Annotated in this window: 36 protein-coding genes (1 of these 36 running past the window's edge); 18 read left to right on the top strand and 18 right to left on the bottom strand. The window is 70.0% G+C overall.

Annotation, left to right across the window (positions count from 1 at the left end; translation table 11 throughout):
- Positions 1-2,994 carry the 5' portion of an Eco57I restriction-modification methylase domain-containing protein gene (locus DZF91_RS22460; RefSeq protein ID WP_117359428.1) on the bottom strand. 996 nt of this gene lie to the left of the window's left edge, so only the first 2,994 of its 3,990 coding nucleotides appear in the window; it begins with the start codon at positions 2,992-2,994; its stop codon lies off the left edge, out of view.
- 214 nt (positions 2,995-3,208) lie between these two features.
- Here DZF91_RS22460 and DZF91_RS22455 point away from each other — a divergent pair, with 214 nt between their 5' ends.
- On the top strand, positions 3,209-5,515 hold the full coding sequence (locus tag DZF91_RS22455) for a GmrSD restriction endonuclease domain-containing protein (protein WP_117359427.1): 2,307 nt from the start codon (positions 3,209-3,211) through the stop codon (positions 5,513-5,515).
- Here DZF91_RS22455 and DZF91_RS22450 read toward each other — a convergent pair whose 3' ends face one another.
- From DZF91_RS22450 to DZF91_RS22395, 11 genes are all read right to left on the bottom strand, one after another.
- A complete protein-coding gene (locus tag DZF91_RS22450) occupies positions 5,516-7,603 on the bottom strand; it encodes a UvrD-helicase domain-containing protein (RefSeq protein ID WP_117359426.1) in 2,088 nt (695 codons plus the stop codon).
- Between the two features lie 2 nt (positions 7,604-7,605).
- Complete coding sequence (locus DZF91_RS22445; protein ID WP_199486800.1) at positions 7,606-9,174, bottom strand: serine/threonine-protein kinase; 1,569 nt, start codon at positions 9,172-9,174, stop codon at positions 7,606-7,608.
- 92 nt (positions 9,175-9,266) lie between these two features.
- Positions 9,267-10,022, bottom strand: coding sequence for a DISARM system phospholipase D-like protein DrmC (gene drmC / locus DZF91_RS22440; protein ID WP_117359425.1), 756 nt, complete (start codon positions 10,020-10,022; stop codon positions 9,267-9,269).
- Positions 10,019-11,932 (bottom strand): DUF1998 domain-containing protein, encoded by a 1,914-nt coding sequence (gene drmB / locus DZF91_RS22435; RefSeq protein ID WP_117359424.1) that lies wholly within the window; start codon positions 11,930-11,932, stop codon positions 10,019-10,021. The genes drmC and drmB overlap by 4 nt, the downstream gene beginning before the upstream one ends.
- 2 nt (positions 11,933-11,934) lie before the next feature.
- Entirely contained in the window at positions 11,935-15,777 is a 3,843-nt protein-coding gene (drmA, locus tag DZF91_RS22430) for a DISARM system helicase DrmA (RefSeq protein ID WP_117359423.1), read from the bottom strand.
- A 90-nt stretch (positions 15,778-15,867) separates the two neighbouring features.
- Positions 15,868-17,955: an Hsp70 family protein gene (locus tag DZF91_RS22425; protein ID WP_117359422.1), complete on the bottom strand. Its 2,088-nt coding sequence runs from the start codon at positions 17,953-17,955 to the stop codon at positions 15,868-15,870.
- Complete coding sequence (locus DZF91_RS22420; protein ID WP_117359421.1) at positions 17,952-18,641, bottom strand: hypothetical protein; 690 nt, start codon at positions 18,639-18,641, stop codon at positions 17,952-17,954. The genes DZF91_RS22425 and DZF91_RS22420 overlap by 4 nt, the downstream gene beginning before the upstream one ends.
- Positions 18,642-18,730: 89 nt before the next feature.
- Positions 18,731-20,272: a hypothetical protein gene (locus DZF91_RS22415; protein WP_117359420.1), complete on the bottom strand. Its 1,542-nt coding sequence runs from the start codon at positions 20,270-20,272 to the stop codon at positions 18,731-18,733.
- 277 nt (positions 20,273-20,549) lie between these two features.
- Positions 20,550-24,575 (bottom strand): Eco57I restriction-modification methylase domain-containing protein, encoded by a 4,026-nt coding sequence (locus DZF91_RS22410; RefSeq protein ID WP_117359419.1) that lies wholly within the window; start codon positions 24,573-24,575, stop codon positions 20,550-20,552.
- Position 24,576: 1 nt separating this feature from the next.
- Positions 24,577-27,678: a DISARM system SNF2-like helicase DrmD gene (gene drmD, locus DZF91_RS22405; protein WP_117359418.1), complete on the bottom strand. Its 3,102-nt coding sequence runs from the start codon at positions 27,676-27,678 to the stop codon at positions 24,577-24,579.
- A 510-nt stretch (positions 27,679-28,188) separates the two neighbouring features.
- On the bottom strand, positions 28,189-30,162 hold the full coding sequence (locus DZF91_RS22395; RefSeq protein ID WP_117359416.1) for an N-6 DNA methylase: 1,974 nt from the start codon (positions 30,160-30,162) through the stop codon (positions 28,189-28,191).
- Between the two features lie 198 nt (positions 30,163-30,360).
- Here DZF91_RS22395 and DZF91_RS22390 point away from each other — a divergent pair, with 198 nt between their 5' ends.
- From DZF91_RS22390 to DZF91_RS22375, 4 genes are all read left to right on the top strand, one after another.
- Positions 30,361-31,215, top strand: a complete 855-nt coding sequence (locus tag DZF91_RS22390) for a ribonuclease HI (protein ID WP_158588012.1) — start codon at positions 30,361-30,363, stop codon at positions 31,213-31,215.
- Between the two features lie 20 nt (positions 31,216-31,235).
- A complete protein-coding gene (locus tag DZF91_RS22385) occupies positions 31,236-31,889 on the top strand; it encodes a DUF4352 domain-containing protein (protein ID WP_117359414.1) in 654 nt (217 codons plus the stop codon).
- Positions 31,890-31,984: 95 nt separating this feature from the next.
- On the top strand, positions 31,985-34,558 hold the full coding sequence (locus DZF91_RS22380; RefSeq protein WP_147341266.1) for a HelD family protein: 2,574 nt from the start codon (positions 31,985-31,987) through the stop codon (positions 34,556-34,558).
- Entirely contained in the window at positions 34,551-34,988 is a 438-nt protein-coding gene (locus DZF91_RS22375; protein WP_147341265.1) for a hypothetical protein, read from the top strand. The genes DZF91_RS22380 and DZF91_RS22375 overlap by 8 nt, the downstream gene beginning before the upstream one ends.
- A 436-nt stretch (positions 34,989-35,424) precedes the next feature.
- On the opposite strand, the gene DZF91_RS22370 is transcribed toward DZF91_RS22375, so the two are convergent.
- Positions 35,425-35,781, bottom strand: a complete 357-nt coding sequence (locus DZF91_RS22370; protein WP_117359411.1) for a MerR family transcriptional regulator — start codon at positions 35,779-35,781, stop codon at positions 35,425-35,427.
- A 49-nt stretch (positions 35,782-35,830) separates the two neighbouring features.
- Here DZF91_RS22370 and DZF91_RS22365 point away from each other — a divergent pair, with 49 nt between their 5' ends.
- The 10 genes from DZF91_RS22365 to DZF91_RS22320 all read left to right on the top strand — a co-directional run bounded on the left by DZF91_RS22365 (position 35,831) and on the right by DZF91_RS22320 (position 46,586).
- A complete protein-coding gene (locus DZF91_RS22365) occupies positions 35,831-37,024 on the top strand; it encodes an MFS transporter (protein ID WP_117359454.1) in 1,194 nt (397 codons plus the stop codon).
- Between the two features lie 29 nt (positions 37,025-37,053).
- Positions 37,054-40,191 (top strand): BTAD domain-containing putative transcriptional regulator, encoded by a 3,138-nt coding sequence (locus tag DZF91_RS22360; RefSeq protein WP_117359410.1) that lies wholly within the window; start codon positions 37,054-37,056, stop codon positions 40,189-40,191.
- 161 nt (positions 40,192-40,352) lie between these two features.
- Positions 40,353-41,900, top strand: a complete 1,548-nt coding sequence (locus DZF91_RS22355) for an MFS transporter (protein WP_117359409.1) — start codon at positions 40,353-40,355, stop codon at positions 41,898-41,900.
- Between the two features lie 107 nt (positions 41,901-42,007).
- Positions 42,008-42,913, top strand: a complete 906-nt coding sequence (locus DZF91_RS22350) for an SPFH domain-containing protein (protein ID WP_117359408.1) — start codon at positions 42,008-42,010, stop codon at positions 42,911-42,913.
- Positions 42,914-42,916: 3 nt separating this feature from the next.
- The gene (locus DZF91_RS22345) at positions 42,917-43,177 is read left to right on the top strand and encodes a hypothetical protein (protein WP_117359407.1); all 261 of its coding nucleotides are present in this window, start codon (positions 42,917-42,919) and stop codon (positions 43,175-43,177) included.
- 25 nt (positions 43,178-43,202) lie between these two features.
- On the top strand, positions 43,203-43,835 hold the full coding sequence (locus tag DZF91_RS22340) for a GOLPH3/VPS74 family protein (RefSeq protein WP_117359406.1): 633 nt from the start codon (positions 43,203-43,205) through the stop codon (positions 43,833-43,835).
- A gap of 250 nt (positions 43,836-44,085) precedes the next feature.
- Entirely contained in the window at positions 44,086-44,763 is a 678-nt protein-coding gene (locus tag DZF91_RS22335) for a lysophospholipid acyltransferase family protein (RefSeq protein ID WP_117359405.1), read from the top strand.
- Between the two features lie 139 nt (positions 44,764-44,902).
- Positions 44,903-45,520, top strand: a complete 618-nt coding sequence (locus DZF91_RS22330; protein WP_117359404.1) for a 3'-5' exonuclease — start codon at positions 44,903-44,905, stop codon at positions 45,518-45,520.
- 117 nt (positions 45,521-45,637) lie between these two features.
- A complete protein-coding gene (locus tag DZF91_RS22325; protein ID WP_158588011.1) occupies positions 45,638-46,204 on the top strand; it encodes an ATP-binding protein in 567 nt (188 codons plus the stop codon).
- A gap of 76 nt (positions 46,205-46,280) precedes the next feature.
- Entirely contained in the window at positions 46,281-46,586 is a 306-nt protein-coding gene (locus tag DZF91_RS22320) for a hypothetical protein (protein WP_117359402.1), read from the top strand.
- 172 nt (positions 46,587-46,758) lie between these two features.
- Here DZF91_RS22320 and DZF91_RS22315 read toward each other — a convergent pair whose 3' ends face one another.
- Entirely contained in the window at positions 46,759-48,180 is a 1,422-nt protein-coding gene (locus DZF91_RS22315; RefSeq protein ID WP_235834475.1) for an MFS transporter, read from the bottom strand.
- 1,806 nt (positions 48,181-49,986) lie between these two features.
- Between DZF91_RS22315 and DZF91_RS22310 the strand changes: the two genes are divergently transcribed.
- On the top strand, positions 49,987-50,565 hold the full coding sequence (locus DZF91_RS22310; protein WP_158588010.1) for a TetR/AcrR family transcriptional regulator: 579 nt from the start codon (positions 49,987-49,989) through the stop codon (positions 50,563-50,565).
- Between the two features lie 7 nt (positions 50,566-50,572).
- Here the strand turns inward: DZF91_RS22310 and DZF91_RS22305 are convergent, their stop codons facing one another.
- Positions 50,573-51,631 (bottom strand): mechanosensitive ion channel family protein, encoded by a 1,059-nt coding sequence (locus DZF91_RS22305; RefSeq protein ID WP_117359400.1) that lies wholly within the window; start codon positions 51,629-51,631, stop codon positions 50,573-50,575.
- A gap of 149 nt (positions 51,632-51,780) precedes the next feature.
- Here DZF91_RS22305 and DZF91_RS22300 point away from each other — a divergent pair, with 149 nt between their 5' ends.
- The gene (locus DZF91_RS22300) at positions 51,781-53,403 is read left to right on the top strand and encodes a CocE/NonD family hydrolase (RefSeq protein ID WP_117359399.1); all 1,623 of its coding nucleotides are present in this window, start codon (positions 51,781-51,783) and stop codon (positions 53,401-53,403) included.
- A gap of 184 nt (positions 53,404-53,587) precedes the next feature.
- Here DZF91_RS22300 and DZF91_RS22295 read toward each other — a convergent pair whose 3' ends face one another.
- The 3 genes from DZF91_RS22295 to DZF91_RS22285 are packed head-to-tail and all read right to left on the bottom strand — an operon-like array spanning position 53,588 to position 55,873.
- Complete coding sequence (locus DZF91_RS22295; RefSeq protein ID WP_117359398.1) at positions 53,588-54,037, bottom strand: peroxiredoxin; 450 nt, start codon at positions 54,035-54,037, stop codon at positions 53,588-53,590.
- Positions 54,034-54,621, bottom strand: coding sequence for a histone deacetylase (locus DZF91_RS22290; RefSeq protein WP_117359397.1), 588 nt, complete (start codon positions 54,619-54,621; stop codon positions 54,034-54,036). The genes DZF91_RS22295 and DZF91_RS22290 overlap by 4 nt, the downstream gene beginning before the upstream one ends.
- Before the next feature lie 4 nt (positions 54,622-54,625).
- Entirely contained in the window at positions 54,626-55,873 is a 1,248-nt protein-coding gene (locus DZF91_RS22285) for a serpin family protein (protein ID WP_117359396.1), read from the bottom strand.
- A 389-nt stretch (positions 55,874-56,262) separates the two neighbouring features.
- On the opposite strand from DZF91_RS22285, the gene DZF91_RS22280 reads away from it, so the two are divergent.
- Positions 56,263-57,639, top strand: coding sequence for a glycosyltransferase (locus DZF91_RS22280; RefSeq protein ID WP_117359395.1), 1,377 nt, complete (start codon positions 56,263-56,265; stop codon positions 57,637-57,639).
- Positions 57,640-57,671 lie beyond the last annotated feature (32 nt).

Genomic DNA, 57,671 nt, shown 5'->3' with positions numbered 1-57,671 from the left:
CGCCGCTCCCTTCTCCCTGAAGAAAGAGCTCAGCGATGCACTCAAAGCCTGCCCGGCGTCCCTCTCGATCGGTTTCCGGCTCGTCCACACGGCGCTGTACTCAAGGTTCGCGCCCTTGGACGGCCAGGGCCGCGACTTGATCGCTCGCCGGATGACGACACCGGCACGCACGAGCTGGTCCAGGCCGACTTCCCGAGTGTCTCCCTGGGCGAGGGTGTTGGTGGCGATCAAGCCCGTCTGCCCGGACGGGTTCAGCAGCGCATGCGCCCTCAGCACGAAGTACGCGACCAGGTCGGCGCTTCCCCGGGCTCCCCCGCCGATCGCCTGGACCAGGTACTCGCGGTACGGGCGCCCCAGCTCGCCCGTCAGCTTCTGTCCGCCGAAGTACGGGGGGTTCCCGATGATGGCGTCGAAACCCCCTCGGGCGAACACTTCTGGAAAGACCACCGGCCAGTTGATCGGATACCAGTCGATATGCGGGGCTGCGGGAACAGCCTTCCGCCACATGTCCAGTTTTTGACAGGTGAGCCGGCCGGCCTCATCGACGTAGCGAGGAGACTCGGCAGCCAGGGCGGCCTGAAGAGACGCCTTGTCCAGGCCTTTGGGGCCCTCTGCGGCGAAGGCGAGCGCAGCGGTGGCGGTGAGATCCGCATGAAAGTTCGCCTCCGTGACCGACCGATGGCTCTCGGCGAGCAGGCTTCCCTTCTCCTCTAGCGACTTCAGGCTCGCGGACTCGATGCGCCGGATGGCTTCGCGCCTTTCGAGCGTGGCGGCGCGGGACTGGACGGTCCAGTCAATGAGCACATCTTTGTGCAGCTCGCGGCCACGCTTCGGGTCCATGTGCATCACCTCGAGCTGGTCGAGCGAGGTAATGCCCAGCAGCGAGTCCCCGACGACGAGATGGTCGTCCAGGAAGGCGAACGGGCGGTCCGGGCCGGTGGAGATGATCCACAGCGACAACTTGGCCATCTCCACGGCCAGCGCGTTGATGTCCGCGCCGTAGAGGCAGTTCTCGACAACGGCTCTGCGCGCCCTGATGACCACGGGGTCGTGGTCCATCTCGGACGTGTCGTAGCCGGGCAGCTCCGTGAAGGCTAGGGCGTCCTCGGCCCCTTCGTGCGCCCATGCCTCGATGAGGTGCGCCGCCAGGTAGCGGCAGGCGGCCACCAGGAAAGCACCCGACCCCATCGCGATGTCCGCGACGTTGAGGGCGAGGATCTCCGCCGACGTCTTGGGCTTCCAGCGGCTCGTGTCGGCGGTCTGCAACGGCCCCGGCTCATAGACCAGGGCCTCAAGTGCCCCTCGGGTGACCTCCTCGGCCAGGGCACGCGGTGTGTAGTGCGTTCCGCTGCTCTTGCGGCGGCCCGGCTCGGTCACGTACGGCGTGTCCTCCAGGATGACCAGCGGAAGGTCACGAAGGTCCGTGCGGACGAGGCCGTAGAACGGCAGCAGTCGCTCGGCCAGCGGGTAGTCGCCGTTGGTGGCGGCGAGCAGGCGACGGCGGGCCTCCTGTCGTTCCCCGGACGCCGGCGGCGAAAGGCGGCGCGCCAGTGCCTTCGGTGTCCCGATGCGCGAATCCTTGTATCTCGCCGCAAGAGCGTCGGCCAGTGACGGTACGTCCGAGCACTGGGCGGCAACGTCCTCAAGCTCGGTCAGCGGGACGTTGCGCCCCGACCCCGCCTTGCCGATGAGACCGACTACCGGCTCATCCGCGTACTTGGCGTCATAGGCCAGCAGGCCCTCGTACACGAACCCGATCTGCTCGACGTCCAACGAGCGGAAGGACAGCTTCCGGCGTTCGCGCGCCCGTCCTGCGCCAATGGTCACGTACTGCACCGAACGCAGCATGTGCAGGACGGTGCGATCGTCGATGTCGTGCGGCAGCCATGCGTACGTGTCCGGCTTGAAGATCGAGCCGTCCAGTGCGCGCATTCTCATCTCAGGATGTTCCACGCCGTAGTACACGGCGTGGAAGAGCGCCAGGAGCCGATGCCAACCGGCGTGGGTGTGCTCCAGGTCCTCTTCGCTGCCCTGGCGTGCCCGGTCTTCGAGGTCCTGGCACAGCAGACCGGCCGAGTAGGCCGTCCGGTACACCTCCTTGTCCGACGGCAGCAGGCCGCGTTCCTCCGCGTACAGCAGGAAGAGCACACGCATCATCACCACGACGGCGCCGCGATAGACGTCATGCGCGCCGGTGTCGCCGATGCCGTCACCACCGCGCGCCTTGTCGGCGAGATGGGCGCGCCCGATGGCCGCGACGAGCAGTTCCACCGCCTGCCGGACCTGGACGCCCAGCGCCTCGGTGATGTCCTCCTGATGGTCCTCGCTCGCCGCGAGCAGCGCGGGCAGCGTCTCTTCCTCCGGCACACCGAAGAAGCGTTCGCGCCGCAACATCGAAACGAACGCGCGCACGACGTCCCGCTCCGCGGCCGCCTGCCAGTCGGCCGAGTCGAAGACCGCCGTCGCGGTCGCCTTGCCACGCGGCGCCCAGACCAGCGCCCACCACCGGCCGTCGGTCACCAGTCCGAGTTCGACCCCGTGATGGCGGCAGAGCCGGGCAAGCCGGTCAACTGGGGTGGCGGCCCACGCGGAGCCCCTGACGCGTCGGTTGGGAGGACCGTCGCACATCATGCCGAGGAGCCGAGCGGGCTTGGCGTCACCGCCCGGGACAGCCCCCGGTTCCAGCAGGGCGAAGAAGGGCCTGAGCACCTCGCCGTGCTCGGGAACCTTCAACTCGAAGACATCGAGGCCCGAGAAGTGAACCGCGTCGGCCCAGCCCAGCAGTTCGGTCAGGACGAAGCTGATCCAGCTCGCGCCGGGCAGGGCGGTGTGCTCGCGGCGGAGGCGCTCCCGGGCCGGCCTGTCGAGGGTGTCGAGGACGGGCCAGATCCGGCGCAGCATGGGGACACTGAGGAAGGGACCGGAGACATCGACCAGACCGAGCCAATCATTGTGGTCGTAGCCCGTCGTCGAGTAACCGGTTCTCGGGGGCATTCAGACCACCCGCCCGCACCCGCTCGCTTCCGGCGGTCGCGCTGTCGTCGCAGGACCCACGGCTGAGCTCTACCCGGCCCGGCTCACCGCTTCAACTTCGCAGGCCGGTAACGGTCAGACCTCTTGTCACTCACCGTTCATGCGCTAAGGCACAAGACCGCACGAGCTTCCCGGAAGCCTCGAATGGAACCGGGAAGCGACTTAGGATGATCACGTGACCAAACTCGCCACCCTCCTGGATCAGATCGACTCGGGCACGCTGCTCCTTCCGGAATTCCAGCGAGGGTACGTCTGGAATCGAGATCAGGTACGGGGGCTCATGACCTCGCTCTACCGGGGCTACCCGGTGGGGTCGTTGCTGATCTGGGAGACCGAGCCGTCCGTCGGAGGCGCGGCGGTGCGCGGCGAGACCGTCGTGTCCAGTGGGGCCAAGCTCCTGCTACTGGACGGACAGCAGCGCATAACCTCCCTGTACGGAGTGATGCGCGGCCGGCCTCCGGCGTTCTTCGAGGGGGACGCGAACGCCTTCCTGAACCTGCGTTTCAACGTCGCCGAGGAACGGTTCGAGTTCTACGCCGCCTCCCGGATGAAGGACGACCCCCGATGGGTCGACGTCACCCGGTTGTTCACCGACGGACTGACCCCGCTGATCTCCGCGTTGAGCACCAACGCCCGCACCCAGCCGCACCTGGCGGAGTATCTGAGCCGGCTGACGAAGCTGCACGGCCTGCTGGAGCGCGAGTTCCACGAGGAGAAGATCACCGGCGTCGACAAGAGCATAGACGTCGTGGTCGACATCTTCAACAAGGTGAACTCGGGTGGCACCAAGCTGTCCAAGGGCGACCTGGCCCTGGCCAAGATCTGCGCCGAGTGGCCGCCCGCCCGCGCCACGATGCGCGGGCACCTCGCCTCCTGGCAGAAGGCCGGATACGAGCGCTTCACCCTCGACTGGCTGCTGCGCAACGTCACCGCCGTGGCGAAGGGACGGGCCCAGTTCACCGCCCTGGAGAAGATCCAGGCGCCGGAGTTCGAATCGGCCCTCCAGTCCTCGGCCGACTACATCGGCCGGTTCCTCGAAGCCCTCGCCGGACGGCTGGGTCTGGACCACAACCGGGTCCTGCTGGGGCACTACGCTTTCCCCGTCGTGTCGCGGTTCCTCCACCTCAATGGCGGAATGTTCGACGACGCCAAGCAACGCGACCGGATGCTGTTCTGGTTCGTCCAGTCCGGGCTGTGGGGCCGTTTCGCGGGGTCCGTCGAGACCGTCCTGACGCAGGACTACGAGACGCTGGAGCGGGCGCGGCGAGCGGGCGAGGACGGCATCGGCGCGCTCATCGACTCCGTTGAGCGGTGGCGCGGCGGGAACCTGACGATCAGTCCGCACGACTTCGACGGCTGGAGCATCGGTTCCCGCTTCTATCCGCTGCTCTACCTGCTCACGCGCGTCTGCGGAGCACGCGACTTCGGCTCCGGACTCCCGCTGCACAGCGAGATGCTGGGCAAGCTCACCAGCCTGCAGATGCACCACGTCTTCCCCAAGGCCGTGCTGTACGAGGCCGGGTACCAGCGGTCCCAGGTGAACGCGGTGGCGAACTTCTGCTTCCTCACCCAGGAGACCAACCTCAAGATCGGCATGCGGTCCCCGGAGGACTACTTCCCCCAGGTGGAGGCGGCCCAGCCCGGGGCGCTGGCCTCGCAGTGGATCCCGACCGACCCCCAGTTGTGGCGGATCGACCGTTACCCGGACTTCCTCGAAGCGCGCCGCGAGCTGTTGGCGCAGGCCGCGAACTCCTTCCTCACCGAGCTGCGCAATGGAACGTCCACCTCGTCGGCTCCCGAGCTGGGGCGCATCCAGGTGTCGGTGAGCGACGAGCAGCCCGACGTCCGCGCCGTCCAGATCACGAGCATGCTGGACGAGCTGGAGGAGTTCGGTTTCGTCGCGCCACGGCTGGACGCCGAGATCGCCGATCCGGACACCGGTGTCCTCCTGGGTGTCGCCGAGGCGTTCTGGCCGGACGGGCTCCAGCCCGGGCAGGGTGACCCTGTGGTGCTGGAACTGGACCCGGAGGACACCGATGTCGCCCGGATCCGGGAGCTCGGATACGAGGTTTTCACCTCGGTCGATTCGCTGCTCGGCTTCGCCCGCCGCCGCAGCGAGTCCCGGGTCGCCGAAGCGGCCGACGAAGCGGATGCCACGCAGGCGCAGGCCGGGCAGGACACCGAGCTCTCCAAGCAGTTCGATGCGGCGCTGCGCGAGCTGTACGAGCGGACCAAGGCGGAAGCCGGGTACAACGCCACGACGCTCTTGCGCATGCTCGCGGAGCACGGCGGGGTCGGGGCGGCCAAGCGCGTCCTGGCGCTCAAGCACATGTCCGACGGGTTCGCGGCGCTCTGGGAGCGGGGCCGCCTCGACCTGTCGGTGGAAGCGTTCGTGCTCGATCCGAAGTGGGCTCCGTTGTTCACCGCGGAGGAGCTGGAGGGTGCCCGCCAGGTCCTCCTCCGCTTCAACTACGTGCCCTGATCAGGTGAGCACCGGGCGGAGGAACGGGCTCGGCTCCCCGTGCCAGGAGACGTAGAGAGCCTCCCTGGCACGGGTGGCCGCCACGAACAGCAGGCAGCGTTCCCGTTCGAGGTCGGCGGTGTGCGCCGCCTTGTCCTCCTCCTCCGGGGTGACGGCGCCGGTTGCGGGAATCTGGTGAACGCCCACGCCGATGACCGCGACGCAGCGAAACTCCAGGCCCTTCATGCGGTGCATGGTGCCCGCGCGGACCGCTCCGTCCGGGGTCTTGCGGGCGAGGGAGGCGGCTGCGACGCCCGCCCTGTCCAACGCGCCGACGGCCTCGTCCACGAGTTTGTTCGACCGAGCCGCCACGCCGATCTCCTCCGGTGAGACGCCGGAGGAGATCCATGCGCCGATCTTCTCGGCGAGCTGGTCCAGTTCCCGCTGCCGGGTCGGGTGACCGATGGCGGTCGGCGGCGAACCGTGCACGTCGGAGCGGCATCCACTGAGTTTCTCCAGGCCTTCGTCCATGTCGTCCACGCGGACGCCCGACAGCAGGTTCAGGCTCCAGCCGAGGATCTCCGCCGTGGTGCGGTAGTTGACGGTGAGCCGGAAGGACCGTCCGGCGACCTTGATGCCGAGGCCGCGCAGCGACACGGTGTTGCCGTAGATCCGTTGATGGGTGTCGCCCGCGATGAACAGGTCGTCGCGGCCTTCGGCGACGGCGGCGCGCAGCAGCCGCCAGCGGACCGGATGGAGGTCCTGCGCCTCGTCCACGATCACGTGGTCGTAGGGCTTGTCCTCGGCGTCGGCCAGCAGGCGAGCGGCTTCGGCGCACATCGACTCATACGTCCACACGTTGCGTTCGGTGAGCTCCTCGCTGAAGGCGCTCACCGCGTGCCAGACCTGGGCCTTCTGGAGGTGGCCGAGTGCTCGGCCCCGTCCCGACCGCTTCGCAGCCAGGTAGGCGTCGGCGTCCGCGACCCCCCGGCCGAGCACGACGTCACGCCATTCCGCGGCGAGGAACCCTTCGGTGAACGGCAGGCCGAGCCGCTTGATGATGCGTTTCCAGGTGGCCCTCTCCTCGGCGGGCCGCAGGATCGTGAGGCGGCCGTGCTGTCCGGCGACGACCTGGTAAGCGATCTGGTCGACGTGCCGGACGTCGATGCGGTCCAGCACCTCCGGGTCGGAGGTCAGCAGCCGCAGGCTGTCCTCGAGCGAGGACGCCAGGGTCGAGGTGAAGGTGGTGAGCAGCACCCGCCCGCCCTGCTCGGCGAGGTGGGCGGCCCGGTGCAGCGCGACCACGGTCTTGCCGGTGCCGGGCGCGCCGCCGACCTTGGCGCTGCCACCGAACGAGCCGTAGGCGACGCGCCGCTGCGCGGGGTGCAGGTAGATCCGCCACAGCGCGAACGGGTCGGCGAAGACGGCCATCAACTCGTCCGGGCCGTGGACCAGGACCACCCGCTCGGGCGAACGGGTCACCGCGGCGTCGATGTCCTCGGTGTCGTAGCCCTGCTCCTGGAGGTCCCCGGCGAGCTGCGCCCAGACCTCGTCCGGGCTCATCCCCAGCGCGAGGCCGATCAGCGCGTCGTACTGCTGCGGGGGCAGGAAGGACTGGGACGCCTCGAGCTGGATGAGGTCGGTGAGGGCCCGCGCGAACGTCAGCGTCTCCCCGTCGACGCCGAGGCGGCGCAGGTCCGCGTCGTTCACCGCGTCGAACAGCCGCCGGTTGTCGTGCTCCCCCAGCCTCTCCAGTTGGGGCAGCGTCTCCTCGATCGACGCGACGTCGCGCAGCTCGATCCGGCCCGTGGCGGCGTTGACCGACACCCGGCGGCGCTGGATCCACGAGTAGGCGGCGTCGTGCGGCAGGACCTTCAGCAGCGTGTACGAGTCGCCACTGTCGGGCGCGAGGACGACGCCGCGCCAGAACTGGGTGATGCGGACGGTCTGGAGCCGGGGGTCACGGGCGTTGTGCACCTTCTCCAGATGCACACCCGCGTGCGTCGCTTCGGAGAACTTGCGGAAGACCTCCTGGACGCGTTTCTGGACCGCGGGTTCCAGCTCGGCGTAATCGCGCAGAAAGTCCTGGTCGATACCGAGTGTCGCCACGGTCAGCGTCCCTTCACGCGGTCAAGGCTCTCGCGGACCTTGCGCACCATGCCGTGCTCGGGTCCGTGCAGCCGGACGAGGTCATGGAGGAGGTCCTCCAGCGTGTGGACGGCCGAGGCGGTCCGGCCCGCGCCGAACTGGAGGAGTCCGACCTGCCGGCGCAGTTCCAGGACCCGGCTGTCGTCGGAACCGAACATGCGCCGTTCGTCGGCGAGCAGGTCGTTGAGCTGGTTGAGAGCCCGTGGGGTGTCGCCCGCGAGCGCATGGCTGTTGGCTTCCTGGAAGCGCAGGCGCAGGACGAGTTCGGTGTCCGGAGCCGACGAACGCGACAGTTCGCGGACGAGCGCGTTGAAGTCCTCGGCGGCGGTCCGGTAGTCGCCGGCCTGGAACCGCACCTCGGCGAGCTCCCGGCGCAGCTCCATGACCTCGGTGTGGTCGGCGCCGAAATGTCGTTCGGCCCGTTCGGTGATCCGACTCATGGTCCGGGCCGCTTCTTCGTAACGGGCCTCGCCCACCAGGCGCCGGGCATGGCGGCGGGCTCGGTCCACGTCCCCTCGGCCGAACGACTCGGAGGGCCGTCCGTTCTCGGCAGGCGCCGCGAATCGCGAAGGCGCCTTGTCAGCCGACTGGGGACGGGCGACGCGAGTCGTCAGGGCGCGTCCGACGATCGCCGTGTACCGGCGGACGGAGGTCGGCCCGGGCCGTACCGCGTCGGGAAGCCACGGGAGATCGCCGATGTGGGGTTCGAGGTGTTCGTAGACCTCGTCGGCGCTCTCCGGCCGGTTCCGGGGGTCGCGGTCCAGCAGGGCCTGCAGAAGCCGTTCCAGCGCGGGCGGGACGTCGCGGCGCAGTTCACGGACCGGCACGGCATCGCTCGTCAGGCGGGCCTTCATGATGGACGCCTGGGTGGGACCGGCGAAGGGGCAGCGCCTGCTGAGCATCTCGTACAGGACCGTACCGAGCGAGTACAGGTCGCTGCGCGGGCTCCAGTTGTTGTCGTACTGCTCGGGCGCCATGTAGGCGATCGTCCCGACCATCTGGCCCGTACTGGTGAGCCGGGATCGCTGGTCGTCGTCCAGGGCCGCCGCCAGCCCGAAGTCCAGCACCTTCACCGCGCCGTGCTGGTCGACCATGAGGTTGCTGGGCTTGAGGTCGCGGTGGACGAGTTGGAGGGAGTGCGCGTGGCTGAGCACCGCGCAGGTCTGCGCGGCGATGGCCGCCGCCCATCCGATGGGGAACGGGTCGTGCTCGGCCACGAGGTCGTCCACCTCGCGTCCCTCGATGAGCTGCATCACCAGGTAGCGCCGGTGGGCGAACCGTCCTTCGGTCTCCTCGCCGAGGTCGTACAGGGCGGGGACGCCCGGATGGTCCATCCGGGCTGTGAGCTTGCACTCCCGGTCGAACCGTTTGACCAGCTCCTCGCGCTCGGTGGGAGTCTGCGGGAAACTGATGAACTTGACCGCGACCCGGCGCATGAGTTCGGTATCCGTGGCTCCCCACACCTCCCCCATACCGCCCTTGCCCATGTGGGTGTGGTCGAGCTTGTAACGGCCCGCGATGACGTCCGCCACAGTGACACCTCCCCTCAGGTAAGCATGGAGTAAATCAACATATTCAACCGCTTAACCGGAGGTTTTCTCCACCCACTCCGCTGATCGCGCCGTCACAGCCGCTCCAGAACCCCGTCGGTCCGTAGCTGGTCGACATGCTCGGCCGCGCGCTGCGGGGCCGAGCCGCCGCGCACCAGCAGGCCCGCCTCGATGTTGGCGTCGGCCCCCGACTGGGTGAGATTCGCGCTGGTGACCAGCAGTTCCCGCCGATCGGCCACGGCGATCTTCGCGTGCATCTTCCCCTTCTGTCCGGGGCGCCTGAGGACCGGCCAGTGCCACAACTCCACGTTCAGGCCGTGGAAGGCCGCCGCGGGTTCCTCGCCGGAGATCGCACTGCCGGCGCCCTGGAGCGTCTCGACCACGACCCGGACCCGCACACCGCGCTCCAGGGCCACCGCGATCGCATCGCGGACAGGCGGATGAGGCTTGGCCGAGTAGGTCATGAGGATCAGCTCGTGCCGCGCATGGCCGATGAGCTGCGCGAGCACCTGAGCCGTCGAGCGAACGGGGACCGCATGAGTGACCGGCCCGGACCAGACCGATTCCACTCGCACCGCGGCCTCCTGCTGCGCCAGCGCGGCGGCCATGCCCTCCAAGAAGGCGGCGACCGTGGCAGAAGGAAGATCGCCTTCGTCGTCACGGGCGGCCAATACCGCCTCCACGTCCGCGGCGAACTCTGGCATCGCCTCACGAATGCGGTAGAGGTCCCCACGGCCGACACGATCCGCCAGGACACGAAGGCGCGTGGGACCGAGCCTGGCCGCCGGCGCGGCGGCGGCCGACGCGAACCGCTTCAAAGGCGAGTTCACGGCAGCTCCGGGTACAGCGCCAGATCCGGCTGGTCCACCGGCACGACGAACCTGCGGTCCAGGAACTTGTTGCCGCGCTCGCAGGTCGTCTCGGACACGAAGAGGCACACGTGGCACGCTGCGCCGTGCAGGAAGTCCGCCGGAGCCTGCGGGAGCCGCTCACAGCACAACGGATCGGAGGAGCAGTGCCGGGCGTCGGCGAGCGCCCGCCGCGTCAGCCGGACGAGTTGGTCGGGTTCGGCTAGCGAGACCAGGCCTCCCAGAGTTCCGTCCGCGTCGGGGACGGCTGTGTAGATGAGGATGCCCGCGCGGTGCGGATCGTCCTCGGTACCGGAGTAGATCCGCTCGGAAAGGCTGGCCGAGCTGTAGCCGCACTCCAGCGAGATCGTGCGGATCAGCAGGTGGGACAGCGTGTGCAAGGCGATGTAGCGGGCACCCGGCCACAGGTGCATCGGGTCGAACTCGGCCATGTTCTGGATCCGGTCGGAGTACCGGTTCTGCCGGTACCGCCCGTACGCCTCACGGTGCAGCCGCACGGCCTCGGAGTCGGCGATCCGCTTCTCCCACTCCTGGACGACGTCCTCGGGAAGCCTGAAGAAGATGCCCTCGCCGCGGACCTCGCTCGCGGGCACCCATGTGGGGTTGGAGCGGGCGAGCGTGACGCTCTTCACCATCTCGGGATCTTCTGGGTCGGGAGCGTCGAGACGGGTGAAACCGATCAGCGCGCGGACCTCACGGAGCCGCTCGGCCTGGAGGACGTCGGCGAAGACGTCCGTCAGCCGCTCCGGAACTCCGTCGAGGTCGCGCCGGAGGGTGAAGTCCTCGGTGGGATCGGGAAGCTTGGGCGCGGAGAAGATCTCCCACTCGGGAGTACGGAGGTCGGGGATCTTCTTGGCGTCCTGCTGGTCGTCCCCGCCGCCCGTCATCTTCCCGCGGAGCCTTTCGACGGCCGCCGCGATCTCCTCGTCCGACCAGTCCCTGAGCTCCTTGAAGGCCGGAGCGTTGTTGCGCGCCCACTCGTACATCGTCGAGGGGAGCGCCGAGACGGCGTCCCAATGCTGCTCGACCTTGGTCTCCAACTCGCTCGCCCCGGTCCGCGGGACGTTCAAAACCGACATGGTCTGCGCGAACCACTGGTTGGAGGCCCCGACGACCAGCATCTTCGGGTCGGCGGTGCAGCCCTGCGGGTTGAACACCACCAGGTGCGGATGCCTCGCCCGGCAGCGCGGAAGGTTCTGCTCCCCGCGCTTGCCCTGCGCCTCGCGGATGTTGCGGCGTTCGTTGCAGTTGATGCACACGATCTCGACGTTCGCGCCGAGATTCCCGCCACGGTCGTCCATGCGCAGCCGAGGATGCGACGCTTTCGGGCAGGGCAGGCCCTTATGGACGAAGTTGACGTAGGGGAACTCGTCGAGATGGCCGTTGATGCAGGAGAGCACGAAACGGGCCGCCACCGCGAGCGGACGCTTCTTGGACCTGGAGCACTTGTCGTGGAAGAACTTGGCCTCGTGCGGCTTCCGCGGCTTGGAGTTCTCGAAACCGAACACTCCCGAGTCGAGGCCGGCGAGCTCGTTGCACGCCGTGCAGCGGAACCAGGCGGGGAACGGCGCGACCGGGACCCCGAGCTTGGACGCGGGGCCCTTGGGGTCCTTGTCCAGCCCCTCCAGCCACGGTGCCTCCCTGAGCGAGACCACGGACTTGCCGAGGACCTTCTGAACGGCCGTCAGCAGCCGGGGTTCGGCGATCGGCATCTGCGGCGTGTACTCCAGGTACCGCTCCCAGTCGTCCAGGCCCTTGACCAGGACGGAGAAGTTCGGCAGGTCCACCAGGGCGCCGACACCGCCGGTGTACATCAGATGGCTCGGACGGACGCTTCCGACCCGGCGGTAGAACTGCGCGGTCTCGGTCATCGTCATGCTCCCTTCCCGTTCAGGGCGGTCTCGCCGAGCTCGTCACCGGCGGGCGCGTCGTCGTCCTCGGTCTCGACGGGCGGACCGAACGACCACGCGGGTTCGTTGTAGACCGGCTTGAACAACGCGTCACCACCGGGGAGAAGCAGGTTGATCTCGTTCTCGGTCTCCCGCATGGACATCCCGGCGGTGAGATCGCCCCACCTGCCGTTGCCCGCCGGTTCGAGCAGCCCGCGGATCACCTGCTTGTTCCACGTGCCGTCCTGGTAGCCGAGCCTCGTCGAGCCCTGGTTCTTCTGGGTCTCCCACAGGTCGGTCACGCGCTTGACCCGCTCGGCCAGATAGTCTCGTCCGCGCTCGTGCGCGACGGCCTCGGCGCGGACGAGCATCCGGTCGATGACCTCCTGCACGATCGGGCCTTCCAGATCGACGTCGTAGGCGTCCCGATTGCGGGAGTACTCCTCCACCGCCTGCCGGACGGCGGCGACAAGGGTCGCGGTCGTACCGCGGTCCAGGGCTCTGCGGGTGTACGGGGTCACCGAAAGGGCTTCGACCTGGCGGTAGAAGGTCGCGTGGTAGTGCTCGAAGTCCTCGTAATGGGCGAGGTCCCGGGGACGCGACCAGTTGTAGAGAGTGACGACGAGGCCGGGCTTGGTCGCTTCGCGGCCGACCCGCGAGGACGCTTGGATGTACTCGGCGGTGTTCTTCGGCTGGCCTGTCATCACCATGAGGCCGAACCGCGGCACGTCGACCCCCACCTGAAGCATCGAGGTGGCCAGAACCACATCGACCGGAGTCAGCCCGGCGCGCTGCCGATCGTAGAAACGCTCCGCCAGCGGGTGCGGCGCCGGCGCCTTCTCGGCGGAACGGGATTCCTTGCGGGCCTTCATGATCCGGCGCATCTCGGCGGCGGCCTCGCTGCGCCGCGCATGGGTGTCGATCTCGGGGTCGAAGCCGTGTTCCAGCCGCTTGAGCACGTCGCTGATGTCACCGGAGGAGATGCGGGACGTCAGTTCCTGGATGACGAGGAGGGAGTTTCCGATGACGCGGTCGGACAGGCCCTTCGCACGGCCGTGGCGCCGGACGCGGGTCGTCACGTCGTCGTCCAGGTAGCGGCGCATCCCGGCCAGCTCGCGGGTGGCGTTGAAGTAGCCGACCAGGGTCATGTAAGGGTCGGCGGGCGCACCGTACTTGTCGAACAGCGTCTGCCCGGCCAGCAGCAGGATCTCCGCGAGGCGGATCTCGGCCGACTTCAAGCGCACTCCGTGCGCGCACACTCCGAGGTAGCGGCGTCCCGGGGTCTCCGGCGTGACCGGCTTCTGCTCGGAGAAGAAGGTGTCGGACGCATCGATCACCTGGGGCGGGAACACGGCCAGATCGCGGCCGAACACACCGAGCACCTGCTGCCGGGAGCGCTTGGTGGTCGCGGTGGAAGCCACGATCTTCGGGCCGGTGCGGTGCTCCCCGAAGGGCCAGGACGTCAGCTCCGCCACCGCCGCCTCGAACAGACCGACCGTGGTGCCGAGCGCGCCCGAGATCAGGTGCAGCTCGTCCTGGATGATCAGATCCGGCGGCCGGAGCCGGACGACCGGCTGCGCGGTGATCGCGGGGAGGGCGCCCTTCTTGTTGTGCTTGCCCGCGCAGCCGATCCTGTCGTCAAGGTCGTCATGGCGGAAGCCGTGCCGGTCGCAGTGGCTCCGCATGCGGCCGAACAGGATGCCCGCGTAGCCCTTCCAGGGAAGCTGGGCAAGCTTGTCAACAGTCGCGATGACCAGGCTCGGCGCGTAACGGTAGATCTCTTCGTCCACGGTGAGGATGGGCAGTCCCTCACCGTTCGCCTTGCGCTTGGAGAAGGGGCAGGCGTCCTCGCCCTCGCCGCGGTGGCAGTAGAGCAGGACGCGGCGCCGGTCCTCGTCGATCCACAGGTCGCGCTCGGCGCGCAGTCCTTCACCGCACCAGGGGCAGGCGAGCGTCTGGAGCACATTGGCGCGGTTGCCCTTGCCCGCGTCGCGCGCCTCGACGACCTGCTCCTTGGCATCCTCGAACCAGTTCGGGGAGACGCCGGCGCCGACCCACAGGCCGATCCGGAACCGCTCGGTCCCCCACATCTGCGGATCGCGTTGACGCAGCACCTCGGCGGCGCAGATCAAGGCAGCCGCCCGCTGGAACTGCTGGGCGGTCAGCAGGCGCAGGGTGTAGCGCATGAGGACGGCGACTCCGGCGAGCCCGTCACGCGCGTCCTCCCCCGATCCGAGCAGACCCTGGAGGCGGCGAATGCCGAGGGTGTAGGCGATCAGCCCGAGGTAGGCCTCGGTCTTGCCACCGCCGGTCGGGAAGAACAGCAGATCGACCAGGGCGGTGTGGTCGGCCGCGCGCTCCGGGTGGCCCGGGTCGGTGAGCGAGGGGAGGTTGAGCAAGACGAAGGCGAGCTGGAACGGACGCCAGCTCGCCGCCTTCGCGCCACGCTCGGCGACCTTCTGCTCGGCCTCCGCGTAGCCGAGCCCCTCTTCGCGGAGCGCGCCGATCTGGGTGTTACGGCGTTGCAGCGCCATCGTCTCGTTGGCGAAGTGGAACGCCTGGAGCGCTTCGGCGTGCCGGGGCGTGCTCGGATCGGTGAGCAACGCGACGCCCGCGGCTATCCGGGACGCCGCCCGGCGGGCGTCGGCGACGGCGCGTTCGGCGGTCTCGCGGAGGGTGGCGGGCAGACCGGGGATCTCGGCCTCACACTGGTCGAGCCACTTCTCGTAACCGTCCACGAGCGGACGCAGACCGGCCTTGAGCTGCTCCGGCGTCGCCTCGGCCAGCGCGTCCATGGACAGCTCGACGTGCTCCAGCGGCGTGCCGGGACCGGTCGGGGCGACGGTCGCGGGAACGTCGTAGACGGGCAGCCACGTGGTGACGAGCCGGTGCGCGCGGCGCTCGCCGGGCTCGATGTCGGCGTGGACGGCGACGTTGCGACCGGCGGCGTACCGGCGCTCGTTCCGGTAGAGCAGGCGGAGGTGGAGCTCCTCCGGGTCGTCCTCGGCGATCTCGCGATCGTCGAGGGGGTCGTCCACCGGGAGGAAGACCGGCTTGGCGCCGTCCAGGGCGGTCACCGTCAGCTCCGGCTGGAACAGCCAGGCGGTGTCCTTGTTACTGGGCGGCTCGGCCTGGGCGTTGACCAGGGCGAGCTCGACGATCCGCTTGCCGTCGCGCTGCCGGACGCCGACGCTGAGCAGCACCCCCGGCGCTTCCGGGTCGTCCATCGTCAGCGGGATCTTGTAGGAGGGTTCGGCGTCGAGCCGCACCTCCTTCTCGTGGTCCTCCTGCTTGCGCGCCCAGGGCCGGATCTTCTTGCCGTTCTCGTCTTCCTCGTCGTGCTTGTCGTACCGCCCCCACGCGGCCCGGACCGACACGGCGTCGATGGCGGCGTCCACGCAGAAGGACAGGCCCATGGACGACGCCCACAGCTTGCCGAGCGCCTGGGGGCTGACGACGTCGGGCAGCTCGGCGTCCGACGCGTCGCCCTCCACACCGGTGTCGTTGTCCTGCACCTCGCCCGCCTCGTCGGTCACGGACGACGGGGTGTGTCGAGGGCCGAGCATCCCGACCAGGTAACGCTCGCGCGGGCCCATGGCCCTGGGGTGGAACCGCTCGGACGGCCCGTCCCACGGACCGAGCAGGTCGCGACGGACCAGATCCTCCAGTTCGTCGCGCACCTGGAACGAGGTCGCCTCGGCGAAGTCCTGCGGCTGGTCGAGGGGGGCGACCGGCTCGGCGTCCTGCCCGACCTCCTGCGCGTCATGCCCCACGGGGAGCTGCTCTCCCCGCGGATCGTGGAACAGTCCGTCGATACTCCCAGCCATGGACACTCCAGCCAACATTTGAAGACGTTGTGTATAGAGTACACAAGCACATGCCTACGACAAGAAGGTCCGCAACCCCTCGTCCCCTGCCTAACCCCCGTTGAGGGAATCCCTGCGGGGCCGGACGGGCCTGCGTTCGAGGAAGACCCATTCGCCTCCGACGTAGGACGCGCCGAGCAGGCGTCCCTCGTCACATAGCCAGGAGAACTCGCTCTGAAGTTCCTTGAAGCTGTCGTTGGTCACGATCACGGCATGAGTGCGTTCGGCGACCGTGCAGACGAGACGGTCGGCCTTCCCGGCCGTCCCCGCGGGGACCTGCGTCACCTCCCCGGATCTTCTCCCCTTCTCCAGTCGCCGCCGTTCGGGGTGGGGAAGCTGATGGGCGAGGGCGGCGTCCACCACGATGTCCACGACGCATCCGGGGTTCTGCGCCTTCAGCGCCTCGACCGCCTCGCACAGTGCGGTGAAACTCGGTTTGTCTCCGGCTTTCACGTCCCGGTTGAGCCAGGCGATGTTCGAACCGTCCACCACGAACCGCCGGGCCGCCGTCTGCGGCGACGCGACCGGTATCGGACGGACCGTCTGCGGCGTCGGGGTCGGCACCGGCTTCCTCGGCCGCACGGGCTGCCACGGTTCGGTCGGCTCCGTGAACTGCGGGGAGAAGGCCGACGGAGCCGGACGGGCCACGTCGAGGGTCCTCATCTCCCGCTGGATCTCCTGCACCGTGAGCGTCTGTCCGTGGGTGAAGTCGGTGATCTCCTGGTCGAGGAGGACGCGCTGGTCGCGGTCCTGGATCGCCTTCACATGGAGCAGGCCGTTCTCCTGGTAGGTGTACTCCAATGTGAAGGTCGAGTCGTCGCGCACCGCCGGACGCGGGAAACGGACGGCGAGCGTGGTGAGCTGGAAGTTCTCCGGATGGTCGAGCGGCTTGTCAGGATCCGCCTCCCAGATCTCCAGCTTGAGCCCCTCCGCGAAGTCCCGGTTCGGCTTGTAGTTCTTGCTCTCCACCGCGGGCAGCGGCGACCTCGGCGGAATGATCGTGCTGAACCTCGGCTCGCTCAGCTCCTCCGGCCGGACGGTCGTGCCGAGCGCGTACATCGAGGAGACCTGCAGGAAGCTGTCGAGCTCCTTGTTCAGGATCGCGGCGGCGATGGCGGCTCCGCGCGCGACGGCGGTCATCGGGTGGCAGATGTGCGCGGGGACGGTCTCAGCGTCCATGAGCCGTTCGACGGCCGCGCGGACGCACGGCATCTGGCTCGTTCCGCCGATCATCAGGATGTCGGTGATGCCGGTGGGGCCGATGCCGAGATCGTTCAGGCACATCCGCGCCGGTTCGAGCGCCCGCTCCACCAGGTCGGCGATCTGCCCTTCCAGCTCCGCCCGGGTGACCTCGATGAGCCTGCCGTTGCCGGGAACCCGGGTCAGCACCGACTCCTCGGTGGACAGGCGGATCTTCGTCCGCTCCACGGCCAGGTCGAACTGGCGCCGGTCGTCGTCCGACAGCTCGGGCGTGCGTCCCATCTTCTGGACGAGCAGCTCCCGCAGCCGCTTGTCGATCTCCAGGCCGCCGAGCTGGGTGATGCCGCGCGAGGCCCGTTCCTCGAAGATCCCGTCCTGGTGTTCGAGGACCGTCACGTCGATCGTGCCGCCGCCCCAGTCGAACACCATCACGGTGCCCTCCTCCGGGACGTCGTGCATGTAGGAGAGCGCGGCGGCGGTCGACTCGTTCAGCAGCGCCTTGACCTCGATGCCGGCGGCGCGAGCGGCGGCGCGCGTCCGGTACCTGGCACCGCCCTTGGCATTGGCGGGAACGGTGATGACGGCGCTGTCGATGCTCGTCAGGTTGCGTTCCGCGCGCTCGCGCATCGCCTGGAAGACCCCGGCGGCCACCGCCGTCGCGGAGACCCGCCGGTCGCGCAGCTGGATGCCGCCGTCGCTGCGCAGCATCCGCTTGCACGCTTCGATGACGCGGTTGCCCTGGAGCTTGGCCTCCCAGCCGAACAGCGTCCCCAGCCGAGCCGAACTCTCCCCGACGACCGTAGGGAACAGGCTCTCGAAAGACGGGTAGAACCACTCGTCTTCGAGGTGCTCCCCGTCCAGCGCCAAAACCTCGACGTCGCCCCCGGCCCACTGGGCCACGACCGAGTTCGTCGTCCCGAAGTCGATTCCCGCGATCACTCCGTGCCCCCGTCCCCGCCGACCTCCTCGATCGGGCTTTCCACTTCCATGACGCGGACCCTGCCCCGCCGGACCACCTGCCCGGTCAGCTCGTCGACCCAGGCGGGTTCGTCCACCTCGAACTCCGCCGTCTCGTCGGCCGAAGAGGGGAAGGCGAAGTACTCCGGGAACTGCTCGCAGTCGAAGATCTTCTTGAGCCCCGCCTCGGCGAACGCCGTGTTCAACAAGTAGGAGATCTTGTCGAAATCACCGGTTTCGGCGGCCCGCTGCAGCTTGGTGAGGTGGGCCAAGTGGAGCCGACGACTCCGGAAACCCTCCAGCACCGCGCTTCGAAGAATCTTCGCGATCTGCTCGTCCGAGAAGTCCGAGACAGAAGAACGCTGCTGCTTCAATTCATAGCGGACAATATTGCCGAAACGCTCATATACAGCATCGGGTTCGAGCTTGGCCCGCCCCGAGGCGATACTGCTCAACTGCTTTTCCACCAGCCGCTGAACCTCCGCTTCCCGGGAAGTAGCCGACTCTTTGGAAAAGCTGTTCTGCTTGGCCGAAGTACCGGCCGAGCGCTGGAATTGACGGAGGGTATCGCGTAGAAGCTGCTTGATTTCGTCGCCCATGACGCCGACCCGTCGCTCGACTTCGGCGTCCATCCGATCGATGTACGGGTCCAGGAAGTCGATTTCCATCTGCTGGTCGGCGTACGAGGTGTTCGGCGGCCTGCGAGGGCGTTTCCCTGAGCTCCGACCGTCACCGGTCCTACGCGCCCCGGCCTTCTTCACGATGACTCCTCACTCAGCGCCGACGGTGGCACGGCGGCGAATTCGTCCAGCACGGTCTCGATGGCGCGAGCACGCAGCTCGGCCAGGTCTTCGGGAGTGGCCGGGAGCGTCCGGCGCGGCATGGGCTCGATGGGCGGCAACAGGGCTACCGAACGCTCACGCGGAAGGACGAACAGGCTCTCGTCGAGGGGAAGGCGGTAGAAGTCCCCGTCACCATCGCGTTCGGCCGCCTCCAGGCGGCGCTTGGCGCGGTTGATCCGGCCGCGCTTGCGCACGTCGTCGCGGACGAGCTTGACCAGGGAGCGCCACTGGTCCAGCCACTCGTGCGACCCGTGCGACACCCCGAGCACCAGGTAGGGGTTCTCCCAGTAGTCGAGCTCGTTCCGCTTCTTCAGCTCGGCACGCCGGATGTAGTCGATGTTCTGCTGGATGACGGGATGCCGGCGGCCGATGCGCTCCAGGCGCTTCCTCGCCATGGCGAAGTCGTTGGTCTCCAGATCCAGGTAAGCCCGCATGACCAGCGCCTCGGCGCACATCTGGACGCGGGCCTCGCCGGCGTCCTGCGGCTGCTTCTCCTCGGCGAGGTCGACGAGTGGCGTCAACTGCGAGCGGACGCGGTCGAACATCCCGGCGAGCAGCCAGCGGTAGCAGTTGTAGAGGGCCCGCCACATGTGGAAGTCGCTGACGGACGGGTTGATCAGCCCGCTGGGAGTCCACCGCGTGGCGAGCAGAGACCAGAGGGCGCGGTCCTTGACGATGTGCGCGGGCCAGCGTTCGGTTTGGACGCCGAGCAGGATCTCGTCGTAGAGCACCTGCCCGGACGGGCTCAGCCGGGTCCGCAGAGAGATGTCCGGAGAGTCGCCCTTCCAGAAGGCGCTGAGCAGGGCGTAGATGTCGTCGCCTTCGGAGAGGTCTTCACCGTCGAGGAAACGGTGACGGCGTTCCATCTCCTGCCAGCCGAGCGCCACGGCGTCCTGCCTGCCGACCATCGCGGGCACGAGCCGAGCCGTCAGGTAGCGGCGTTCGGAGTCGGCTTCGCGACGTTCCCAGGGCGCGTCTTCAAAACCCACGAGCCCGGCGTCCAACAGGTCGTCCAGAACGGGAAGCGGCAGGTTCCCCGTCGCACGCCGCATCTCGACGGCCGTGACCGAGGCCGGATGCCCCAGCGCCGCGAGGTAGAGCCGCCACGCGAAGGGGCCTTCTAACACGTCTCGGCTCGGAAGCTTGATGCGTCCGGCACGCGGATCCTCGAACGCGAGAACCTGGACCTTGCGGCGGCCGAGGTCCGTCATCCAGGGCGCGCCCGCCTGAAGCAGCTCGTCCAGGTGAGCGACGGCCTGCTCGACCGGCAGCGTCCCGAGAATCGCCTTGACCTCGCCGGGAAGCGACGACTCCGGCCGCCCTCCCATGGAGCGCTCGACCGAACTGACGAGATGAGCGGGGAGACCGGGAACGCCGAGCAGCAGGGTGATCGCCTTCCGGAGCCCCCCGATCGTGTCCTCACCCTGCACCCCGAGCGCGGCCCACCCTTCGACCACCGGGTCGGCAGCACTCCGTCCGGCGCGAATGGCGGCTACACGCGCGTTCCGTTTGCGCCGCCATTCAGCTACGCGCTCCGCACGTGAGACAGGGGACTCCACCCCAACCCCTCACCCTCTACACAGCCCACCGTAAGGTAAACGGTTTGGAAGCGCCAGGTTAGATGATTCCTCAACCATACACAATGCCGTCGAGAAATCGACAATCTGATATCAGGCAGCCAAAAGAGGGCGCGCCCTTCAGTGCGGGCGCACCCCGCGGACGGCTTCGCGTCAGCTAGAAGAGGCCGGGATTCTCGACCTTCTGAGCCTTCTTCTTCCCCTTCTTGTCATGCAGGCCGGCAGCGACCTCGGCGGCGTACCGTTCGTGGTTCAGCTCCAGCAGGCGATCGACAAACTCTCGCTGGATTGCTGGGGCGACGGTGTAGCGAGTCTCGTGCCCAAGACTGTAGTAGTCGTGAGCGAGCTGTGGAATCAAGTCGCCCCATCCGTACGCCCGGCAAACAGCCTCGTCGACCAGCCTGTGAATTTCCCGCAGCTCCACAATGTCATGATCATTGTTCGCCTGACTGTGAACGAGATTGTACGTGGCCGTCAACCCAGATAGTCGCGCAAGCATCACGTTCCTCCGGACCCGATCGAGCCTATCTCCCAGTTCCCGCATCTCCTGAGTCATTTCAGGGAGGGGAAGCGTTTCAAAGACATCGGAAGATGTGTATCTAATCGTCCCCCCCAAGGTGGATGACCATTTTACAGCCCACCAAAAATGAGGAGAGCTACTCAATAGCGTCAGCATTGACGGGTCGGCGGATGCAAAAACACCCAATGCATGCGAGAACACTTGCCCGGTCTGGGCGAAAACTGGAATTGCAAATTTTGTGTGCAAGGTGATGACGACGACTCTGTCGAGTTTAGAAATAGCCCTAACCAGACCTGGGCGGGTTTCGGCAAACTGCCACCATCTTTCGCGATGACTCTTCCGATTATTCTCCTGCCTCTCGGGCTTTACTAGAGAGACCACTCGCGCAAACGGGTCGCTATATTTTGAAGCTTGATCCTGTGACCAATCTCGAAAGTTTATTACCCATCGACTCGCCGAGACATCTGGCCGCGAGTTAACATCCTGCCCTACGATATAGGGCATTATGACTTCCCTGTTGACCGGGTCACGGTCCAGCAGTGCCCGGGCCTCATCTGGAGTTAGCACAAACCCCATGCCGTCCAATTTCCAGCCTTGGAAAGAAATTCCCTGACTGGCTCGCAAGCGGAAAGGGCTTCCAGAAACTCTGGACCCAACTTCGAGTGCCGCAGTGATTGACTTTACCTGCTCACCATTAAGTACGTAGCTGGCCTCTCTTCCCATTGAAGCGCGCGTAATGGATACTTCACAATACTCTAGCGCTGCCGACTTTGATGGCCAAGGCGCGCTCTTGACAGCCCGGCGAATACAACTCCCTCCCGAAATGATCTGATCGAGTCCAACTTCTCGCGTGTCACTCTGGGCCAGAGTATTAGTTGCAACGATTCCTAGCTGACCAGATCCAACGAGTAGGCCTTGCCCACGGAGAAGAAAATATGCAACAAGGTCAGCCCTGCCGCTTGCGCGCACTCCTCCCGCAACCACCTCGCTAAGGTATTCTCGATAAGCCATACCCAGCGGTCCAGTAATTTTAGTCCCCCCCAGAAAGGGCGGGTTTCCGATGACGGCGTCGAAGCCTCCCTCAGCGAAGACTTCGGGAAAGACCAGCGGCCAGTGGATCGGTTGGCGACGGAAGGCGTGGGCCGACACGTCCTTGTTCAGCCACTCGCTAAGTTCGTCGCAGGAAGCCGGGTTAATCCGGCCCGAGGAGGCGGCTTCCTGGGCGGCTCCTGAAGCCAGGATGGAAGCGGTGTCCAGCCCGGTGGGCCCCTTCTTCGCATGGGCGAGAGCGGCGGCGACGGTTAGGTCGGCGTAGAACCAGGCTTCCTGGACTTCTTCCTCGGTCTCCTTCAGCAGGGCGCGCTTGGCGGCCAGGGTTTCGAGGGTGGTGCCTTCGATCGCGGTGATGGCGCGGCGCTTGGCGGCGATGTCGCGGGCTACCTCGCGGGCTCCGGCTGTCCAGTCGAGCAGGGCGTCCTTGTGCAGTTCGCGGCCGCGCTTCGGGTCCATGTGCATCACTTCGAGCTGGTCGAGTGAGGTGATGCCGAGGAGGGAGTCGCCGGTGATCAGGCGGTCGTCCAGGAAGGTGAAGGGGCGGTGCGGGTCCATCGAGACGAGCCAGAGCGAGAGCTTGGCCATCTCCACGGCCATCTCGTTGATGTCCGCGCCGTACAGGCAGTGCTCGATGACCTTGCGGCGGGCCTTGATGACGACCGGGTCCGCGTCCATGTCGGCCGTCTCGTAGCCCGGCTGGTCCAGGAACTCGCGCGCGCCCTCCTCGCCCTCGCGCGCCCAGGCCTCGATCAGATGTCCCGCCAGGTAGCGGCAGGCCGCCACCAGGAACGCGCCCGAGCCCATCGCGATGTCGGCGACCTTGAGGTCCAGGATCTCCTTCGAGGACTTCGGCTTCCACTGGCTCTTGTCGGCCGTCTGGAGGGGGCCCGGTTCGTAGACCAGTGGTTCGAGGGCGCCCTCGACGACCTCTTCGGCGAGGAAGCGCGGCGTGTAGTGGGTGCCGGTGTTCTTCCGCAGGGACGACTCGGTCACGTACAGCGCGTCGGTGAGGATCACCACCGGGAGGTCGCGCAGGTCGGTGCGGATGAGGCCGTAGAACGGCAGCAGGCGCTCGGCCAGCGGGTAGTCGCCGTTGGTCACCGCGAGCAGGCGGCGGCGGGCCTCTTGCTTGTCGGCGTCCGAGAGGGGTGCCAGGCGCTTCTCCAGCGCCTTCGCCGAGCCGATCCCGGAGTCCTTGTACTCCTTGGCGAGCGTGGCGGCCAGCGTCGGGACGTCCGGCGACTGAGCGGCGAAGTTCTCCAGCGCGCTGAGCGCGACCTCTTCCTCGAGGCCCGCCTTGCCGACCAGCCCGACGATCGTCTCGGTGGCGTAGAAGCCCTCGAAGGCCAGCAGGCCCTCGTACACGTAACCGATCTGCTCGACGTCCAGTGCGCGGAAGGACAGCTTGCGGCGCTCGCGCGACTTGCCCGTGCCGATCGTGACGTGCTGGACCGACCGCAGCATGTGCAGGACCGTCCGGTCGTCGATGGCGTGCGGGAGCCACGCATACGTGGTCGGGTCGAAGATCGAGCCGTCGAGCGCGGACATCTGCATGTCGGGGTGGTCGACGCCGTGGTAGACGGCGTTGAACAGGGCGAGCAGCCGGTGCCATCCGGTGTGGGTGTGCTCGAGGTCCTCCTCGCTGCCCTTGACCGCGCGCTCTTCGAGTTCCTGGCAGAGCAGGCCCGCCGAGTAGGCCGTCCGGTAGAGCTCCTTGTCGGACGGCAGCAGGCCGCGCTCCTCGGCGAACAGCAGGAACACCACGCGCATCATCACCGCGACGGCTCCGCGGTAGACCTCGTGCGCCGAGATGTCGCCGAGGCCCTCGCCGCCCTGGTCCTTGTCGCGCGTGTGAGCGCGGCCGATGGCGGCCACCAGCAGTTCCACCGCCTGCCGCACCTGGACGCCGAGCGCCTCGGTGATCTCCTCCTGGTTGTCCAGGCCGGCCTTGAGCAGCGCCGGGAGGGTCTCGTCGTCCGGCACCGAGAAGAACCGCTCCCGGCGCAGCAACGAGACGAACGCGCGAACGACGTCCCGCTCAGCGGCTTCGTGCCAGTTCACGGCGTCGAAGACGGCCGTCGCCGTCACGCCGCCGCGTGGTGCCCAGACCAGCGCCCACCATCGGCCGTCGGTGGCGAGGCCGAGTTCCACGTCGTGATGGCGGCAGAGCTGGGCGAGGCGGTCCACCGGCGTCGCCGCCCAGGCCGAGTCCTTGACTCGTCTGGTCGGACTGTCCTCGGTGATCAGGCCGAGAAGACGGACGGGCTTGGCATCGCTTCCGGGTGCGGTGCCGGGCTCCAGCAGGGCGAACGACGGGACGACCTCGGTCTCGTGCTCCGGGACGTCCATGGCGAGGGCGTCGAGTCCCTCGAAGTGGACGGCCTCGTCCCAGCCGAGCAGTCCGGTGAGGACGTAATTGATCCACTCAGCGCCCGGGAGGGCCGTGTGCTCCAGGCGGAGTCGCTCGCGGGTCGCCTTGTCGAGGGCGTCCAGGGTGGGCCAGGCGCGGCGCAGCACCGGGATGCTGAGGAAGGGCCCCGAGACGTCGATCAGGCTCAACCAGTCGTTGTGGTTGAACTCGGCGGACTTGTGCTTGGGGAAACGGGGCATCTCAGAGGGCCTCTCGCTGCGGCACGACGAAGATCACGGCGACGGGGAAGGAGTGGGACTGCGGAGCGGCGTAGCGGGCCGCGATCTGTTGCAGTTCCAGGTCCCGTTCGTCGGCGAGCCGCCTCAGACGGTGCTCCCAGGAGCGGCGGTCGTTCTGGTACTGGCGGATCTCTTCGCGACTACGCGTCTCGATCGCGGAGAACAGCGTGTCCTCCTCGTCGCCTTGAGCGAGCTTGTCGCGCAGCGCCGCGGAGAACTGCTCGATGTTGGCGATGATCCGCTTGGATTCGGCGTCCTGCCGCTGGGCCAGTTGGCGCTCCAGCGATTCGCGGCGGGTGTCGGTGCGCCATCTGATCGCACTCTCCAGGCCGGGGCGCAGCGTGTCGAAGCGCGCGGCGAGGCGCTCGTGGATACGGCCTGTCGCCGCGTGGCCATGGGTGAGGGCCCGGTCGAGCAGGTCACCGAACCGGTTGACGTTCTCCCACCGCCGGAAACGTCCGTTCTCAGGTGCCCAGCCGCCGGCGTGCAGGACTTCCTCGTGCAGCCGTACGCCGTCCGCACCGACGAGCACGAACCTGGAGAAGGCGGCGACGAGCGTGCTCTCCAGATCATCGTCGTCGTAGACCACCGCGGTCACACGGTTGAGATCGATCTTGTCGTTCGATACGGCGGCGCGCAGCAGGCGAGTCGACATGGCGACCAGCGGGTGCCCGAGGTGAGCGAGCACCAGATCGTCGCGGCCCTTGGCGACCGCCTGGTCGAAGGTGATCGGAAGCTGCCTGGGCTCCCGTCCTTCCGGCGGAAGTTTCTCCAGCAGGCCGGCGGACGCCCGTTCCCACGAGCCGGTCAGGATCGGAACCTCGTACACCCCGGGATCGGGGTCGACGGCTTCCTTGAGCGGTTGCTGACGCGCCAACTCCAGAGCCGTGTCCACCACCCGTTTGATGCCCGGCGGCGAGATGTGCAGTTCCTGGATGGTGGCCTGAACGGTCTCGTGAAGCTTGCGGACCTGTTCTCCCACGTTGGAGTCGGCCGGAATCTTGTCCTTCTTGGCCGCCCTGGCGGTCTCGGCTTCCACGTCCACCTGCTCGCCGAGCAGGCGCCGCTGGACGGCATCCGCGAGGACGGCGTTGACCGAACCGAGGTCCTCCTCCATCTGCGCGACCTTCTTGGCCACCCGGGACAGGAACTCCAGATCGGCCTCGTAGGAGTCGACCGCCTTGTCCCAGCCGGTGCCGACGAAGTGGCGGATCTCCGGCGTCTCGGTCTGCCCGTACCGGTCGATACGACCGATCCGCTGTTCGAGCTTGTTGGGGTTGAACGGGATGTCGTAGTTGACGAGCCTGTGGCAGTGGTTCTGCAGGTCGATCCCCTCGCTGGCGGCATCGGTGGCCAGCAGGACGCGCACCGGGTGCTCCGCGGGCGACTTCTGGAACGCCAGCCGGAGCGCCTCGCGTTCGGAGGCGCCCATGCTCCCGTCCAGCTCGGCTACCCGGTCGGCGCCGAAGCCCTGGGAACGCAGGAGATCACGGAGCCAGTCCTTGGTGTCGCGGTACTCGGTGAAGACGATGACGCGCTCGTTCGTCCACTCATCGCCCGGCTTGCAGATCGCCGTCAGGTAGTCGATGAGTTCCTTGGCCTTGGCATCGGGCTGGGCTTCGTGCGCGAGCGCCCAATCGTGCATCCGCTTGAGGAGGGCGAGTTCGTCGTCCTCCTTCTCGATGAGCGGCTGAGTTCGGGCAAGGGCGTCGGTCTCGGCCTCGTCCAGCGCTTCGTCGTCGAGCGTGGCGGTTTCGTCGAGGAAGTCGTCGAGCCATTCGTCCTCAGGGGCGAGAGCGGGCTTGCCCTTGTGCTGAAGGGTCTCCATGTAGACGCCGACCGTTCGGGCGAAGGCGGCGGGGCTGGAGAACAGGCGCTTCTTCAAGAGCAGCGTGACCAGGTCGGCGGCCTTGCGTCCCTTGACCTGCTTGAGGCGGCGACGGCGCGTTTCGGCGAACTGCTTGAGCAGTCCGTGGATCTCCAGCTCATCCTCGGGGTACCGCACGAGGATCTCGCGAGCATCACGCCGGGTGAAGCGAGGCTTGTTGTCGGCTGTGACGATCTGGCGCTTGAGACGCCGAACCACGGTCTCCTTCACGGCGGAGGGATCGGGATCCATCCCGCGGGCGAACCGCTGGTCGTCCAGGACCTCCAGCAGAGCGGTGAAGCTGGCCTGGTAGCCGTTGTGCGGCGTCGCCGACAGGAAGAGCCGGTGGGTGAAGTGCGGGGCCAGCTTGCGGATCAGCTTGGTCTGCTGGGAATCCACCGCGTAGACCTGCTTCGGGGCGGCGGGCGCGACGTGGTGCGCCTCGTCCAGGACGAGCAGGTCGAACGTGCGGGGATAGGCCGGGCCGTCCGGTGGCAGGACCTCGTCGAGCAGCCGCTGTGCCTTGGGACCGCGCAGCCAGGGCAGCGAGACGATGGCGTGCGGGTAGACCTCGAAGGGGTTGGCCGCGCTGCCATGAGTACGGCGGACTTCGGCACAACGCTCGGAGTCGATGACGGTGAACTCCAGGCCGAACTTCTCGGCCATCTCGTCCCGCCACTTCACCGTCAGGCCCGCGGGGCAGACGATGAGGATGCGGTGGGCACGCTGGCGCAGCAGGAGTTCCTGGACCACCAGGCCCGCCTCGATGGTCTTACCGAGGCCGACGTCGTCAGCGAGAAGCAGGTTCACGCGAGGCGCGTCCATGGCACGGGCCACCGGCTCGAGCTGGTAGTCCTCGATCGTCACACCGGAGCGGAACGGCGCCTGGAGGGTCTTGACGTCGGCGGACGCGACCGCGCCCCATCGGACGGCGTCCAGGAAGGCCGCCAGTCGCTCAGGCGAGTCGAAGCGGTCTTTCGCGACCTCGGGAAGCGAGCCGCTGGGCAGGGTCCGACGTCCCGGTTCGACCTCCCAGATGACCGACAGGGTGTCGCCGTACCGGCCGTCCTCGACGCTCTGCAGGGTGACGAGGCTGCTCGTTCCGCGCTCGTCCACACCGCTGACCACCCAGCGCTGGCCGCGCACCTGCACGAGCGCGCCGGGGACAGGCTTTTGGTCGGTAGCCGTCGAAGCCACGGTTCTCCTCACCCAGAGTCACAGGCGCCGTTCACTTGTTAGCACAGGGCACGGCGTGACGGGGTGGAAGGTCGCAAGCACCTCTACCCCGTTGCCGGCATCCTAGGACATAATGACCATGCCGTCCACAAGCGATTTGCCTGTGTATTGCGTTCACATGCCGCGTGCGCCTAACAACAGACTCGGTTCTGCATTGCCCCGGTCCGGTGAACCGACATGATCATTAGACGCCGGGGTGCACGTCACGGTTGACAGCCGGATCACGCGCGGTCGAGAGGGCCGTCGATGTTCTCGCCGGGATCGCCGGCGACGGAGTCTAGGCGAGCGCGGAGCAGGTCCGCGCCATGGGGCGGCAGCGCGAGAAGCGGGCGCCGGAGATCATCCGCTGCACCTCAACGCGCGACGTCCTCGGAAAGGCCGTGCGCTGAGTCTTGAGGGCCCAGGCGATGGCCCTCTTCTCCCCGAGGACCAGAAGGTACGACGTGGCCCCGGGCCAGCCCTGGCCGCGGGTCAACGAGCCCTGCGGGGCTTGAGGATGGAGTCGATGAGGCCATCGGTGATGAGCGCGGCCAGGTCCGTGCCGACGTCGGCCGCCAGTCGGAGCCGCGTCGAGAACTCGTACAACCGGCGGAAGTCCTCACCGTGACCACGCTGCACGTCGATGGCCGGAACGGGGATCTCCGCGCGGCGGATGTCCACACGGTAGCTGGTGGACGTCGCCGTGTAGTTCCTGATGTTCAGCGAGCTGCGCAGAATGCCCGCCAGGTAGTGCGGATCGAGCAAGTTCGGGTCCGGGCGGAGAAGAAGCAGATGGCGGCCCAGGCTTCCGCCCGCCTGTTCGACGACCATCGCGGCGGGTGTCCGGATGACGGCCGGGACGACGACGTCACCGGCCTGGAGGGCGACGTGGTCCGGAGCCGTGGGATGAGTGGACGCGACGGGCTGCCGATTGCGCGTCACGTCGTCCACGGTGAGGACGTTGGGAAGGGACTCGTTGTCGTGTTTGCTCGACGAGCTCGCATGGACGAGCGCAAGGTGGCCCATGCGCACCAGGTCGGCGACGGAGATCAGTGGCGCGTCCGACAGCTGGGGGGCGGCCTGTACTTCGGGGATGAGCGCGGGCAGACCTCGCAGCAGCTCCAGTACTTCGGCGCGGCGCTGCTCGACCTGGTCGAGCGCTAGAGCGCCGGTCGGCTGCGCGATGTAGCGGGCGGGCGTCAGATCGACTTCCTCGTCCAGGAGGTCGATGATCCGCACGGCCCTGACCTGACCGGGTTCGTCAAGGTCGACCTCGGGATCGGAGGTGAAGCGTCGCCACGCGTCCAGCGTGCGGTCGGCGAAGCCGTCCGACGCTTCGGCCATGAGGACCTGACTGGGCGGGCGCTCGCCGGGCGTGGGGCGGCGGAGCACCCACAGGGCCAAGGGGACGGCCATGTTGGGGACGGCACCCAGAGGTAGGCCGATGACGGCTCGGAGGGCGCCTCGACGGAGGAGTTGCTGACGGATGCGGCGTCCCGCGCGGCGGTTCGCCGCGGCGGGCGGCATGAGGACCACGGCGAGGCCGCCGGGGCGCGTGTGCGTCAGGGCGTGCTGGACCCAGGCGAGCTCTGGTTCGGTTCGGGGCGGGAGGCCGTACTCCCAGCGCAGGTCGGTGCTGAGCTCGTCGTATCCCCAGTTGCGGTCGTTGAAGGGCGGGGCGGTCGCGACCAGGTCGGCTTCGACTTCGGGGAAGGCGTCGTCGCGGAGGGAGTCGCCCGAGCGGATCTCGACGTTCTCGGTGCGGAGGGCCAGGCGGAGGGCGGTGAGTCGGGTCAGGTCCGCGTCGATGTCCTGGCCGACGACGCGGGTCGGCCGGACGTTCTCCAGAGCCGCCAAGAGGAAACCGCCCGAGCCGCAGGCCGGATCGAAGACGGTCTCGACGCCCGGCCCGGCCAGACGGGTGGCGAGGGACGTCACGGCCGGCGGCGTCTCGTAGGCGCGGCGCTTGTGCAGGTCCAGGTAACGGGCGCGGAGGAATTCGAAGGTGTCGCGTGGGCTGCGCTCGCTCGCGAGCTCGGCCACGCGGCGGACGATCGGAACGTGCTTCTTCGCGATCGGCGAGACGAAGTCGCCGCCGACCGCCTCGGGTAGTTCGCGGGCCAGTTGCTCATCGCTGAGCTTTTCGAGCGATGCCCAGGCGCCCGGAGCACGATGCAGATAGAGCAGGAAGGAACCCGCGAGGGTGAGGACGTCCGCGAGGTTCCCCTCGTCAGCGAGTTTCCGGAGGTCCTGCCAGAGGAACTCGTCGGCGGTGGCTCCGGAGAGCTTGCCTTGAGCGCCCAGCCAGTCCTGGATCTCCGAGAGGGAGAACGTGGGGCTGGTGGCGGTGCCACCGACCGGTTGCGGAAAGTCGTCGTGCCGCTTCCGCCAGTTACTGACGGCGGCACGCCCGACACCGGCCAGTCGCGCGATCTCGGCGGCGGTGACTGCTGCGTCCTGGGCCACAGGTGCCTCCTCGGCTCGTCGTCGTTCGGAGCGACGCCTTCGATCCGACGCTACACGTACCAGCGCGCTCAACCGATCTCCGACCGGTTGATTTGATTCACGGTTGCTGGTTGATTGTGTTCACGCGCATCTCGTGCTTTGATGAGGGCGTCGGAAGGTTCTGCGCCCCCCGTGAACGGAGCTGACGCCATGTCGTGCATGCCCTTATCTCTCCACCGGTTCGACGAGGAGCTCCGCGCGCTGTCCACGGAGCTCGCCGCCCGGGCTCAGTCGGTGCGGGCCGGCGCCACTCGGGCGTACGGGTGCCACGTCTGCAAGGTCGTCCGGCAGGCTCTCGGGCTCGCGTTCACAGCCGCCCGGCACGGAGACGAGGAGTGGGCCGGCCTCCTGATCGGCGAGGCCGTGTACTACGCCGAGCACGGCGGTCATCTGGCGGACTGCCCGCAGGGTCCGGTGGCTCCACCGAAGCGACGGCCCCCTCTCGAGGTGCACCGGAGCCTCACCGAGTGGGCGGGGGCCTCGCTCCCTCTGGTCGCCGCCACGGACGCGAGCTGGTGGAAGAACGTCACCGGGGTCGGTTACGTCGTCAGCGACGGCCGTTGGGGAATGCGCGGCCACAAGGGCTCCGGACGCCCACTCGCGGGCGCGGACCCGGTGGTGATCGGTGAGCTCCACGCTGTGGCGCTGCTCCTTGAGCACGCCGACGCGGACGTCGTTCTGGTCGACAGCATGGCCGCCCTGAAGTTCCTCCGTAGCTGGCAGAGCTCCGGCACCGCGCCCATGCCGTGCGGCTACGACGCACGTCCGACTGCGACCGAGCCGGCCGCGCTCGTCCGGCTCGCGGAGCGGGTGGCCGAACGCCCCGACCTGCGGTTCGAGCACGTGAAGGCCCATCGGGGCCATCCGCTCAACGAGACCGCCGACTCGCTGGCGTCGATCGCCCGGCGTCGGGCGACGCGGCGCTTCGATGCCGTCGCCCGCGCCGAAGGCCTCGTCCAGGCCTTCCTGGCCGCCTGGCACGACCAGGACGACCCGCACGCCCTGGCCGCTTGACCCCCTCGCAAGGAGACATCATGAATCCGAACCAGCCTCCCCTCCATGTTCAGGGACCCGCTCCGAAGAAGGGCGGTGCCGGCAAGGGGTGTCTCATCGCCGCCGGCGGCACGCTCGGCCTGCTCGTGCTGCTGGGCGCGTGCGGTGCGCTGATCGGAAGCGCCGGCGGCTCGCCCGGCGCTCCCCAGAAGAAGCCGTCCACGACGTCGACCGCTGCTTCGAGGGCGACCAAGGCCGAGACGAAGCAGCCGAAGCCCTCACCCACCATCACCAATGGGATCGGGCACGAGTACCGGGACGGCAAGTTCGCCTTCACGGTCACGAAGGTGAAGAAGGGGGTCGAGCGGGTCGGCGACGAGTACCTCGGCAAGTCGGCGCAGGGGCAGTACGTGTTCGTCTACTTGCAGATCGCCAACATCGGCAAGAAGTCGCAGACGTTCTTCGGCAGCAACCAGACGCTCGTCGACACTCGTGGCCGCATTTTCGAAGTGGACAACGAAGCGGCCGCCTACCTGGGAGAAGAGGCCAAATCGCTCTTCGAGGAGATCAATCCCGGAAACGCGGTGAAGGGCATCCTCGTCTACGACGTTCCCCGCGGGACCAGGTTCCGCGAACTGCGCCTGCACGACTCGATGTTCTCCGGGGGCGTCACGGTTCCGCTCGGCGGCCACTGATAGCCCGCAAGATCACGATTTACCCACCTTCCTGCCGATTGTCACTGCTGCTGTTTACGATCTGCTGCCAGCGCACTCGCTGAGAGGAGCCCGGCGTGACCGACCGTGCCGTAGTCATCGCGGAGGAACAGCGTGCGGTGGACCATGCGTACGCATGCCGCGCGCGCCATTTCGAGGAGCTTCGGAAGAAGCTGGGCACGCCGTCGGACGTCACCGACGCCCATGCCGGAACCGCGTTCATCCCCGACGTCGCGCCCGAGCTCCAGCTCGAGGACGATCTCGGCGACGAGGCGCTGGTGGCCGGACGCGTCGCGTTCGTCGAGGACGGCGTCGAACGGTCCTGCCTCTGGGGGCGCCGGCTCGTCCGCGACGCGGACGGCGAGGTGGTCGTGGCCTCCTGGCAGACACCGCGCGTCGTCCAGTGGATGACCGCGACGCTGAACGAGCCCGGCGAGGTCCGGCTTCGCAGGCGGCTGGCCTGCCAGGGCGGCATCGTGCGCAAGTACTACGACGAGCTGGTGGTACCGCGCTCTTCCGGCGAGGACGGGCAGGCCGTGGCCTCGGTGGCGGACGAGCCGCCGGCCCGGCGCATCGAGCGCCTGCGCGACTTCCTGCTGGAGGACCTGGAGCGCGCACGCGACGGCCGGATGCGCGACATCGTGGAGACGATCCAGCGCGAGCAGCTCATGCTGGTGGCCGATCGGCGGAACGGCGTGCTCGTCATCCAGGGCGGCCCCGGTACGGGGAAGACCGCCGTAGGGCTGCACCGGGTGTCATGGCTGCTCTACAACAACATCTTCAGGCGTGGCGACATGCTCGTCGTCGGTCCGCATCGGGGCTTCCTGGAGCACGTTCGGGAGGTTCTCCCCCGGCTCGGCACCCACGGCGTCACGTTGGTGGAGCGTGACCGTCTCTGGGACGAACCTCGGGGGGTCGATCCGCTTCCGGCGCGCCTCGTGAAGTCGTCCGCGCGCATGGCGACCGTTCTGCGGCGGGGTATCGAGCAGCAGGGCGGCACGCGCGCCCTGACGCGGCATCTCAAGGACGGGGCGTTCGCCTTCGTGTTCGAGGGGGCGTTCCTCTCTGTACCCCAAGCCGATCTCGAGAAATTCCTCGCCTGGGAGAGCGGGGCGTACAACGCGCAGCGCCTCGCTTTCGGCACCCGGCTCGTGGACGCTCTCACGGCCGCCTACCACGATGCCTCTTCGAGGCGTCACGACAGCGGCGTGCGCAAGCGGATAGAGCGTCATCCCCAGGTGAAGCGGATCGTCAACTCGGTGCGGCCCAGGCTCAGCGCGGAACAGGTGCTGCGTGATCTGCTGACCGACGCGGAGTTCCTGCGTCGCGCCGCCACCGGGGTGCTCGACGACGGCGAGCAGGCCGCGCTTCTGCGTGAGCGCCGCGAACGGATGACCGAGGAGCCGTGGTCCCTGGAAGACCAGATCTGCCTGGAGGAACTGCGCCATCTGCTGAACGGCGACGGCCCGCCGCGCTACCGCCACCTGGTCGTGGACGAGGCTCAGGACCTCACCCCGATGCAGGCGCGCTCTCTGGCCCGTCGGTGCCCGTCCGGTTCCCTGACGGTTCTCGGTGATCTCGCGCAGTCGTCCGGTCTCCACCGCTGGAACGACTGGTCGGAGCTTTCGCAGGTGTTCGCCGGTGTGGACGGGTGGCACCTGGAGCAGCTGGAGCTTTCGCAGGTGTTCGCCGGTGTGGACGGGTGGCACCTGGAGCAGCTCACCATCGGGTACAGAGTGCCCCGGGAAGTGATGGACTTCGCGGCGCCGTTGGCGCGCGTACTCGCTCCGAACACCCGCTTCCCGGAATCGGTCCGGCCCGGTGGCGAAGAGGCCGTGACCGTGCTCCGGGTCGCGGCGGACGAGGTGGACGGAACGGCTGTCTCGCGCGCGGCCGAACTGTCCGGTGACGGTCGCTCGGTGGCTGTGATCGTCCCCGATGGCGTGACCGGGATCGGCTCGGACGACGCGCGGGTCCTGCGCGCCGATGAATGCCGGGGGCTCGAATTCGACCACGTCGTGCTGGTCGAACCCGCTGCGATCGCATCGCAGGAACCCGGCGGTCTGGGAGAGCTGTACGTCGCGCTCACCCGGTGCACGCAGTCGCTCACGATCGTGCACCACTCGCCGCTCCCCCGTGAGCTGGACCCGACGACCGAAGCGACTTTGGAGGACGAGCCGATGACCACAGCCGGTGCGGAGAGCCGGGACGAGAGCGGTTTCCAGGCGTTCCTCGACGACCTGGAGCGCTCGGTCCGCGAGGAACGGGAATGCCACGTTCATGAGAGCGTCCGGTACTCGCTCGTCTCCGCACTGTTCGCGGCGCGCCTCGCTCCGGTGACCGATTCCCCCACCGCCGACATCGTGTGCGAAGGGCCGGCTGGACGGATGCTGTACGAGGTGCTCGGCGAGGGTGGGCACGCCTACCCGGCGATACGGCAGGCGGTCCTTCGACTCATGGAGGTCCAGTACGCCGAGGGGGGACAGGCTGATCACCGCTTCGTCGTGCTGCCTCGCGAACCCGAACAGCCGTGGGCGGCAGACGTCCTTCGTGACGCTTTCGGCATTGCGCTGATCTGGCGTGACGGTGGGAGCTGGAGTGGCGAGGGTATCGGCATCGCGCTGGGACGGGAGGCCGGCGGAGTTGAGTGAAATCGTACCCGGAATCTGCTCCGTCCAGATCCGCGTCGGGAAACTACTGCTCACCTCTCTCAATGTCACGCAGACTTATGGCGGCCTGATCGAAGGCGGACCATCGAAGCGGTTCAACGACCGCCTCGTCCAGAGGGCGCTTGAGAGTGCGAGCCGCGGCGAGATGCCCGTCCATCTCGTTCCGCCGGTGATCAAACTGGACGAGCGGCGGCCTCACGATCCGACGGAGGTTCTGCCGCCGCTCCGCTGCATCGGGTTCTTCCACGGGCCGCCCACTCCGCGGGCAGTGGGCGACTGGTGGCGTACGGACCTGGTCGTCGTGTGGTTCCAAGAGCCGAGCGAGCGGATCCTCCATCCGGACGTCGAGGCCCAGATGTGGGACCTGCCATGGGAGGAGAAGGCTCGGGATCTCTCCTTCGACGACTGGTAGAGCGCCGCTACGTACGCCCATCGCCGAGGCGGCCGGCGATCGAGGAGCGTGCTGGTGAGGAAGAGGACTACCTCGGGGCTCGCGCACCGGCTCCGGGAGGTGGCGGGTAACGCCGATGCCCCGGTGGCGGTGCAGGGGCCTCGTTGAAGGTCGGGCAGTCGTCGCCGAGGGCGGAGACGAAGCGTCGGACCGCCGTCACCAGAATCAACCGCATCACCATCGGGTCCTGCGGTCCAACGCCCGGCGGAGCGCGGAAGAGTCGGGCGCGGAGTCGGCCGTCGGTCGTGGCGCGGAACCCTCCGGCGACGGCCGCTCGGTGGCGACCATCGTTCCCGGGCGATGACCGGAATCGTCGCGCTCCCAGAACCGCTCGGTCGAGACTCGCGATCTCTCCTTCGGTGACTGGCGAGCCGACACAGCGGCTGAGGCCGCAGGATCAGGTGGGGTGGGCGGCGGTTATTACGGTGTCGAGGAGGGAGCGGGAGGTTTCCAGGGCTTCTATGGCGGCGGTCATTCTGGCGCGTTCGCGTTGGAGGTCCTTCACCAGGTCGGGGCAGATGGGGACCAGGCGGTCGGGGTCGCCCTTCAGGCAGGGAAGGAGGGTGGCGATGGTGGCGGTGGTGAGGCCGGCGGCCAGGAGGGCGCGGATGCGGCGGACGGCCTCGACGTCCTGGGGGGCGTACTCGCGGTAGCCGCTGGGGAGCCGGGTCGGGTGCAGGAGGCCCTGCTCCTCGTAGTAGCGGAGCAGGCGCACCGAGACTCCGGTGCGCCGGGACAGTTCGCCGATGCGCATGGACGCTCCCTTGACTCTCACATCGGTGTGAGATTTTAGCGTGCTGCGCATGAGCCGGATCGTGGTGTTGCTCGCGGCGTTGGGCGCGAGTGTTTTCGTGGTGGGGACGTCGGAGTACCTGGTGTCGGGGCTTCTGCCTCAGGTGGCCTCTGACCTGGGAGTTTCGGTGGCGGCGGCCGGGCAGGCGGTGACCGCGTACGCGCTGGGCGTGGTTCTCGGCGGGCCGTTGCTGACGGCGGCGACGGTGCGGGTTCCGCGGCGGGTGCTGGCGGTGGCGTTGCTGGTGCTGTTCGCTCTGGGGAACGGGTTGTGCGCGGTCGCGCCGTCCTACGGGGTGCTGATCGCGGGACGTGTGGTGGCGTCGCTGAGTCATGCGGCGTTCCTCACGCTGGCGCTGATGCTGACCACGAGGATCGTGCGGCCGGACCGGGTCGGGTCGGCGATCGCCGGGGTGGCGGCCGGGTTCTCGGTGGCGACGCTGCTGGGCGTTCCGGTCGGGGTGCTGCTCGGGGAGAGCGCCGGGTGGCGGACGCCGTTCGCGTTGCTGGCGGGGCTGGCGCTGGTCATGGCGGTCACGTTGGGGGTTCTGCTGCCGGGCGGCGAGACCGGGGCCACACGGGTGCGGGACGAGGTCCGGACGGTGGTGTCGCGGCCGGTTCTGCTGGTGGTGGCCACGACGGCCGTGGGGATGGCCGCCGTCTCGACCGTGTTCACGTATCTCGCGCCGTCGCTGCGGGACGTCGCCGGGTTCGGGGCCGCGGCGGTTTCCGGGCTGCTGGTGATCTACGGAGTGGGCAGTCTGGCGGGTGGACTGGTCGCCGGGCGGCTCGCCGACCGGTCGCTGGAGTGGACCGTGCGCGGGACGTTCGGCGGGCTGGCGGTCGTCCTCGTGGTGGTGGCGCTGGCGCTGCCGTGGAAAGTCGGGGCGGTGGCGGCGGTGCTGGCCTTCGGGTTGCTGGCCTCGTCCACGACGCCTACCTTGCAGACCCTGCTGCTCAAGCACGCCGGGAGCGCGCCCACGCTGGCGGTCTCGGTCAACATCGCGGCGTTCAACATCGGGATCGCCCTGGGTTCGGTGGTCGGAGGGGTCGTCGTCTCGGGGGTGGGGACGCGGTGGACGGGGCTCGTCGGCGCGGTGCTCAGCGTCGCGGGGTTGGGTTTGTCCTATCTCGCACTCCCCCGACCTGGGGTTCGGCACCAGGATGTGGGGCATCGGAGTGCCGAAGTCGGGGTTTCGCGGTAACACGCGTCCAATACGGGAGAATTGACTACATGGAGTTCGGTGTCCTGGGACCGGTCGAGGCGCGGCTCGACGGAGAGACCGTGGCGGTGGGCGGCCCGCGGGTGCGCGCGCTGCTGGCCATGCTGGCGCTCTCGGCCGGACGGGTGGTGACGACCGAGCACCTGATCGACGGCCTGTACGGGGAGGACGCACCGTCCGGGGCGATGAACGCGCTGCAGTCGCAGGTCTCGCGGCTGCGGCGCGGCCTCGGGGACGCGTCGCTGGTCGAGGGGCATCCGGCGGGGTACCGGCTCGTCGTCGAGGACGCGCGGGTGGACGCGCTGCGGTTCACCGAGCTGGCGGGGAACGGGCGGCGGGCGCTCGGCGGCGGGGAGGCCGCGTGGGCGGTCGAGCTGCTGGAGGAGGCGCTCGGCCTGTGGCGCGGCCCCGCCCTGGCGGACGTCCGGGTGGCGCCGTTCGCCGAGGGGCAGGCGGCGCGGCTGGAGGAGGCGCGCGTCGCGGCGGTCGAGGATCTCGCCGAGGCGCAGATCACGGCCGGGATGGCGGGGGCCGCGGTGGAACGGCTCCGGCAGGTCGTCGAGGCGTATCCGCTGCGGGAGCGCGCGCGGGGGCTCCTCATGCGCGCCCTGTACGGGACGGGGCGGCAGGCCGAGGCCCTGGAGGAGTACGAGAGCGCGCGGCAGGTGCTGTCCGAGGAGCTGGGCGCCGATCCGTCCGGGGACCTGGCCGATCTGCACGTGGCGATCCTCCGCGGCGACCTGGAGAAGCCCGCCGCGGGCGCCGAGCGGGCCCGGCCCGCGGTGGTCGAGGAGGCGGAGGCCGTCCGGGCGATCCCGTCGCAGCTCACCAGCTTCGTCGGCCGGGAGGACGAGCTGCGGCGCATCGACGAGATGCTGGCGAACGGGCGGCTGGTGACGCTGCTCGGGCCGGGCGGGGCGGGCAAGACGCGGCTGGCCGTGGAGGCCGCCCGGCGGCGGGAGGGCGAGGTCCGCTTCGTCGAGCTGGCGACCGCCGGCACGGCGAAGGAGGTGGCTCCGGCGGTGGTCGTGGCGCTCGGGATGCGCCGCGACGACCAGGTGACCGACCCCGTGGACCGCCTGGTGGCGGGCTTGGCCGGACGGCGCGTCCTGCTCGTCCTGGACAACTGCGAGCAGGTCGTGGAGGAGGCGGCGCGGCTGGCGCACCGGCTGCTGACCGCCTGCCCGGACCTGCGCGTGCTGACGACCAGCCGCGAGGCGCTCGGCGTGACCGGCGAGACGCTGTGCCCCATCTCCCCGCTGCCCCTGCCGCCGGACGACGCGGGCGCGCACGAGGCGGCCGACTTCCCGGCGGTCCGGCTGTTCGCCGAACGGGCGGCGGCGGTCCGGCCCGGTTTCGTGGTGGACGAGGGGAACGCGGCGGACGTCCGGCGGATCTGCGCCGCGCTCGACGGCATGCCACTGGCGATCGAGCTGGCGGCGGCGCGGCTGCGGTCGCTGCCGGTGGCCGAGGTCGCGGCGCGCCTGGACGACCGGTTCCGGCTCCTCTCGCGCGGCAGCCGGGCCGCCGAGCCGCGGCACCAGACGCTGCGCGCGGTCGTCGGCTGGAGCTGGGACCTGCTGGACGAGGACGAGCGGACCCTCGCGCGGCGGCTGTCGGTGTTCGCCGGCGGCTGGACGCGGGAGGCGGCGCGGGCGGTCTGCGACGTCCCGGACGCCGAGGAGCTGCTGGAGGGCCTGGCGGACAAGTCGTTCGTCCGGACGGCCGACGGCGTCCGCTTCCAGATGCTGGAGACGATCCGGGCGTTCTGCGCCGACCGGCTGGACGAGGCCGGGGAGACGTCCGGGATGCGGGCCGCGCACGTCCGGTACTTCCTCGACCTGGCCGAACGCGCCGACACCGAACTGCGCGGGCACCGGCAACTGGAATGGCTGGCACGGCTGACCGACGAGCACGTCAACCTGCACGCCGCGCTGCGAGGGGCGGTGCGGGAGGACCGTCCGTCCGCGATGCGGCTGGTCGCGGCGCTGTCCTGGTACTGGTGGCTGCGCGGACGGGTGGACGCCGCGCCCCTCATCGAGGAGCTGCTCGACGGGATCGGCGCGGACGTCCCGGCCGAACTCGACGAGGAGTACGTCCTGTGCGTCGCGAACGCGCTGACGGCGGGGGCGTCCGGTCCGCGCGCGGCGGCGTGGATGGAGCGCGCGACCGCGGTGGTGAACGCCCTCCGGTGCTCGCTGCGGCGGCCCTCGCTGATGGTGCTGTGGGCGCTGACGGCGGGCCCCGACCCCGACGCCCAGCCGGCCTACGCCGACTGGATCGGCGACGACCCGTGGACGCGGTCGCTGCTCAGGATGAGCGACGGGTACATGCTGCAGTTCCGCGGTGAGCTGGCGGAGGCGGAGGCCTCGTGCGCCGCGGCCGTCGAGGGCTTCCGCGCGCTCGGCGACCGCTGGGGCGTCGCGAACTCCCTGGACCCCCAGGCCCACATCGCCGACCGCCTCGGCGACCGGGAGCGGGCGCTGCGCCTGCTGGACGAGGCGCTCACCCTCACCCGCGACCTGGGCGCGCTGGAGGACACGGCCGACCTGCTGTCCCGGCGCGGCGAGGTCCACCTGCACAGCGGGGACCTCGACGCCGCGCGCGCGGACCTGGAGGCCGCGCGCGAACTGAGCCTGCGCGCGGGCACTCCGGACAAGACGGCCGCCGCCTACCACGGCCTCGGCCAGGTGGCGCGGCTGAGCGGTGACGCGGAGGAGGCGCGGCGGCTGTTCGAGACGGCCCTCACCGGCTTCGTGTCCGAGCGTTTCCTCGCCGTCGCGACGAGGGCCGCCGCGAAGGTCGGGCTGGGCTGGATCGCCGAGGGTGACGGCGACCTCGCGCGCGCACGCGAACTGCATCGCGAGGCGCTGTCCCTGTCGTTCGACCATCCGATCTTCATGCACCGGGCGGGCGCCGCGCTCGGGCTGGCGGGCGTCTCGCTCGCCGAGGGGGACCCGGAGCGGGCGGCCGTGCTGCTGGGGGCGGCCACGTCGCTCGCCGGGTCGGCCCCCGCCGGCGATCCCGACCTGCGGCGCATCGAGACGGGCGTCCGCGCCGCCATCGGGGACGACGCGTTCGAGAAGCTGTACCAGCGGGGCGCCGGGCTGTCCGCCGACGACGCGAAGGCCGAGGCGCTGTCGAGCTGACCGGGCGCCGGAGCGCGGGCACGCCGAAGCGCGGGCACGCCGAAGCGGGAGCGCGACGTGGAGCGAGAGGGAACTGCCCCGCGCCGGAACAGTGCGGCGCGCACCGGGGCGGTGCGTGGACGGTGCGGCGATGGTGAGCGCCCGGGCGGAGAGTCCGGGGCATGGAGATCACCACGGCTCGCAAATGGAGCACCTTCGCGGTCTGCGCCGTCATCGCACTGGTGCCGAACATCGACCTGACGGCGCTGAACCAGGCCGTGCCGAAGCTGTCGGCGGACCTGCGCCCGTCGGCCACGCAGATCCTCTGGATCGCCGACGCGTACGGGTTCGCGCTGGCCGGACTGCTGATCACGATGGGCGTGCTCGGTGACCGGCTCGGGCACAGGCGGGTGCTGCTGGGCGGGGTGGCCCTGTTCGCCGCGGCGTCGGCCGCGACCGCCTACGCGCCGTCCGCCGAGTGGCTGATCGCGGCGCGGGTGGTGCTGGGGGTGGCCGGGGCGACGCTGATGCCGTCCGGGCTGTCGCTGGTGCGGCGCGTGTTCGTCCAGCCGAAGGAGCGGACGATGGCGGTCGGCCTGCTCATGGGCGTCGGCGGCCTGGCGGTGGGGCTCGGGCCGGTGGTCGGCGGGGCGCTGCTGAACCACTTCTGGTGGGGCTCGGTGTTCCTGATCAACGTGCCGGTGATGCTGCTGGCGCTGGTCGCGGGCCTGCTGGTGCTGCCGGAGTCGCGGACCCCGAACCCCGGGCGGCTGGACGTGCCGAGCGTGCCGCTGTCGGTCGCCGGCGTCCTCGGCCCGGTCTACGCGATCAAGGAGACGGCCGCGCACGGGATCGCGCACCCCCGGATCGGCGTCGCGGCGGCGGTCGGCCTGGTGGCCCTGGTGTGGTTCGTCCGACGCCAGCCGACGGTCGCGCACCCGCTGATCGACATGCGGCTGTTCCGCCGCCCGGCGTTCACCGGGGCCATCGTCACGAACCTGTTCGCCATGTTCGCGCTGGTCGCGCAGTCGCTGATCTTCTCGATCCTGTTCCAGATGGTGTACGGCTGGTCGCCGCTGCGGTCCGGGCTGGCCGGGCTGCCCGGCGCGGTCGCGGCGATGGTCGGCGGCGCGGCGGTCGCCCCGCCGCTCATCACCGCGCTCGGACGGGCCCGGACGGTCGCCGTCGGGCTCGCGGTCGCCGCGGCGGCGTTCGCCTCCTTCACGCTGGTCGGCGCGGACACGCCCTACTGGACGCTGGTGCTGCCGATGGCGATGTCCGGGCTCGGGATGGGGATGGCGATGACGGTCACCGGCGACACCGTGCTCGCCTCGGTGCCGAGGGAGCGGTCGGGCGCGGCGTCCGCGATCGCCGAGACGGCGACCGAGCTGGGCGGGGCGCTGGGGATGGCGATCCTGGGCAGCGTCCTGACCGCGGTGTACCGCGACCGGATCACCGTCCCGGACGGGGTGGCCGGGTCCGCCGCGCACGCCGTCCGCGACTCGCTGCCCGCGGCGGTCCAGGTCGCGGGCTCGCTTCCGGCGCGGCTCGGCAGGCGGGTCGTGGACCTGGCGCGCGCCGCCTACCTGGACGGCATGCACGCCGCGCTGCTGGTCAGCGCCGGGTTCGCGGCGCTGGTGGCGGTGGCGGCGCTGGTGACGCTGCGGTCCGTCCCGAAGGTCATCGAGGAGGACGCCGGGACCGAGCCGGAGCTCGAGACCGCCCACTGATCCCGCGTCTCTCGGCGCGCGGCCCGCTCCGGCGGGCCGTCGGCGTCTCCGCCCCTTGGAAAAGTGATATCACTTTGCTAGATTGGTGCCATAGCCAAGGAGGAACGATGGAACAAGCACAGGTGGAGATGCCGCGGCCGAAGGTCGCCGAGCGGCCCGCCCGCGACACCAACGGATGGCCCATGGCGGGGCTCGCCCTGCTGCTGGTCATCGCGGGGGTCGCCGCCTTCGCCGGGGGTGTGGCGTCCCAGGGCGCCGGCTCGGTCGTCGCGGTCGTCGTCGGGGCCCTGGCCGTCCTGGCCGGCCTGGTGGTCGCCGCGGGCCTGACGCCGGTCGCGCCGGGCGAGGCACGCGTCCTCCAGCTCCTCGGCCGCTACACCGGGACGGTCCGCACCGACGGGCTGCGCTGGGTGAACCCGATCACCGCGCGCCGCCGGGTGTCCACCCGCATCCGCAACCACGAGACGGGCACGGCGAAGGTCAACGACCTGGACGGCAACCCGATCGACATCTCGGCGGTCGTCGTCTGGCAGGTCGAGGACACCGCGCGCGCCGTCTTCGAGGTGGACGACTTCGTCGAGTTCGTCGCGTTCCAGACCGAGGCGGCCGTCCGGCACATCGCGGGCGCCTTCCCCTACGACGCCGCCGACCGCACCTCGCTGCGCGAGAACGCCGACGAGATCACCGGCCAGCTGTCGGAGGAGATCGCGCTGCGGGTGGCGTCCGCCGGAGTCAAGATCGTCGAGTCCCGGATCACGCGCCTGGCGTACGCGCCGGAGATCGCCCAGGCGATGCTCCGCCGCCAGCAGGCGGGCGCGGTCGTCGCCGCCCGGCAGCGGATCGTGGACGGCGCGGTCGGCATGGTGCAGCAGGCCCTGACCAAGCTGGACGAGGAGCACGTGGTGGAACTGGACGAGGAGCGCAAGGCCGCGATGGTCAGCAACCTGCTGGTCGTGCTCTGCGCCGACCGCGACGCCCAGCCGGTCGTCAACACCGGTTCCCTGTACCAGTAAGCCGTGGCCACCGAGCGCAAGAAGATCCTGCTGCGGCTCGATCCCGCCGTGCACGACGCGCTGGCGCGGTGGGCCGGGGACGAGTTGCGCAGCACCAACGCCCAGATCGAGTTCCTGCTCCGGCGCGCCCTCGCGGACGCGGGCCGGATGCCGAAGGACGCGGGGCGCATGCGGAGGCCGGGACGCCCGGCCAAGGACGACAGCGGCGGCACGGACACCGCCGCGCCGGCCGAGGACCCCCCGGGGGATCCGGACGGAGAATAGAGCCGGAGAGCAGAGGACGAGTCACATGGTCGCGATCCCCGAGACACTGCCCCAGCGGATGTTCCTGCTGGCCTACGACACGCGCAAGCAGCGCCCGGCCCTGCGCGGGGAGCACCTGGGATTCGTCCTGCGGGCCGCCGCGCTGACCGAGCTCTACCTGGACGGACGGCTCGGCGAGGAGGACGGCAAGCCCGTCCCCGGGACGCCCGGGCCGGACCCGTACGGGGTGGTCGCGCAGATCGGCGCGTCGCGTCCGCGGCCGTGGCCGCACTGGGTGCGCAAGGACGCGCGGCGGATGGTCCGGACCGTCCGGGACGAGCTGGAGAGCGGCGGCTGGATCCGGCTGCGTCCGCGCCGCGTCCTCGGGCTCTTCCCGGTGACGGCGGTCGAGGTGCGCGACCCGCGCGTGCTGAAGGCGCTGTCGGGCAGCGTCAGCTCCGCGCTGCGGGGCCGTCCGGCGGCGCACGTGAACAGCCTGGACGCCGCGGCGGTCGCGCTGGCGGCGGCGGGCGAGGTGAGGACGGTCGTCCCGCGGGCGGAGAACCGGCGGTACCGCGCCCGGATCGCCGCGCTGACCGCCCGCAGCGGCCCCGCCGCCCCCGGGCTGCGGAAGGCCATCCGCCAGCAGCGCGCCGTCATGGCGAGCGCCACCGGCTGACGCCCGCCGGAGTCGGAGCGGCGCGCGAGGGACGGAGCGGCGCGCGAGGGACGGAGCTGCGGCCAGACCGTCCCGAGCGGGTCGTTCCGGCTCGACGTTCCGGAAGTCGGCAACGGCGTGCGGGGCCGGTGACCCGGCGTTCCATTCGACGGGCTGTCGCACAAGTGAGGAATCCTACAAAGTCCTCGCCTGTGGGCTTGTATCGCCCCGGCAGGGCAGGCCTTCGCGGACAGAACCTAGCGTTCTGGGCATGGAGCCCGAACGTCTCGTCTATCCGCTCGCCAAGCACGTCCTCCTCGGGCCCGCCCTGCGGGTCGTGTTCCGGCCGAAGACGTCGGGACGGCACCACGTGCCCCGGTCGGGTCCGGTGATCCTGGCGGCCAACCACCTGGCGCTCCCCGACTCGCTGCTGCTGCCCCTGGTCGTCCCGCGCCAGGTGTTCTTCCTGGGCAAGCACGAGTACTTCACGCGTCCGGGCCGGTTCGGCCGGATCCAGGCGGCGTGCTTCCGTGGCGTCGGGGCGATCGCCGTGGACCGGTCGGGCGGACGGGCGGCGGTCGCCGCGATGGAGGCGTCGGAGGCCGTCCTGCGCCGCGGCGAGGTGTTCGCGCTGCACCCCGAGGGCACCCGCTCCCCCGACGGACGCCTGTACCGGGGTCACACCGGCGTCGGACGGCTCACGCTGCGGACGGGCGCGCCGGTCGTCCCCGTCGGCCTCGTCGGCACCGACCGCCTGCGGACGCAGGGACGGCTCCTGCCCAACGCCGGGCAGATCGAGGTGCGGTTCGGCGAGCCGATGGAGTTCACCGGCGAGGAACGCGACCGCGAGGCCGTCCGCTACGCGACCGACCAGGTCATGCAGGCGATCCAGAAGCTGACGGGGCAGGAGTACGTCGACTCCTACGCGCCGATCCGGCGGCGCGACTGACCCGCACGGACGCGGACAGAGCAGCGGATAAAGCACTCGCGGACGCGGATAAAGCAGCAGATAAAGCACTCGCGGACGCGGACAGAGCAGCGGATAAAGCACTCGCGGACGGCGTCCGCACGCGGTTACGGTGCCGCGCATGGACATCTCCGGGCGCTATGTGGCCTCCGAGCGCTATGTGAATGTGGTCGATGTCGAGGCCACCTGCTGGGAGGGACGGCGCCCGGCGGGCCAGGTCAACGAGATCATCGAGATCGGGCTCTGCGTGGTGGACCTCGAGGCGCGGGAGCGCGTCGGGAAGCACCGCGTCCTGGTCCGTCCCGAGCGTTCGCGGGTGAGCGCGTTCTGCACGGAGCTGACCGGGCTCACGCAGGACGAAGCGGACACCGGCGTCTCGTTCGCCGAGGCGTGCGCGCTTCTGGAGCGCGAGCACTCGGCTCGCACGCGCACGTGGGTGAGCTGGGGCGACTACGACCGCAAGCAGTTCGAGCGGCAGACGGCGGCGGCGGCGGGCGTCCGCTACCCGTTCGGACGCCGGCACGTGAACGTGAAGGCGCTGTGGTCCGAGGCCCACGGCCTGCCGAAGAGACTCGGCATGGCGGGCGCCCTCCGGCACGCCGCGATTCCCCTGGAAGGGCGGCACCACAGCGGCGCCGACGACGCGTGGAACATCGCCGCCCTGCTGCTCCGCCTCGTCGAACGCGGAGACTGGCCCACCGCGCGACGGTCGGAGAATCCTTCCTCGCACGTGCCCTGACATGCGCGTTCGCGGTGTGGCGGTCCGTCCGCCATGGCCCTGGGAGTGAGAGCGTATGGCCCGTCTGGACGAGCGGACAGGTTTGGGGCCCGGGGTGGGGGCACGCTTCTGGGACCGATGACCATCCGCCTGACGACGCGCGGGGAGGCGTTGAGCAACGTGGAGATCAACCTGGAGTTGCGGTTGCCGGGGGACAGTACGAGCGTCCCGGCGGCCCGGCGGCTGCTCGACGCGTCGCTGGACACCCTGGGGGTGGACGAGCCGATCCGCGGCGACATCGAGCTGATGCTGACCGAGGCGTGCACCAACGTGATCCGGCACGCCGGTGCGGGCGACGAGTACACGGTCCGGGTGACCATCGTGGACGAGCGGTGCGTGATCCGGGTGATCGACTCCGGGCGGGGCGTGGACGCGGAGGCCGTCGAGAAGGCCGGCCGCTCCGCCTCGCCGACCGCCGAGTCCGGACGCGGCCTGCAGATCATGCGCGCGCTCGCCGACGACATGCGGTTCCACACCTTCCCGGACCACGGATCGCTGGTGGCGCTGGAGAAGCACCTGAAGTACGGGGCGAACAGCCTCGGGAGCCGGATGTCCGCCGCGGACTGGTCGTCCAACGGTGATGGGGACCGGCACGCGGAGCGCGTCTCGGAGGGCGTCTCCGAGGGTGGCCGACGCGAGGGGTGACCCGGATTTGATCTGATCCGGGTCACGCGCTGTTGCCCTTGCCGCTGCGGTTGTGGTCGGCCGCTATGGTCGGGACATGAGCGCCACGGGTCGGCCGACTCTCGATGAGATCGAGGAGCGCTTCGTGGAACTCGTCGCCAGTCGGCTGTCCCGCGACGAGGCCGACCGGTGGGCGGCGAGCTGGGTGGCGCGGGACGGGATCGACTGGGACGACCTCTCCTGGTGGGCCCTCGACCTCCTCCACGGAATCGACCTCCCCGCCGGCGGGACGACCGGTGGTGACCTGCACAGCGAGGGTGACCTGCACAGCGGCGGTTATCTGCACAGCGATGCCCAGGTCCGCGCATGGCTCACCGAGCTGCGGAGACGCCGGGCGCGGTGAACCCGCCGCCCTCTTGCCCGTCCTCTCCGCGCACCGTCTGACCAGGCTGTTCGGCAAGTTATCCACAGTTCCGCGGCCCGCTTTCATCTGGGTGCGACCGCTCGGCACGATGGAGGCACCGGCGCGTCCCAGGGCGGGCGTCACCGGTGCCGGTCCCCTCTCGGGCGCCGGGTCAGTCCGACGGTCGTGCGGAACGAAGGGTGAGAAGAGCGATGAGCGACGCGATCAGGCCGAAGGCCGCTCCGGTGAGGAACGTTCCGGCGAGGGCGTCCGTGGAGGCGTGGCCGCCGGAGTGCGCGGCGACCGCGTCGAAGACCGAAACCATGACGGAGACGCCGAGACTCGCGCCGGACCACAGCACCGTCTGCGCGACTCCGGCGGCGGCCCCCGAGTCCTCGGGCGCGACACTGCCCAGGATGGTCGCCATCAGCGGCATGACGGTGAGACCGCCGCCCGCGCCGTACAGCACGAACGGGCCGAGGAGCCCGGTGGCGTAGCCCTGGTGCGGGTCGAGGGCGGCCAGCCAGAGCATGGCCGCGCCGACCAGCAGCGCGCCGATCGTCACCAGGGTGCGCGCGCCGAACCGTCCGAGCAGTCGCGGCGCGAAGCGCACCGCGGCGAACTGCGTGCCGACGATCGGCACGAACGCGGCTCCGGCTCCCAGCGGTCCGTATCCCAGGTTCTGCTGGATGTACTGCGTGAGGAAGAAGAAGCCGCCGTACATCCCGCAGACCACGGTCGCCAGCACGACGAACGCGCCGGCGCGCCGCCGATCGGTGAACAGCCGCAGCGGGACGAGCGGGTGCCGCACTCGGGCCTCGACCAGCACGAACACCACGAACAAGAGGACGGCCGCCGCCAGCGCGGTCAGTGCCAGGGCGTCGTGCCAGCCGTCCGAACCCGTCCGGATGAGTCCGAACACGAGCGCCGTCAGGCCGACCGTGCCGGTCACAGCGCCGATGACGTCGATGCCGACCGCGCGGCGCGGGAGCTCAGCGAGCACCCTGGGCGCAGCCAGCGCGATCACGACACCGATGGGAAGGTTGATGAAGAACACCAGCCGCCAGGAGGCGAGGTCCGTGAGCAGGCCGCCGAGCAGCATGCCCAGCGCGCCGCCCGCCCCCGTCACCGCCGACGAGACGCCCAGCGCGCGCACCCGGGCCGCGCCGGTGAACAGTGTGGCGATCAGTGCCATGGCGCTGGGCGCGGCGAGCGCCGCGCCGACGCCCTGCAACGCGCGGGCGCAGATGAGCACCCCGCCGCCGGTGGCGACGCCGCCGAGCAGCGAGGCCAGGGTGAACAACGCGATCCCGCCGACGAACGCCCGGCGGCGGCCGACGATGTCGCCCGCGCGTCCGCCGAGCAGGAGAAGCCCGCCGAACGCGAGCGTGTAGGCGTTCTGCACCCAGGCGAGCCCGCCCGTGGACAGATCGAGTGCGCCACGGATGTCCGGAAGCGCGATGGTGACGACCGACGTGTCGACCCCGACCATGAGCTGGCAGCCGACGATGACGGCGAGCACGAGACCGGGGCGGCGGGGGGAGTCGGGCGACGGACGCGCCGAGGAGGTGGTCGGGCTCTCCTCGACACTCACCCGTCCACCCGGAACAGTCGACAAGACGACCTCCGAGAAGGTTAGGTTTTAAGGAACGGAAGCGTTCACTATGCGCCGAAGGTACCACCCGAATCCCCAAAAGGGAACGCCAGCGTTCACTACTGCGCCCGTCCCCGCCTCAACCCCGACTCAAGCCACCAACGCCCCGCCCCACCCGACGCCCACGCCGAACCCACGCACGCCACTCACCCGCGCACCCCTCCCACCCACGCCTCTGCGCCGCACGTCCCTCCCACCCACGCCCCTGCGCCGCACAGCCCTCCCAAGAACCGACCTCCCCAAGACCTCCGTCCCGCCCACGTCCCTCCCCCGCACCGCACTCCCAGCCACACCTCTACCGCGCACAACCCTCCCGGCCACGCCCCTACCGCGCACAGCCCTCCCACCCACACCGCTGCCACGCCGGCCCCTCCCCGAGACACCGCTGCCACGCACACCAGTCCCAGGCACGCCCCTCCCCTGCACGGCACTCACCCGCCCAACACCTCCCATCAGCCCACCAGCCAACTAACGCCCCCTCACCGCTTCGTCCGCCACCACGCTCTCCAAGCACGCTTCACCCACGCGCAACCTCCCGAGACAGCCCCGACAAGCACGCCTCCTCACTCAAGGCCGGCGCCCTGAGCAAGCCACTACGCCCCTGCAACGTCGTTTGGCGACCATCCATGAGCACGAGGACGGAGCCACGCGAGGCCGGTCGCACGAGGCCAATCCCAAGGGAGCCGGAAGTGGCTCAGGCACGCCTGGTGGTCGAGCGCCGTACGGCACGCTCGGGCTTCTACGCGCCCACCTCGTCCACTGGCTGGCATGCCCGGCGAGATGGCGTCATCTCGTCGGCTGGTCCCACGAGGCGCGCCCTGCCCTGTGCCGCAGGCCGCCCTCGTCCGGCTGGCATCCTGTCGCCGGCCCGCCATTCGCGCGAGGCTGAGAGTCACGCGATGCGGGTGGCACGAGACAAATCCCCAGGTGGGCTGGGGATAGCTCAGGCATGCCTGGTGGCCGAGCGCCGTCCTGCACGCTCCGACTTCTACGCCCGCCTCTTCCTCTGGTTGGCCTCCCATCCAGCTGGCGGCACCTCCTCGGCTGGTCCCGTCAGGCGCGCCCTGCCCTGTGTCGCGGTTGCCCTCGTCCGGCGGGCGTCATGTCAGTGGCCACCAATGCGCGAGGCCAGGGTCACGCGGTGCCTGGGGCAGCTCAGTGCCAGCGTCACGCGGTGCCACGGTCACGTGGCGTCCGCGGCACCTCGGCGCCCGGGTCAACTCGGTGGCCCGGGACCGGCGGGGATGAAGTGGCTCAAGCACACTCTTCACTCAAGAGCCGCGGGGTCGGCTCCACGATGGCCTTGGGGAGGTGGCTCAAACACGCCACTCGGTCGAGAGCCGCACCGTCTCTGGCTGGTGCCGCCCGCACTGTTCCTTGGCAGTCCGTTTCTCCTGGGCGGGTGGGCTTATGTCGGGGGCACGACTTTCGTGTGAGGCTGAGGCTCGCGGTGCCCATCGCCACGCAGTTATCGGGGCCACGCGGTGCCGGGATCCCGCAGTTCTGGGTGCGCGCGGGTTCTGGGTTCGGGAAGGTTCGGGTTCGCGCGGGTTCGGGGTTCGCGCGGGTTCGGGGTTCGCGCGGGTTCGGGGTGCGCGCGGGTTCGGGGTGCGCGCCGTATCGGGTTTCGCGGGGCGGGTTTGGGGGTTTGGGGTTGCGGTGGGGTGGGACTCGCGGGTGGGGGTTGGAGGGGCGGGCGGAGTGAGGGGCGGGGGGTACTTTGGGGGGGATCGGGAGGTGGGAGTGGTGGGGACGGCTACGCGGCGGCGGGGTGAGGCGCTGGAGAGTGCGATTCTGAACGCGGCGCTCGAGCAGTTGGCCGAGGTCGGGTACGTGCGGCTGACCATGGAGGGGGTCGCGGCGGCGGCGCAGACGGGGAAGGCCGCGCTCTACCGGCGCTGGTCGGGCAAGGAGGAGCTGGTCGCGGACGCGCTCCAGCACGTCCTGCCGGTGCCCGCCGACATGCCCGTGCACGACAACATCCGTGACGACCTCATGGAGTTGATGGGCTGCTACCGGCGCGTCGTGGACGCCACGCGGGGGACGGCCTTCCAGGTCCTCAAGCAGGACGGCGAGCAGTCGACGGACCTGATGCGCGACGTGGTGCGGGACCGGGTGATCAGCCCGCTCAAGCAACTGCTGCTCGCCGCGCTGGAGCGGGGGGTCGAGCGTGGCGACGTCCGCGCGTCCGCCGCCACGCCCATGAACGCGGAGATGGGCCCCGCGATGGTGATGTACCGCTGCACCCTGGAGTCGGGAGCGATCACCGACGAGTTCCTCACCGAGCTCGTCGACAACGTCCTGGTGCCCGCCGTCCGGGCGTGAGGTCTCCTCAGTCGCGGGGGCCGGCGGGGAGCTCGGTGTTCGCGCCGGGGAGCAGGACCCTGCGGGTGGGCGGGGGCATCTCGATGCCCTCCAGGCGGAAGCGGCGGTGCAGGCGCTTGACGAACTCGTGCTTGATGCGGAACTGGTCGCCGAACTCGACGGTGCGCAGGATGACCGTGAAGTGGATGCGGGAGTCGTCGAAGGTGTGGAAGCGGACGAGGGGCTGGGCGTCCTTCACGCCGCCCTCGACCTCGGCCATGATCTCGTGGCCGACCTCGATGACGACCTTCTCCACGTGGTCCAGGTCGCTGTCGTAGGCGCAGCTCGCCTGGAGCAGCAGGGACATGTCCTGCGCCGGGCGGTGGTAGTTGGTGAGGATCGTCTTGGAGAACGTGGCGTTCGGGATGACCTCGATGTTGTCCGACAGGGTGCGGATCGAGGTGTTGCGCCAGTTGATGTCGACGACGTAGCCCTCCTGGCCGCTGCTGAGCCTGATGTAGTCGCCGGGCTCCATCGTGCGCGACGCCAGGACGTGGACGCCGGCGAAGAGGTTGGCCAGGGTGTCCTGCAGCGCGAGCGCGACGGCCAGACCGCCGACGCCCAGGGCGCCCAGCAGCGGCGTGATGGAGACGCCGAGGCTCTGCAGCATCACCAGGACGCCGACGCCGAGCACGAGGACCTTGCTGATGTTGGTGAAGATGGTGACGTTGGCCGCGGTGCCCTGCCGGATCAGCGCGACGGACGCGATGATCCCGGCCGTGAGGCGGGCCAGCGCCAGCGAGACGACCAGGACGGTCGCCGCCGTCAGGACGCGGCCGGTCGCGACCATCGTCCCCTTGTGCAGCGGCAGCGCGTTCGCCGCCAGCCAGGCGCCGCCGAGCAGGCCGAGCGGCAGCGCCAGGTCGTACAGGAGGCGGGCGGCCAGGTCGTCCCAGGCCCACCGGGTGTCCTCGGCGCGGGCCGTCAGCCGCTTCGCGAACAGGCGCAGCGAGACGGCCAGCACCAGGGTCACCGCCATGACGGATGCGGCGATGATGATCGGTTCCCAACCGGGCCACTCAGGCATGCTCCGGCATCCTCCACCTACGTCGGACGTTCCAGACAAAGCATCGATCGTAGTCGCGTCGCGCGCCCGGTTCGGGGCGGATGGGGCAGGGCGTCCCGAAGGGGATGTCAGGGCGAAGCGTTACGATCGGGCGAGTGGTAGGAACGGGGATGCTGCGCCGCCTGGGGGTCACGGCGCTCGGTCTGCGGAACGGCCCCCACCGGGTCGAGGTCACCAGGGACCTCGAGGTGCCGGCGGGGGACGGCGTCACCCTGCTCGCCGACCACTACGCGCCGGTGGGACTGGAGCGGCGGCCGACGATCCTGGTGCGGTCGCCGTACGGGCGGCGCGGGCCGTTCGGGCTGATGTGCGGGCAGACGTTCGCCTCGCACGGGTTCCAGGCCGTGGTGCAGAGCGTGCGCGGCGGGTTCGGGTCCGGCGGGGTGTTCGAGCCGCTGGACGAGCGCGAGGACGGCCTCGCCACCATCGAGTGGCTGAAGCGGCAGCCGTGGTTCGGCGGGACGTTCGCGATGCACGGGCCCAGTTACCTCGGGTACGTGCAGTGGGCGGTCGCGGCCGAGGCCGGGCCGGAGCTGCGCGCGCTGTCGATGCAGGTCACCGCGTCGTCGTTCCGGGACGCGGTGAACGTCGGCGGGACGTTCGCGCTGGAGGCGGCGCTGACCTGGGTCGACCTCACCGCCCGGATGAAGCATCCGCTGTCGGGGGTCACCACCGGGATCATGTCGCCGCGGCGGGCGCGCCGCGCGGCGCTGTCCGGCAAGCCGCTCGCCGAGCTGGACGTCCTGGCGACCGGCGCGCAGCAGAAGTTCTTCCAGGACCTGCTCACGCACGGCCCCGACACCCCGTTCTGGGACCGCCGCGACTTCACCCGGACGGTGTCGGAGGTGTCCGCGCCGGTGAACATGACCGGCGGCTGGTACGACATCTTCCTGCCCTGGCAGATCAAGGACTACGCGGCGCTGCGCGCGGGCGGACGGCGGCCGTACCTGACCATCGGGCCGTGGTTCCACGCCGACGGCCGGATGATGCGCGACTCGGTCGGCGAGTCGCTGACCTGGTTCCGCGCGCACCTGCTGGACGACCCGTCCGAGCTGCGCGAGCTGCCGGTACGGCTGTACATCACGGGCGCGAACGAGTGGCGCGACTTCCCCGACTGGCCCGTCCCGGGCATGCGCGAGGAGCGCTGGCACCTGCACCCGGACGGGGGCCTGGCCACGGACGCGCCGCCCGAGTCGGAGCCCGACCGGTACCGGTACGACCCCGACCATCCGACGCCGTTCCTCGGCGGCCCGACGCTGCTCGGCGACAACCAGCCGGTCGCCGACCAGGCGCGACTGGAACGCCGCCGGGACGTCCTCACGTTCACCTCGCCCGTGCTGGACGAGCACCTCGAGATCATCGGCCCGGTCTCGGCCGAGTTGTACGTCCGGTCCGACCGGCTGCACACCGACTTCGTCGTGCGCCTCTGCGACGTGGACGAGGACGGCGTGTCGGTCAACCTGTGCGAGGGGATGCGCCGCCTCGTGCCCGGCGCCCCCGATCCGGACGACGAGGGCGTCCGCCGCGTCACGGTCGAGCTGTGGCCGGCGGGGCACCGCTTCCGGCGCGGGCACCGCGTCCGCGTCCAGGTGTGCAGCGGCGCCTACCCCCGCGTCTCGCGCAATCCCGGGACCGGCCAGCCCATCGGCACCGCCACCGACCACCTCACGGCCGACCAGGAGATCTTCCACGCTCCCGACCGGCCGTCCGCCATCCTGCTCCCGCGCGTCTGACCCGCGGGCAGTCGAGCGGTCGGGGCAGGGCGGGCGGCGTGACCGCAGTCCCGCGCGCGCACCCAACGCGTGGGGCGGAGGCGCGAAGCAGGTCGTGCGGCCAGAAGTCCCAGCGTTGCCCAGAGGGGAACCGTGGGTCACGTAGGCCGCGCCTCAGGTGCCGTACGCGGGTCGGGGCGGGTGGTCAGAGGTTGCGGAGGGCGGCCAGGGCGCGGTCGGCGTGGACGTTCATGCGGACCTCGGACTTGACGATCTCCACGACCCGCCGGTCCGGAGCGATGACGAAGGTCTGGCGGCGTGTGGGGGCCAGGGCGAAGCCGCGCTTGACGCCGAAGCGGGCCCGGACGGCGCCGTCGGGGTCGGAGAGGAGCGGGTAGCCGAGGGAGTGGCGGCCCGCGAACTCCCGCTGCCTGGTCGGGGCGTCGCCGCTGATGCCGACGGGACGGGCGCCGAGGTCGGCGAGTTCCTCGGCGACGTCGCGGAAGTGGCAGGCCTCGGCGGTGCAGCCCGGTGAGAGCGCCGCCGGGTAGAAGAACAGCACGACCGGTCCGTCCGCGAGCAGGTCGCTGAGGCGGCGGAGCGCGCCGGTCTCGTCGGGGAGCTCGAAGTCGTCCACCACGTCTCCGACTTTCATGGGCGAACCGTACCAAGGGCACCCGGACGGGACATCAGATAGGCGGTGGCCTGTTCGGGCGTCCAGCCGTGGGACTCGCGCAGGCCGGTGGCGAGCATCGTGAGGTAGAGGTCGGACGGCGCGTTGAGCTCGGCGTCGGCCGCGCCGTGCGGCGAGGTGAAGGTGAGCATGGGGTGGCCGTCCAGTTCGCCGACGTTCAGCACGGTCTCGTAGCGGCCCGGGCCGAGGACCCGGCGGCCGTTGGCGCCGAAGGCGGGCGTGAGGTCGGGTTCGGCGCCGGGGTCGCGGCGCATCTCCTGGGCGAGGACGTCGCAGAACTGCCCGCTGGACAGCAGGTACGCGCGGGCGGGGACCTCGTCGGCGAGGTCGGGGTCGTAGAACGCCATGCCGCCGCCCCAGACCAGGGACGTCAGGGCGAAGTAGACGCCGCCCGGCAGCAGGACGGGCCGGTCGGCGGCCGGCGGACGCGGGTCGCGGCAGCCGGTGTAGGTGCGCGCCGCGCCCGCCGGGCGTCCGCCGCGCAGGTAGCAGAGGAACCGGTCGCGGTGCAGGTTGGAGCCGTAGGCGACGTACCAGAGCTTCACCCGGTCATTGTCGGGTGGGATCGGCGACGCGGGCCATGAACAGCGGCTCCCCGGTCTTCGCGTCGCGCACCACCATCACGTAGGGGCGGTCGAACACGACCTCGATCTTCTCGACGGGCGCGGGCAGCGCGGTCGCGGAGACGCCGCCGCCGGTCGCGGCGGCGCCCTCGGTGCCCTTCTCGTCCACCCGCAGGGTGGCGGCGTGCTGCACGAACTGGATCCTGTCGGCTTTGGGCGAGATGCCGTGCAGGTCGGCGCGGCCGGAGAACGCCACGCCCATGCCGAGCCGGGTGAGCAGCGGGGTGAGCTCGCGGCGGGACGTGAGGTCCGTCTTGGGGAGGAAGACGTCCACGTCGGTGCCGGTGCCGAGGGCGCCGGTGAGGCGGTCGAACAGCGGTCCGGTCAGGGCCGGGCAGCCGGGGGCGGTGGCGTCCGGGAGCAGGGCGGTCATGCGGAGCCCGCCGCCCGCGTACGGGAGGTCGGCGGCCGTCCATCCGGCGGTGTGCGCGTAGCCGAAGCGGCTCCTGGCGTTCATGAGCTTCGCCTGGACGACCCGCTTGTCCGAGGTGGTGAACCGGTCGGGGGACGCCTCCTTGAACCGGGTGCGCCATTCGGCCTTGAGGTAGACGGCGTCGGTCAGGACCCACCCCGTGTCGGACTGCACCTGGCCCTTCGTGAGCAGCTCGGGGATCTTCCCGCCGGTGTCCTTCTTGATCTGCGCGTTGATGGCCTTGCGGGCGTCCTCGGGCGCGCCGGCGAAGTCGAGGGTCTTCACGCCCGCGTCGTAGCCGGTGGCGAGCCGGGCCAGGTAGTTCTTGTCGGTCGGCACGCCGGCGGTGGCCCAGATCTGGTCGGAGACCCTGACGGACGTCTTCTTGTCGCCGAGCGCGCGCAGCGCGGCCGTGCGGGCGCGGAGGCCGGGCAGCAGGTCGCCGGACGGCAGGTGCAGGGCCCGCGCCATGGCGGCGGCCGTCTCGCCGCGCGCGCCCTGGTGGATCATGCCCAGGCTGGACGCGACGCTGCTCGGCGACAGCACGATGTTGGCGTTCGGGTCGGCGGCGCACCAGGCGGAGAGCAGGCCGAAGCCGAACGCGGTGTCGGCGCGGCCGAGGGGGCGCGGATCGCCGGGCGGGACGTCGAGGACGGCGCCGCGGAGTTCGTGGACCCGGGGCGGCTGGTCGCCGCACGCCGCGAGGGCCGCCGCGAGCGCGGCGGCGCAGACCGCGGCGGCGAGAGAGCGGGGAGTCGGCATACCGATGGGACGGTGTCGCGGAGGCCATGGTTCCGTGGCGGACGGCCTCCGCGCCCCGGCGCGCGGAAGTTCTTCCCGGCGTGTCGCCGCGGGGTGCCGGACGACCGTCTTTCGAGGACTTTTCGCGGCTCAGGGGCAGAAATCGCCTCACCCGGAAGTCATGGCAAACTCCCCCATCCGCCACTTTTCATTGTGACAGCCACCACGCTCACGTTTGGCGGTCGCGCGGCTCGGGGACTATGGTCGTTGTGACCGCCTGAACCGGTGCGGGGACAGCCAACCCCCCGCCCGGCGCCCGTCAGGGCAAGGCAGAGCGGCCACTCGCATGTCCAGGTGTCTAAGACGCAGATACCTCCCGGTTAACCCGTGTGCTGACCCGGAGGTCCCCAATGCGTCGTTCCCTGAACATCGCCCTCGTTTCCGCTTCCGACTTCAGTGGCGACGACTCCCAGGTGTCCCACGTCCGTGAACTGGCCCGCGCCCTGAGCCGTTCCGAGGACGAGGGCGGCGCCGGCCACCGCGTCTCCGTCTACGGCCGCCGCTGCACCCCCGAGGCCCCCGCGCGCTCCCGGATCTCGCCGGGAGCCACCCTGTACAACCTGACCGCCGGTCCGGTCGAGCGACTCTCCGACGAGCAGCTCCTGGACCACGTCCGCGACCTGGCCGACGAGCTGCGCCGGCGCTGGACAGGCGCGGGCCGCCCCGACGTCGTGCACGCGCACGGCTGGATCGCCGGGCTCGCCGCCTGCGCGGTCGCCCGCGAGCTCGACCTCCCCTTCGCGCAGACCTTCCACGGCCTGGCCGCCACCGAGGCGCGCGCCGGACGGAAGATCCACCCGGCCCGGGCGCGGCTCGAGCGGGCCATCGGCCGCGGCGCCGACGTCGTCCTCGCCCGCAGCACCGACGAGGCGCAGGCCGCCGTCCGGACGGGCGTGCGGCGCGACGCGATCCGCATCACCCCGCCCGGCGTGGACATCGAGCTGTTCTCCGAGGTCGGCCCGGCCATGCCGCGCGGCGACCGGATGCGCCTCACCGTCATCTCCCGGAACCTGTCCGACGGCTCGGCCGAGACCGCGATCCGCGCCCTCCCGCACGTCCCGGACGCCGAGCTGGCCGTCGCCGGCGGTCCCGAGCGCGAGGAGCTGGAGGACGACGCGTCGGTGCGCCGGCTGACCGTCCTCGCCAAGCAGCTGAACGTCGCCGACCGGGTGATCTTCCTCGGCCGGATGCCGCGCCGCTCGCTGCCGCGTCTGCTGCGCACCTCGCGGCTCGCGCTCGGCCTCTCCCCGACCGGGTCCTCCCCGACCGCCGCCCTGGAGGCCATGGCCTGCGGCGTCCCCGCGGTGGTCACGCCGGTCGGGACCAACGCCGACGCGGTGCTCGACTCGATCACCGGCCTGCACGTCCCGGCGAACCGCCCGCGCCAGATCGGGCTGGCCGTCCGGCAGCTGCTGGCGGAGGAGACCACGCGGCACGGCTACGCCATCGCCGCCGCCGACCGGGTGCGCTCGCGGCACAGCTGGCCTCGGATCGCCGACGAGACCGAGCGCGTCTACCTGACGATCACGCCGGAGCCGGAGACGCTGCCGGAGCCGGGCCGCGAGCCCGAGCGCGAGCCGCAGCAGGCGCCCGAGCCCACCCGCGTCCCCGCCCCCACGCCGGAGCCGGAGCGCGAGCCCGAGCCGACCTCGGAGGCCGCCTCCGCGTCGAGCGTCGCGAGCGCGCTGGCCGAGACCGACAGCGAGCTGGTCGGCTCCCTGACCTGACCCGCCCCCGCGTCCCGCCGCCCCGCGGGACG

It is taken from the genome of Actinomadura logoneensis (assembly GCF_003428695.1).
GTDB classification, from domain to species: domain Bacteria; phylum Actinomycetota; class Actinomycetes; order Streptosporangiales; family Streptosporangiaceae; genus Spirillospora; species Spirillospora logoneensis.
Note: the sequence above shows the minus strand (reverse complement) of the source record. Positions and strands in the feature narration are given on the sequence as shown.

Bases quoted from the DNA above. Each gene is read 5' to 3' on its own strand.
- drmB (WP_117359424.1), bottom strand. From the start codon at position 11,932: ATGACCGAGACCGCGCAGTTCTACCGCCGGGTCGGAAGCGTCCGTCCG.
- drmA (WP_117359423.1), bottom strand. From the start codon at position 15,777: ATGGCTGGGAGTATCGACGGACTGTTCCACGATCCGCGGGGAGAGCAG.
- DZF91_RS22420 (WP_117359421.1), bottom strand. From the start codon at position 18,641: ATGGAAATCGACTTCCTGGACCCGTACATCGATCGGATGGACGCCGAA.
- DZF91_RS22410 (WP_117359419.1), bottom strand. From the start codon at position 24,575: ATGCCCCGTTTCCCCAAGCACAAGTCCGCCGAGTTCAACCACAACGAC.
- DZF91_RS22390 (WP_158588012.1), top strand. From the start codon at position 30,361: ATGCCCTTATCTCTCCACCGGTTCGACGAGGAGCTCCGCGCGCTGTCC.
- DZF91_RS22385 (WP_117359414.1), top strand. From the start codon at position 31,236: ATGAATCCGAACCAGCCTCCCCTCCATGTTCAGGGACCCGCTCCGAAG.
- DZF91_RS22370 (WP_117359411.1), bottom strand. From the start codon at position 35,781: ATGCGCATCGGCGAACTGTCCCGGCGCACCGGAGTCTCGGTGCGCCTG.
- DZF91_RS22365 (WP_117359454.1), top strand. From the start codon at position 35,831: ATGAGCCGGATCGTGGTGTTGCTCGCGGCGTTGGGCGCGAGTGTTTTC.
- DZF91_RS22360 (WP_117359410.1), top strand. From the start codon at position 37,054: ATGGAGTTCGGTGTCCTGGGACCGGTCGAGGCGCGGCTCGACGGAGAG.
- DZF91_RS22355 (WP_117359409.1), top strand. From the start codon at position 40,353: ATGGAGATCACCACGGCTCGCAAATGGAGCACCTTCGCGGTCTGCGCC.
- DZF91_RS22350 (WP_117359408.1), top strand. From the start codon at position 42,008: ATGGAACAAGCACAGGTGGAGATGCCGCGGCCGAAGGTCGCCGAGCGG.
- DZF91_RS22340 (WP_117359406.1), top strand. From the start codon at position 43,203: ATGGTCGCGATCCCCGAGACACTGCCCCAGCGGATGTTCCTGCTGGCC.
- DZF91_RS22335 (WP_117359405.1), top strand. From the start codon at position 44,086: ATGGAGCCCGAACGTCTCGTCTATCCGCTCGCCAAGCACGTCCTCCTC.
- DZF91_RS22330 (WP_117359404.1), top strand. From the start codon at position 44,903: ATGGACATCTCCGGGCGCTATGTGGCCTCCGAGCGCTATGTGAATGTG.
- DZF91_RS22325 (WP_158588011.1), top strand. From the start codon at position 45,638: ATGACCATCCGCCTGACGACGCGCGGGGAGGCGTTGAGCAACGTGGAG.
- DZF91_RS22320 (WP_117359402.1), top strand. From the start codon at position 46,281: ATGAGCGCCACGGGTCGGCCGACTCTCGATGAGATCGAGGAGCGCTTC.
- DZF91_RS22305 (WP_117359400.1), bottom strand. From the start codon at position 51,631: ATGCCTGAGTGGCCCGGTTGGGAACCGATCATCATCGCCGCATCCGTC.
- DZF91_RS22300 (WP_117359399.1), top strand. From the start codon at position 51,781: ATGCTGCGCCGCCTGGGGGTCACGGCGCTCGGTCTGCGGAACGGCCCC.
- DZF91_RS22295 (WP_117359398.1), bottom strand. From the start codon at position 54,037: ATGAAAGTCGGAGACGTGGTGGACGACTTCGAGCTCCCCGACGAGACC.
- DZF91_RS22285 (WP_117359396.1), bottom strand. From the start codon at position 55,873: ATGCCGACTCCCCGCTCTCTCGCCGCCGCGGTCTGCGCCGCCGCGCTC.
- DZF91_RS22280 (WP_117359395.1), top strand. From the start codon at position 56,263: ATGCGTCGTTCCCTGAACATCGCCCTCGTTTCCGCTTCCGACTTCAGT.